The 56524-nt window shown below is 72.7% G+C and carries 48 protein-coding genes and 1 pseudogene (2 of these 49 only partly in view); 23 read left to right on the top strand and 26 right to left on the bottom strand.

Features of this window, described 5'->3' with window-relative positions; all coding sequences use genetic code 11:
- Both ACIF80_RS15625 and ACIF80_RS15620 read right to left on the bottom strand, forming a co-directional pair.
- Positions 1 to 486, bottom strand: the 5' portion of a protein-coding gene (locus ACIF80_RS15625) for a peptidoglycan-binding protein (RefSeq protein WP_399804497.1). It extends 303 nt beyond the left edge of the window; 486 of the gene's 789 nt are visible here — the first part of the coding sequence; its start codon is at positions 484 to 486; its stop codon lies off the left edge, out of view.
- 73 nt (positions 487 to 559) lie between these two features.
- A complete protein-coding gene (locus ACIF80_RS15620) occupies positions 560 to 1399 on the bottom strand; it encodes a hypothetical protein (RefSeq protein WP_399805264.1) in 840 nt (279 codons plus the stop codon).
- 226 nt (positions 1400 to 1625) lie between these two features.
- On the opposite strand from ACIF80_RS15620, the gene ACIF80_RS15615 reads away from it, so the two are divergent.
- Positions 1626 to 2042, top strand: coding sequence for a Zn-ribbon domain-containing OB-fold protein (locus ACIF80_RS15615; protein WP_399804494.1), 417 nt, complete (start codon positions 1626 to 1628; stop codon positions 2040 to 2042).
- A 108-nt stretch (positions 2043 to 2150) separates the two neighbouring features.
- Here the strand turns inward: ACIF80_RS15615 and ACIF80_RS15610 are convergent, their stop codons facing one another.
- On the bottom strand, positions 2151 to 2537 hold the full coding sequence (locus ACIF80_RS15610) for a PPOX class F420-dependent oxidoreductase (protein WP_399804491.1): 387 nt from the start codon (positions 2535 to 2537) through the stop codon (positions 2151 to 2153).
- A gap of 217 nt (positions 2538 to 2754) precedes the next feature.
- Between ACIF80_RS15610 and ACIF80_RS15605 the strand changes: the two genes are divergently transcribed.
- A complete protein-coding gene (locus ACIF80_RS15605) occupies positions 2755 to 4116 on the top strand; it encodes a S1 family peptidase (RefSeq protein WP_399804488.1) in 1362 nt (453 codons plus the stop codon).
- 258 nt (positions 4117 to 4374) lie between these two features.
- Here ACIF80_RS15605 and ACIF80_RS15600 read toward each other — a convergent pair whose 3' ends face one another.
- A complete protein-coding gene (locus tag ACIF80_RS15600) occupies positions 4375 to 4560 on the bottom strand; it encodes a hypothetical protein (RefSeq protein WP_065000297.1) in 186 nt (61 codons plus the stop codon).
- 436 nt (positions 4561 to 4996) lie between these two features.
- Here ACIF80_RS15600 and ACIF80_RS15595 point away from each other — a divergent pair, with 436 nt between their 5' ends.
- Positions 4997 to 6199 (top strand): Gfo/Idh/MocA family protein, encoded by a 1203-nt coding sequence (locus tag ACIF80_RS15595; protein WP_399804486.1) that lies wholly within the window; start codon positions 4997 to 4999, stop codon positions 6197 to 6199.
- 31 nt (positions 6200 to 6230) lie between these two features.
- On the opposite strand, the gene ACIF80_RS15590 is transcribed toward ACIF80_RS15595, so the two are convergent.
- The 3 genes from ACIF80_RS15590 to ACIF80_RS15580 all read right to left on the bottom strand — a co-directional run bounded on the left by ACIF80_RS15590 (position 6231) and on the right by ACIF80_RS15580 (position 9002).
- The gene (locus ACIF80_RS15590; RefSeq protein ID WP_399804484.1) at positions 6231 to 7157 is read right to left on the bottom strand and encodes an SDR family oxidoreductase; all 927 of its coding nucleotides are present in this window, start codon (positions 7155 to 7157) and stop codon (positions 6231 to 6233) included.
- A 130-nt stretch (positions 7158 to 7287) separates the two neighbouring features.
- The gene (locus ACIF80_RS15585; protein WP_055595317.1) at positions 7288 to 7917 is read right to left on the bottom strand and encodes an MBL fold metallo-hydrolase; all 630 of its coding nucleotides are present in this window, start codon (positions 7915 to 7917) and stop codon (positions 7288 to 7290) included.
- Entirely contained in the window at positions 7917 to 9002 is a 1086-nt protein-coding gene (locus ACIF80_RS15580) for an S-(hydroxymethyl)mycothiol dehydrogenase (protein WP_399804481.1), read from the bottom strand. Before ACIF80_RS15580 ends, ACIF80_RS15585 begins: the two co-directional genes overlap by 1 nt.
- Before the next feature lie 197 nt (positions 9003 to 9199).
- Between ACIF80_RS15580 and ACIF80_RS15575 the strand changes: the two genes are divergently transcribed.
- The 11 genes from ACIF80_RS15575 to rfbC all read left to right on the top strand — a co-directional run bounded on the left by ACIF80_RS15575 (position 9200) and on the right by rfbC (position 22543).
- Positions 9200 to 10954: an ABC transporter ATP-binding protein gene (locus ACIF80_RS15575; RefSeq protein WP_399804478.1), complete on the top strand. Its 1755-nt coding sequence runs from the start codon at positions 9200 to 9202 to the stop codon at positions 10952 to 10954.
- A 198-nt stretch (positions 10955 to 11152) separates the two neighbouring features.
- Positions 11153 to 11518, top strand: coding sequence for a nuclear transport factor 2 family protein (locus ACIF80_RS15570; RefSeq protein WP_399804476.1), 366 nt, complete (start codon positions 11153 to 11155; stop codon positions 11516 to 11518).
- 265 nt (positions 11519 to 11783) lie between these two features.
- The gene (locus ACIF80_RS15565; RefSeq protein WP_399804473.1) at positions 11784 to 12257 is read left to right on the top strand and encodes a (2Fe-2S)-binding protein; all 474 of its coding nucleotides are present in this window, start codon (positions 11784 to 11786) and stop codon (positions 12255 to 12257) included.
- A complete protein-coding gene (locus ACIF80_RS15560) occupies positions 12254 to 14650 on the top strand; it encodes a xanthine dehydrogenase family protein molybdopterin-binding subunit (protein ID WP_399804470.1) in 2397 nt (798 codons plus the stop codon). Before ACIF80_RS15565 ends, ACIF80_RS15560 begins: the two co-directional genes overlap by 4 nt.
- On the top strand, positions 14647 to 15501 hold the full coding sequence (locus tag ACIF80_RS15555) for an FAD binding domain-containing protein (protein ID WP_399804467.1): 855 nt from the start codon (positions 14647 to 14649) through the stop codon (positions 15499 to 15501). The genes ACIF80_RS15560 and ACIF80_RS15555 overlap by 4 nt, the downstream gene beginning before the upstream one ends.
- A gap of 56 nt (positions 15502 to 15557) precedes the next feature.
- Positions 15558 to 16472, top strand: a complete 915-nt coding sequence (locus ACIF80_RS15550; protein ID WP_399804464.1) for an AAA family ATPase — start codon at positions 15558 to 15560, stop codon at positions 16470 to 16472.
- A 5-nt stretch (positions 16473 to 16477) separates the two neighbouring features.
- Positions 16478 to 17764, top strand: a complete 1287-nt coding sequence (locus ACIF80_RS15545) for a VWA domain-containing protein (RefSeq protein WP_399804461.1) — start codon at positions 16478 to 16480, stop codon at positions 17762 to 17764.
- Positions 17757 to 18866: an XdhC family protein gene (locus ACIF80_RS15540; RefSeq protein ID WP_399804458.1), complete on the top strand. Its 1110-nt coding sequence runs from the start codon at positions 17757 to 17759 to the stop codon at positions 18864 to 18866. Before ACIF80_RS15545 ends, ACIF80_RS15540 begins: the two co-directional genes overlap by 8 nt.
- 84 nt (positions 18867 to 18950) lie before the next feature.
- Positions 18951 to 19634 carry an SRPBCC family protein gene (locus tag ACIF80_RS15535; protein ID WP_399804455.1) on the top strand — a complete coding sequence of 228 codons (684 nt, stop codon included), beginning with the start codon at positions 18951 to 18953 and terminating at the stop codon, positions 19632 to 19634.
- A 359-nt stretch (positions 19635 to 19993) separates the two neighbouring features.
- Positions 19994 to 21931: a glycosyltransferase family 2 protein gene (locus ACIF80_RS15530; RefSeq protein WP_399804452.1), complete on the top strand. Its 1938-nt coding sequence runs from the start codon at positions 19994 to 19996 to the stop codon at positions 21929 to 21931.
- A 3-nt stretch (positions 21932 to 21934) separates the two neighbouring features.
- Positions 21935 to 22543, top strand: coding sequence for a dTDP-4-dehydrorhamnose 3,5-epimerase (gene rfbC, locus ACIF80_RS15525; protein WP_399804450.1), 609 nt, complete (start codon positions 21935 to 21937; stop codon positions 22541 to 22543).
- Here rfbC and ACIF80_RS15520 read toward each other — a convergent pair.
- The 6 genes from ACIF80_RS15520 to ACIF80_RS15495 form a co-directional block, all read right to left on the bottom strand.
- On the bottom strand, positions 22533 to 23336 hold the full coding sequence (locus ACIF80_RS15520; protein ID WP_399804448.1) for a class I SAM-dependent methyltransferase: 804 nt from the start codon (positions 23334 to 23336) through the stop codon (positions 22533 to 22535). The genes rfbC and ACIF80_RS15520 overlap by 11 nt on opposite strands.
- Positions 23323 to 24210 carry a dTDP-4-dehydrorhamnose reductase gene (gene rfbD / locus ACIF80_RS15515; protein WP_399804446.1) on the bottom strand — a complete coding sequence of 296 codons (888 nt, stop codon included), beginning with the start codon at positions 24208 to 24210 and terminating at the stop codon, positions 23323 to 23325. The genes ACIF80_RS15520 and rfbD overlap by 14 nt, the downstream gene beginning before the upstream one ends.
- Complete coding sequence (rfbB, locus tag ACIF80_RS15510) at positions 24207 to 25196, bottom strand: dTDP-glucose 4,6-dehydratase (protein ID WP_399804443.1); 990 nt, start codon at positions 25194 to 25196, stop codon at positions 24207 to 24209. Before rfbB ends, rfbD begins: the two co-directional genes overlap by 4 nt.
- A complete protein-coding gene (locus ACIF80_RS15505; protein WP_399804440.1) occupies positions 25193 to 26260 on the bottom strand; it encodes a glucose-1-phosphate thymidylyltransferase in 1068 nt (355 codons plus the stop codon). The genes rfbB and ACIF80_RS15505 overlap by 4 nt, the downstream gene beginning before the upstream one ends.
- A gap of 329 nt (positions 26261 to 26589) precedes the next feature.
- Entirely contained in the window at positions 26590 to 29043 is a 2454-nt protein-coding gene (locus tag ACIF80_RS15500) for a SpoIIE family protein phosphatase (RefSeq protein WP_399804437.1), read from the bottom strand.
- Between the two features lie 404 nt (positions 29044 to 29447).
- Positions 29448 to 30842: a S1 family peptidase gene (locus ACIF80_RS15495; RefSeq protein WP_399804434.1), complete on the bottom strand. Its 1395-nt coding sequence runs from the start codon at positions 30840 to 30842 to the stop codon at positions 29448 to 29450.
- A gap of 638 nt (positions 30843 to 31480) precedes the next feature.
- Between ACIF80_RS15495 and ACIF80_RS15490 the strand changes: the two genes are divergently transcribed.
- From ACIF80_RS15490 to ACIF80_RS15475, 4 genes are all read left to right on the top strand, one after another.
- Positions 31481 to 31696, top strand: coding sequence for a type A2 lantipeptide (locus ACIF80_RS15490; protein ID WP_399804432.1), 216 nt, complete (start codon positions 31481 to 31483; stop codon positions 31694 to 31696).
- A gap of 179 nt (positions 31697 to 31875) precedes the next feature.
- Positions 31876 to 32682, top strand: coding sequence for an HlyD family efflux transporter periplasmic adaptor subunit (locus ACIF80_RS15485; protein WP_399804429.1), 807 nt, complete (start codon positions 31876 to 31878; stop codon positions 32680 to 32682).
- Positions 32679 to 34904: an NHLP family bacteriocin export ABC transporter peptidase/permease/ATPase subunit gene (locus ACIF80_RS15480; RefSeq protein WP_399804426.1), complete on the top strand. Its 2226-nt coding sequence runs from the start codon at positions 32679 to 32681 to the stop codon at positions 34902 to 34904. Before ACIF80_RS15485 ends, ACIF80_RS15480 begins: the two co-directional genes overlap by 4 nt.
- A 1-nt stretch (position 34905) precedes the next feature.
- On the top strand, positions 34906 to 37734 hold the full coding sequence (locus ACIF80_RS15475) for an NHLP bacteriocin export ABC transporter permease/ATPase subunit (RefSeq protein WP_399804423.1): 2829 nt from the start codon (positions 34906 to 34908) through the stop codon (positions 37732 to 37734).
- A gap of 178 nt (positions 37735 to 37912) precedes the next feature.
- On the opposite strand, the gene ACIF80_RS15470 is transcribed toward ACIF80_RS15475, so the two are convergent.
- Positions 37913 to 38347 (bottom strand): subtilase-type protease inhibitor, encoded by a 435-nt coding sequence (locus ACIF80_RS15470; RefSeq protein WP_399804420.1) that lies wholly within the window; start codon positions 38345 to 38347, stop codon positions 37913 to 37915.
- A 336-nt stretch (positions 38348 to 38683) separates the two neighbouring features.
- Here ACIF80_RS15470 and ACIF80_RS15465 point away from each other — a divergent pair, with 336 nt between their 5' ends.
- Positions 38684 to 39853, top strand: a complete 1170-nt coding sequence (locus tag ACIF80_RS15465; RefSeq protein WP_399804417.1) for a lactate 2-monooxygenase — start codon at positions 38684 to 38686, stop codon at positions 39851 to 39853.
- A 38-nt stretch (positions 39854 to 39891) separates the two neighbouring features.
- On the opposite strand, the gene ACIF80_RS15460 is transcribed toward ACIF80_RS15465, so the two are convergent.
- The 4 genes from ACIF80_RS15460 to ACIF80_RS15445 form a co-directional block, all read right to left on the bottom strand.
- The gene (locus ACIF80_RS15460) at positions 39892 to 41520 is read right to left on the bottom strand and encodes an RICIN domain-containing protein (RefSeq protein WP_399804414.1); all 1629 of its coding nucleotides are present in this window, start codon (positions 41518 to 41520) and stop codon (positions 39892 to 39894) included.
- A gap of 336 nt (positions 41521 to 41856) precedes the next feature.
- Positions 41857 to 42234: a toxin Doc gene (locus ACIF80_RS15455; protein WP_384013348.1), complete on the bottom strand. Its 378-nt coding sequence runs from the start codon at positions 42232 to 42234 to the stop codon at positions 41857 to 41859.
- Between the two features lie 3 nt (positions 42235 to 42237).
- Complete coding sequence (locus ACIF80_RS15450) at positions 42238 to 42483, bottom strand: hypothetical protein (RefSeq protein ID WP_399804410.1); 246 nt, start codon at positions 42481 to 42483, stop codon at positions 42238 to 42240.
- Positions 42484 to 42627: 144 nt separating this feature from the next.
- Positions 42628 to 44871 carry a glycoside hydrolase family 9 protein gene (locus ACIF80_RS15445; RefSeq protein ID WP_399804408.1) on the bottom strand — a complete coding sequence of 748 codons (2244 nt, stop codon included), beginning with the start codon at positions 44869 to 44871 and terminating at the stop codon, positions 42628 to 42630.
- A 297-nt stretch (positions 44872 to 45168) separates the two neighbouring features.
- Here ACIF80_RS15445 and ACIF80_RS15440 point away from each other — a divergent pair, with 297 nt between their 5' ends.
- A complete protein-coding gene (locus ACIF80_RS15440; protein WP_399804405.1) occupies positions 45169 to 47556 on the top strand; it encodes a SpoIIE family protein phosphatase in 2388 nt (795 codons plus the stop codon).
- Positions 47557 to 47620: 64 nt separating this feature from the next.
- On the opposite strand, the gene ACIF80_RS15435 is transcribed toward ACIF80_RS15440, so the two are convergent.
- From ACIF80_RS15435 to ACIF80_RS15425, 3 genes and pseudogenes are all read right to left on the bottom strand, one after another.
- Positions 47621 to 49546 carry a ricin-type beta-trefoil lectin domain protein gene (locus ACIF80_RS15435; RefSeq protein ID WP_399804403.1) on the bottom strand — a complete coding sequence of 642 codons (1926 nt, stop codon included), beginning with the start codon at positions 49544 to 49546 and terminating at the stop codon, positions 47621 to 47623.
- A 462-nt stretch (positions 49547 to 50008) separates the two neighbouring features.
- Positions 50009 to 50564: pseudogene (locus ACIF80_RS15430) on the bottom strand (flavoprotein); the annotation flags it as partial.
- 23 nt (positions 50565 to 50587) lie between these two features.
- Positions 50588 to 51073, bottom strand: a complete 486-nt coding sequence (locus ACIF80_RS15425; protein ID WP_399804400.1) for a nuclear transport factor 2 family protein — start codon at positions 51071 to 51073, stop codon at positions 50588 to 50590.
- A gap of 215 nt (positions 51074 to 51288) precedes the next feature.
- Between ACIF80_RS15425 and ACIF80_RS15420 the strand changes: the two genes are divergently transcribed.
- Both ACIF80_RS15420 and ACIF80_RS15415 read left to right on the top strand, forming a co-directional pair.
- Positions 51289 to 51726 (top strand): nitroreductase family deazaflavin-dependent oxidoreductase, encoded by a 438-nt coding sequence (locus ACIF80_RS15420; protein WP_399804397.1) that lies wholly within the window; start codon positions 51289 to 51291, stop codon positions 51724 to 51726.
- Between the two features lie 264 nt (positions 51727 to 51990).
- A complete protein-coding gene (locus tag ACIF80_RS15415) occupies positions 51991 to 52290 on the top strand; it encodes a DUF4235 domain-containing protein (RefSeq protein ID WP_399805261.1) in 300 nt (99 codons plus the stop codon).
- 123 nt (positions 52291 to 52413) lie between these two features.
- Here ACIF80_RS15415 and ACIF80_RS15410 read toward each other — a convergent pair whose 3' ends face one another.
- Positions 52414 to 52806 carry a VOC family protein gene (locus tag ACIF80_RS15410; RefSeq protein WP_055594353.1) on the bottom strand — a complete coding sequence of 131 codons (393 nt, stop codon included), beginning with the start codon at positions 52804 to 52806 and terminating at the stop codon, positions 52414 to 52416.
- A gap of 328 nt (positions 52807 to 53134) precedes the next feature.
- On the opposite strand from ACIF80_RS15410, the gene ACIF80_RS15405 reads away from it, so the two are divergent.
- Positions 53135 to 54166 carry a 7-epi-alpha-eudesmol synthase gene (locus ACIF80_RS15405; protein ID WP_399804394.1) on the top strand — a complete coding sequence of 344 codons (1032 nt, stop codon included), beginning with the start codon at positions 53135 to 53137 and terminating at the stop codon, positions 54164 to 54166.
- Positions 54167 to 54281: 115 nt separating this feature from the next.
- Here the strand turns inward: ACIF80_RS15405 and ACIF80_RS15400 are convergent, their stop codons facing one another.
- The 4 genes in view from ACIF80_RS15400 to ACIF80_RS15385 are tightly spaced (each overlapping or abutting the next) and all read right to left on the bottom strand, a layout consistent with a single transcriptional unit that may run on beyond the window.
- Positions 54282 to 55532 carry a cytochrome P450 gene (locus ACIF80_RS15400; RefSeq protein WP_399804392.1) on the bottom strand — a complete coding sequence of 417 codons (1251 nt, stop codon included), beginning with the start codon at positions 55530 to 55532 and terminating at the stop codon, positions 54282 to 54284.
- A complete protein-coding gene (locus tag ACIF80_RS15395) occupies positions 55529 to 56134 on the bottom strand; it encodes an ATP/GTP-binding protein (protein ID WP_055594350.1) in 606 nt (201 codons plus the stop codon). Before ACIF80_RS15395 ends, ACIF80_RS15400 begins: the two co-directional genes overlap by 4 nt.
- Complete coding sequence (locus ACIF80_RS15390) at positions 56115 to 56486, bottom strand: DUF742 domain-containing protein (RefSeq protein WP_399804389.1); 372 nt, start codon at positions 56484 to 56486, stop codon at positions 56115 to 56117. Before ACIF80_RS15390 ends, ACIF80_RS15395 begins: the two co-directional genes overlap by 20 nt.
- Positions 56483 to 56524: the end of a roadblock/LC7 domain-containing protein gene (locus ACIF80_RS15385; protein ID WP_055594348.1), read on the bottom strand. Its footprint extends 369 nt past the window's final position; 42 of the gene's 411 nt are visible here — the last part of the coding sequence; its start codon lies off the right edge, out of view; the stop codon is at positions 56483 to 56485. Before ACIF80_RS15385 ends, ACIF80_RS15390 begins: the two co-directional genes overlap by 4 nt.

The raw sequence follows: 56524 nt of genomic DNA, 5'->3' as shown, positions 1-56524 counted from the left end.
CCGGTCACCGGCGGGCTGCCTCAGGAGCAGGACCGCGCCACCGAAACCCAGTACCGCCGCCGCGGCCAGGGCGATCGCCACGGCGGCCCGCCGCTTCGCGGGACTGTGCGGGGACGGACGCACGGGGGTGTGCGAGGGCCGGCCGGGCACCGTGCTGTCGTACGAGGGGCCTTGGGACGCACGGCGGCCGGGTGGCCTGCGCCCGGCTGCTGGACCGTGCTGCGTGAAGTTCTCGTCCGCGGGGCCGGGCGCGGTCGCCGGCGGCCGGGCGGGCGGTTCGGGGGCGACCGACGGGAACTCCTGGGTCTCGTCCTCCGGGCCGGTCCCCGGCCGGGGCAGGGTGACGGACTCGTAGCCCTCGCGCTCCTCCCGTTCGAACTCCCTGAACAGTTCGGCGAGCGCGTCCGTGCGGCGCGGGCGCAGGACGCGGACGGGCTCGAGGGGCGGGCCGCCGTGCGGCTGCCCGGGGTCGGACGGCGTCGGCACGCTGCTCTCCTTCCGCTGCGCACGAGGGCGGAGCCGCCCACGGGAAGAGATACGCGCCCAGGGGGGCGGGAGTTCAGCAGGCGGCGCGCAGAAAACGGTGCAGGGAAGCCGTCATGGCGGACACGAAGGACTCCTGGGACACCGTGTCCAGGGCGTCGAGGGACAAGTACGGGTTCAGGTCCTCCAACTCGACCAGCAGCAGTTCGCCGTCCGGGGCGCGGCAGGCGTCGACCCGCTGGATGCCGTGGTCGAGGGTGTTCCAGTCGACGAAGCTCCGGGCGAACTCCAGGTCGCGCGCGGTGACTTCGTACGGTTCCAGGTGCCAGCGCCGGTCGGGGTCCGGGGCGTACAGGGCGTACTGGAGGTCGTGGTCGACGAAGTAGAAGGAGACCTCGTACGCGAAGTCGATGTGCGGTTGCACCAGGACGTCGCCGTCGATGAACTCCCGCACGGCGTCCCCGGAGACGACACGCAGCCCCACCGAGTCGGCACCGAGCCTGGGTTTGACCACGTACCGGTCCGCCGCGGGCAGCAGTCGCAGGTCCTCGGCGCGGTCGACGGTGGGGATCACCGGCCGCCCGGCGGCGCTCAGTTCGAGCAGGTACTGCTTGCCCGCCATGTCGCCCCGGCCGGTGAGCGGGTTGTAGACCGGCTTCCCGGCCTCCGTGGCCCGCCGGCGGAAGGCTTCGTAGGCCTCCGGGTAGGTCAGCACCGGACCGCTGTTGCGGACGACCACGGCGTCGAAGCCGTCCAGCAGCGCGGCGGCGTCCCGCGGATGACAGAGCGCCAGGTCGAAGTCGGCGCGCAGCCTGGAGGTGAGCCGGACGTCCTCGTCGCCGTAGCGGCGCCCGCGGGCCGGATACGTCAGGTCGGTGACGTACAGGAGGCGGGGACGGGTACGGGCGGGCGCCATGCGGGACTCCTCGGGGAACGAGAGAAGCCTGATCATATGAATGATCCGCCGGCATCGAAACAGCCCGGGAACGCGGTGGATGCAAAGGAGGGATACTGAGTGCCTTTACGGGTGGCACTGAGTGCCATACGCTGTCGCTGTGCACGGTGGCACACGACACACCGGGTACGTGCGTGCCGGGCATCGTGCACGCGGGATGGCGGCCGAGTGCAGGGAGTTGACCAGCGTGTACCACCACTCAGGAAGCGTGGCTCAGCAGGCAGCCGGCGCCACGACGGGCCTGCTCGAACCCCAGGGCGCGAACGGCGCGGAGGCCATGGCCTTCCAGCGGTGCACATGGTGCGGCACCGCGATGTACCACCGGCTGCTGTGCCCCGTCTGTCAGGGCAGCGACCTGCGCACGGAGCACAGCGCGGGCGTCGGCACGGTCCGTCACTCCACGACGCTGCACCGCAATACGCCGGCCGCCCGGAACGTGTCCCTGATCGAGATGGCCGAGGGCTTCGTCGTCCGCGGCCGGGTCATGGGACCGCCCATCGGCATCCACAGCGGGGACCGGGTACGGCTGTCCACGGCCAAGGACCCGGTGCGCGGCGAGCCGGTCTTCCAGCTCGTCGACGAGCCCTACCGCGCCTGGACCTGACCGGCCGCCCGGAACCGGTCCGGGCGGCCGGAGTCCGCTCGCCCGAGTTCAGCCGGCCGGAGTTCGGTCGGCCCGAGTTCAGCCGACCCGAGTTCAGTCGACCCGAGTTCAGTCGGCCAGTGTGACGCGGATACCGACGGTACCCTCGCGGCCCCGGCGCAACCGGCTGCCGAGCAGCGTCAGCCGGCCCGACAGACCGTACTTGCGGGCGATCAGCTCGCGGTAGCGGGCGGTGGCGGCCGCATCGCAGATCTCCGCGGTGGCCGGGACCTGACCGCCGGTCGGACGGCCGCGCACGTCGCAGGGGCCGACCAGGACGTCGGCGCGGGCCCGGATCCGCTTGACCTTCCAGGAGTCGGCGGCGGTCCAGACCCCGAGCGCGTTCCCGTCCCGCACCACCCACACCGGGGTGGCCACCGGCGTACCGTTCCTCCGGTAGCTGGTGACCAGCAGGTACTTTCCCGCTCCGAGCCGTTCGAGCAACGCGTCGTCCATACCCGGCAGTCTAATGTCCGGTCACCCCCTCCTGCCCGTCGTGGACGCCGCCCCCTGCGCACGCCGGGCCGCTCGGCACGCAGGCCGGCACCTCTTGCACATCGGATCGCTCCGGCGGTGAACACCGCGGGGCCCGCGTCCGTATGGACTGGGGGCACTCGACTCAGGGGAGGCCCCGTGGTGTTCGCACCGCGCTGCTCTGGTTCGGGAGTCATGCATGAGGCACGCACGACGACGGGTCGTCCGGCGAGTGACACGGCTGGCGGCCGTCGGCGGACTCCTCCTCGGAGCGACGATGGTGACCCGCGCCGTCGCGAGTGAGCCCCCGGCGCCGGCCCCGGTTCCGTACGCCGCGTCCGAGGAGGACACCGGCCCCGGCTCCGCCCTCGTGGCGCGGCTCGGCGCCTCCCGCACCGCGGGCAGCTGGCTCGGCGAGGACGGGCGAACGGTCGTCGCGGTCACCGACGAGAGGGCGGCGGCCGAGGTGCGGGAGGCCGGCGCCGACCCGAAGACGGTGCGCCACAGCATGCGCGACCTGAAGTCGGCCACGAAGACGCTGGGTTCGGCACCGCGCGTGCCGGGGACGGCCTGGGCCATGGACTACCGGTCCAACGAGGTGGTGGTCCGCGGCGACAGCACGGTGTCCGCGGACGACTGGTCCGACCTGACCCGGGCGGCGAAGGGCGCCGGTGACTTCGTCCGCATGGAGCGCACCGAGGGCACCTTCACCACGCGGATCAACGGGGCGGAGCCCATCCTGTCGACCGCCGGGCGCTGTTCCGCGGGATTCAACGTGACCGACGGCACGAGTGAGTTCATCCTCACGGCCGGGCACTGCGGGCCGGACGGATCGGTCTGGTTCGCCGACGACGGGGGCAGGAAGAAGGTCGGCACCACGGTCGGCGGCAGCTTCCCCGGCGACGACTACTCCCTGATCGAGTACGACGGCGGCCGGGCCGGCGAAGGCGCCGGTGTCGTGTCGGTCGGCAACGGCCAGGGCGTCCGGATCACCGGCGTGGGCGACCCCACCGTCGGCCAGCGGGTCTTCCGCAGCGGCAGCACGAGCGGGCTGCGCGACGGGGAGGTGACGGCGCTCAACGCGACGGTGAACTATCCGGAGGGCACGGTCAGCGGCCTCATCGAGACCAATGTGTGCGCCGAACCCGGCGACAGCGGCGGCCCGATGTTCTCCGAGGGCATCGCGCTCGGGGTGACGTCGGGCGGCAGCGGCGACTGCCGGCAGGCGGGCGGCACGACGTTCTTCCAGCCGGTCACGAAGGCACTGGCGCAGCTGAAGGTGGACCTCCTGGTGGCCCCGGAGGCCGGGGGCGACGCGGACACGGCCGCTCCCGCCCCGTCGGCGGGAGCGGCGGCGGCCCCGGACGCCGCGTCGCCGGGTTCGCCGGCGGCGGGGATCAACGCGTCGACGCTGCTGTCCCGCCTGGCCGATCCCCGGAACGTGGGACCCGGGATGCTGGTCATCGGCGGCAGCCTGATGGCCCTCGTGGCGACCCGCTGGATCCGCGCGGAGCAGGACCGCAAGGCGTACCAGCGGTACTACTCGGCGACATGGAGCTGAGCCGGGCGCTGGTACCGGCTCCGGCTCCGGTACCAGCGCGCGGGTGCCGGAGCCCGGGTGCCGGAGCCCAGGTGCCGGTGAGGAGGCTCACACGTGACACGGGTGGCCCGGGCCACGAGGACGGCATACGCGCCCCGGGCCGGAGAGCCGGGCCGGCGATGCGGCCGGGACCAGCGCCCGGACCAAGGCCGGGGCGTGCGACGGGACGAGCGGAAGGAGGGAGGCGAGGATGACGGGCGGTGGGGCCTGTGCGGCGCCTCAGGCCGCCTCGGCCCGCTCCGGAAGGGCCTCGGCCCACTCCTGGACGAGACGCTGGTACTCCGCGCGCTGCTCGCCGCTCAGTGTCCCGCCCGACCGGAGCCACAGGGCCCGGATCTCCTCGTTGACCTCGGCAGCCGATCGCTCGGATGAAGGTTCAAGAGTGGTGGACATGTTGTGAAGCATAGGGCCACCGGCGTGAAAGCCGCGTGAGTAATCACGAGTCAATCGGACATACCGGACAGTGTCACTGATCACGTCCATCTGCCATGGAACGTGGGCGAGTTCACATTCCCGGGCTTCCCAGGACGCCCCTCCCGGCCTCCCGGACCCCTCCCCGGCCGGCGCGGCCCGCGGATGACGGCGGGCGCGAGAACCTCGCGCGGTCCGCGAGCCGGCGGAGCCTCCCGACGGCATGGGCGAACCGTCCGGTGTCGGACAAGTTCCCCCGTACGGAGGGCTGTTGCGGCATCGTGTTACCCGGCCCTCCGAAGGGCACCGAGGACGCGGTCGCCGACCGGAAGGACTTCCCGGCGTTCAGCTTCCCGATCACCCCCTGCGCGGCCGACGCGGGTGCGTCGCGGACCGGCCTCGTTCCCCCCAGTGAAAGGGCACGCGTTCCATGACGTTCTCGCTCGGCATCGTCGGCGCCGGCCAGTTCTCCGGCCAGCTCGCCACCCTCTTCCAGGCGCATCCCGGCGTCGGCGACATCCATGTCACCGACCTGCTGCCCGAACGGGCCCGGCGGCTCGCCGCCGCGCAGGGACTCGCCGGCACCTTCCCGTCGTACGAGGCCATGCTGGAGTCGCCGGAGATCGACGCGGTCGCGATCTTCACCCAGCGCTGGACCCACGGCCCCCTGGTGCTCCAGGGTCTCGACGCGGGCAAGCACGTGTACTCGGCGGTCCCCATGGCGATCCGTACGGAGGAGATCGCGGCGATCATCGACGCGGTCGAGGCGACCGGTCTGACGTACATGATGGGCGAGACCAGCCAGTACCACCCGGCGACGGTCCACGCCCGCGACCGGATCGCCGAAGGCGCCTTCGGGCGGCTGTTCTACGCCGAGGGCGACTACGTCCACGACATGGACCTCGGCTTCTACGAGGCGTACCGGTACAGCGGCGGCGACGACTGGAAGGCCACCGCCAGCTATCCCCCGATGCTGTACCCGACGCACGCGGTGGGCGGGGTGCTGGGTGCCTGGCAAACGCACGCGGTCGGCGTCTCCGCGATCGGCGTCAGGGACGAACGCGGGGACGGCGTCTTCGACAAGGAGATCAGCCGGTTCGACAACGACTTCTCCAACGCCACGGCCCTGTTCGAGGTGGCGGGCGGCGGCGCGTTCCGCACGAACGAGTTCCGGCGGGTCGGCTATCCCTCGCACATCAGGGAATCGCGGTTCCGGTTCTTCGGTACGGAGGCGAGCATGGAGCAGCTCGCCACGGTCGCGCTGTGGCAGGACAAGAGCGGCGTGCAGGACATCAGCGAGCTGCTGCAGCCCAAGGAGACCCTCTCCCCCGACGACCCGTCCCTCCAGCACGTGGCGCCGGAGCTGCGCTCCGCCTTCACCTCGGGATCGGCGGCGGTGCACGACCGGACGCGGCTCCCCCGCGCGTTCGACCTGCTGCCCAACGGCCACGAAGGCAGCCACCACTACCTCGTGGACGACTTCGTGACCGCCGTGAACACCCGCACCCTGCCCTCGGTGAACGCGTGGGTCGCCGCCCGCTACACCCTGCCCGGCATCGTCGCCCACCAGTCGGCGCTGCGGGGCGGCACCAGGCTGGAGATCCCGGACTTCGGGGACGCGCCACAGAGGTGACCACCGGTCACCACGGCAGGCGGGCGGGCCGTCAGCGGTACCCCGTGACGTCCGCCGGCTTGCCCGGGTCCTGGACCTCGACGAGGTAGCGCCAGGCGTCCGGGCGGCTGCCGTCGAGGTCGGTGAAACCGTACTCCCGGGCGAGACCCCCGCTGGAGAGGGAGGTGCCGTTGAAGCGGGACACCCGCGGGTCGGCGGCGAGCGCGGCGACGGCCCGTCCCACGTAGCGCGGGGTCTCCGAGATGGCGAAGTGGGGGACGCGGGTCAGGGCGTCCTGCCAGTTGTCCTCCCTCACCCCGAACTCGTCGAGCATGATCTCCGAGCGGAGCCAGCCCGGGGTCAGCGCGACCGCCGTGGCACCGCGCGGGCCGAGTTCGTGGCCGAGGGCGAAGGCCATGCGCAGGACGGCCGTCTTGGCCAGGTCGTAGAAGAAGGAGACGCGGTAGGTGTCACGGTTGTAGTCCGCGGTGCCGTCGGTGACCTCCACGACCAGGCCGCCGGGGCGGCGCAGCAGCAGCGGCAGGGCGTGGTGGCTGGTGACGGCGTGCGTGTCCACCGCGAGCCGCAGCAGGCGCAGCCCCTTGTCGAGGTCGTGCTCCCAGACGGGGGCGTTCCAGTCGAAGAGCTTCTCGCCGCCCCAGATGTCGTTGACGAGGACGTCGAGGCGGCCCTGTTCGGCGGCGATGCGGTCGACGAGGGCCCTGACCTGGGCGGGGTCCAGGTGGTCGGTGGGGACGGCGATGCCCCGTCCGCCTGCCTCGGTGACCAGGTCGGCGGTGTCCTCGATGGTCTCGGGGCGGTCGTACTCGGAGCGCCCGGTGCGGGTGCTGCGTCCGGTGACGTAGACGGTGGCGCCCGCCGCGCCCAGTTCGACGGCGATGCCCCGTCCGGCTCCCCGGGTCGCTCCCGCGACCAGTGCGACCTTGTTCTGCGACGACCCTGTGGTCGACTCCGGCATGTCCGGCCTCCCGTCACGCGTGACAGCGATCTGCTGTCGCTACGAGAGTGACGGGTAAGCCGGACATCCTCTGTCACCTTTTCCCGGTGATCGCCCGGCCGGACGTGACCGGGCGATCACCGGAGCGGCCTCAGTGACCGCGGGCGATCCACTCCTCGAGGTGCGGGGCCTCCGCGCCGATGGTGGTCGAGTCGCCGTGGCCGGTGCGGACCTTGGTCTCCGGCGGGAGCGTGAGCAGCCGCTCCCGGATCGAGTCGACGATCGTCGGGAAGTGGGAGAACGAGCGGCCGGTGGCGCCGGGACCGCCCTGGAACAGGGTGTCCCCGGTGAACACGGTGGCGAGCCCGGGATCGTACAGGCAGACCGCGCCGGGCGCGTGCCCCGGCGTGTGCAGCACCGTGAGGTCGGCGCCGGCCGCCTCGATCACCTGGCCGTCGACCAGCCAGGCGTCGGGGTCGCGGTCCGGGTGGGTCTGCTTCCACAGCGGCAGGTCGTCGTGGTGCAGCCAGATGGTGGCCCCGGTGCGGTCGGCGAGGGCCGGCGCGGCGTCGATGTGGTCGTTGTGGGCGTGCGTGCACACGATCGCCTTCAGGCGGCGGTCGCCCACGGCCTCGGCGATGGCGTCGGCGTCGTGGGCGGCGTCGATGACGATCACCTCGTGGTCGTCGCCGACGATCCACACGTTGTTGTCGACGTCCCAGGTACCGCCGTCGAGGCTGAACTGCCCCGAGGTGACCAGGTGTTCGATGCGGGCGGTCATCAGAGCACCACCACCGAGCGCAGCACGTCGCCGTGGTGCATCCGCTCGAAGGCCTTCTCGACCTCGTCGAGCCGGATCGTCTCGGTCACGAACGCCCCGAGGTCCAGGCGTCCTTGCTGGTGCAGGTCGATCAGCATGGGGAAGTCGCGCGAGGGCAGGCAGTCGCCGTACCAGGACGACTTCAGGGAGCCGCCGCGGCCGAACACGTCGGCGAGCGGCAGTTCGAGCTTCATCTCCGGGGTGGGCACGCCGACGAGGACGACGGTGCCGGCCAGGTCACGGGCGTAGAAGGCCTGTTCGTACGTCTCGGGGCGGCCCACGGCCTCGATGACGACGTCGGCGCCGAAGCCGCCGGTGAGTTCGCGGATCGCCTCGACCGGGTCGCTCGTACGGGAGTTGACGGTGTGGGTGGCCCCCATGGAGCGGGCGGTCTCCAGCTTGCGGTCGTCGATGTCGACGGCGATGATCCGCGCCGCTCCGGCGAGCCGGGAACCGGCGATGGCCGCGTCCCCGACGCCGCCGCAGCCGATGACGGCGACGGAGTCGCCCCGGCCGACGTTGCCGGTGTTGATCGCGGCGCCGATGCCCGCCATGACGCCGCAGCCGAGCAGTCCGGCGACCTGCGGGGAGACGGCGGGGTCGACCTTGGTGCACTGTCCGGCGGCGACGAGCGTCTTCTCGGCGAAGGCTCCGATGCCGAGCGCCGGGGAGAGTTCGGTGCCGTCGGTGAGGGTCATCCGCTGCTTCGCGTTGTGCGTGTCGAAGCAGTACCAGGGGCGTCCGCGCAGACAGGCGCGGCACGTGCCGCACACCGCGCGCCAGTTGAGGACGACGAAGTCACCGGGGGCGACCTCGGTGACATCATCGCCCACCGACTCCACGACGCCCGCGGCCTCGTGGCCGAGGAGGAAGGGGAAGTCGTCGTTGATGCCACCCTGCTTGTAGTGCAGGTCGGTGTGGCACACCCCGCAGGCCTGGATGCGGACGACCGCCTCACCCGGCCCCGGGTCGGGTACGACGATCGTCTCGATGCGTACCGGCTCGTCCTTGCCCGGTGCGATCACGCCGCGTACTTCCTGCGCCATGGTGCTGGCTCCTTCGTCTCCCGGTGGTACGTCCTCCCGACCCTACGCGACCTGCGCGGGACCCGGCCGGTGGGCTCCACGGCAGGTCGGAGCGTGCTGACCGGGCGGCGGGCCGGCCCGTGAGAGCGGGCCCGGCGGGCCGGGGGCGGGCCGCGGCGACGTAGCCTGAGCTCTCCGCCCGACGCCGAGGGAGCGACGTGAGCATCGCAGCGCAGAAGTCCGGCCCGCCCGCCTGGCGGGCGCTCCTCGGTTACGTACGGCCGCACCGGTGGGCCCTGCTGGGCGGCGCCTCGCTGTCCCTGCTGACGGGGGCGACCGGCCTGATGCTGCCGCTGGTCGCCCGCGATCTCATCGACGACCTGTCCGACGACCGGGCCATCACCGGTGCGCTGGTGCTGATGTCGGTCCTCGTCATAGCCAACGCCGCGCTGGGCGCGCTGGGTTCGTACGTGCTGCGGCGCACCGCCGAGTCGGTGGTGCTGGGGGCGCGGCGCTCGTTGTCGTCGTATCTGCTGCGGCTGCGGATCACGGCCGTGGACCGCAGTGAGCCGGGTGACCTGATGGCCCGCATCACCTCCGACACCACGCTGCTGCGGGAGGTCACCACGAACTCGCTGGTGGGCCTCGGCACGGGCGGCCTGACGCTGATCGCGACCATCGCCCTGATGGGTTTCGTCGATCCGGTGCTGCTGGGGGTCACCCTGGCCGTGATCGTGGGCGCCGGAACGGTCCTCACGCTGATCGTGCCGCACATCAGCCGGGCCAGCCGGCAGGCGCAGGACGCGGTCGGCGTGATGGGGGCCTCGCTGGAGCGGGTGCTGGGCGCGCTGCGCACGGTGAAGGCGTCCGGTGCCGAGCCGCGGGAGGAGCGCGCGCTGCACGAGGCGGCCGAGGAGTCCTGGCGGCAGAGCGTGCGGGCCGCCAAGTGGTCGGCGGCGGCGGGCAACACGGCGGGGCTCGCGATGCAGGTCGCGTTCATCACGGTGCTCGCGGTGGGCGGGGCCCGGGTGGCGACGGGCGCCATCGACATCGGCACGCTGGTGGCGTTCCTGCTGTTCGTCTTCTACCTCATGATGCCGATCCAGAGTGTCGTGGGCGCGATCACGCAGTACCAGACGGGCAGCGCCGCTCTGGCCCGGATCCAGGAGGCGCTGCGGCTGCCCGCCGAGCCTGCCGCCGGGCCCGCGGCCCTGCCCGCGCCGGGTGCCGCGCCCGCCGCGCTCGCCTTCGAGGACGTGCGTTTCCGTTACGCGGACGATCTGCCGTACGTGCACCACGGGGTGACGTTCACCGTGCCCGCGCAGGGCATGACCGCGTTCGTCGGCCCGTCCGGCGCGGGCAAGACCACCGTCTTCTCCCTCATCGAGCGCTTCTACGACCCGGATTCCGGGACGATCACCCTGGACGGGCGGGATCTGGCCGACTGGGATCTGTCGCGGCTGCGGTCCTCGATCGGCTACGTGGAGCAGGACGCGCCCGTCCTGTCGGGTTCCCTGCGCGACAACCTGCTGCTCGGGAACCGGGAGGCGGACGACGACGAGGTGGCGCGGGTGGTGAAGACGACCCGGCTCGACGGTCTGGTGGCCAGGCTCCCCGAGGGGCTCGGCACACTGGTCGGGCACCGTGGCACCAAGCTGTCCGGCGGGGAGCGCCAGCGGGTCGCGATCGCCCGCGCGCTGCTGCGCCGTCCCCGGCTGCTGCTGCTCGACGAGGCCACCTCGCAGCTCGACGCGGTGAACGAGGCGGCGCTGCGCGACACCGTCGCCGACGTGGCCCGGACGACGACGGTGCTGGTGGTCGCCCACCGGCTGTCGACGGTGACGACGGCAGACCGGATCGTGGTGATGGACGCGGGCCGGGTCCGCGCGGTCGGCACGCACCGGGAACTGGTGACCGCCGATCCGCTGTACGCGGAGCTGGCGGCGACGCAGTTCCTGACCACCGGCGGATGACTCCTCCCGGGCGGCCGGTGCGCGCCGCCCGGGGCGGTGCGGGAGGGCGCGGCCGGCAGGTCCGGACGGCGGAGGCTGTCCGGTTCGAACGGAGCGCGCGGGCCGGGCTTGCCGTACCCGGCGGGCGGGGGGAGGCTCGTAGGTGAGGCCCGGCGTGGCCCGCTCCGGACCGGGCCGAGGCCCTCGAAGGAGGTCATCATGGCAACCTCGGCAGCACCCCGCTTCGGCACCGACGCACTGCGCCGGGGGCTCGAGGCCCCGACGGCCGCCCCCCTGACGGCGCTCTACGCGGACGACGCCGAGCTGCGCATCGTGGACCGCAACACCCAGCCCAGCCGCCCTATGGTCCTGCACGGCCGGGACGAGATCTCCGCCATGCTCGACGACGTCTACAGCCGTGACATGACGCACCAATTGGAGCGGTGCGTCGTCCAGGACGACCAGGCCGCCTTCAGCGAGAGCTGTGTGTACCCGGACGGGGTGCGGGTGTACTCGGAGTCGATGGTCTCGCTGCGGGACGGAAGGATCACCGAACAGACGATGATCCAGGCCTGGGACGAGTGAGCGATCCGGTTCGGCCGGGCGCCGGGGAACACAGGACACGGCCGGACACCCGGGCTCCGGCCGTGAGCTCGGGTGCCGACGCCGATGCCTGCGTCGGTACCCGCGGAACCATGTCCTGCACACACCGGACGGTCGTGACCGATCAGCACTCAACGGATCCGTGCCGCACCACTCGCCGTCCTCCAGGACCGGTCATAGAGTGACCTTCGTCACCCCCAAGGTCCGCCGACACTCCGTATCCGCCCGCACGGTCTCTGGAGAGCACATGACTCGTATCTCGGTGAAAGTGGACGGCACGGCGTACGAGGACGAGGTGGAACCCCGTCTGCTGCTGGTTCATTATCTGCGCGACCGGCTCGGTCTGACCGGTACCCCGGTCGGCTGCGACACCTCGAGCTGCGGCGCCTGCACGGTCGAACTGGACGGCGCGAGCGTGAAGAGCTGCTCGGTACTGGCCGTCCAGGCCGACGGGAGCGAGGTGACCACCGTCCAGGGTCTGGCCCGGGACGGCGAGTGGACGCCGCTGCAGCGGGCCTTCCACGAGCAGCACGCGCTGCAGTGCGGCTACTGCACCCCCGGGATGATCATGGCAGCGCGTGATCTGCTGCGCGAGAACCCGGACCCCGATGCGGACGAGGTGCGCGAGGCCCTCGAGGGCAACATGTGCCGCTGCACCGGTTATCAGAACATCGTCCGCGCGGTGCTCGCCGCCGCCGCGTCGGAGGAGGTCACGGCATGACGGATCAGAGCACAGACCCGGACACCGGGCAGCGCGCCGAGCGGGAGGTGGGCCGGGGCCGGCTCCGCAAGGAGGACGCCCGGCTGGTCACCGGGCAGACCACCTGGACCGACAACATCTCCGTCACCGGGCTGCTGCACATCGCGTTCCTGCGCAGCCCCATGGCGCACGCCCGCATCGAGCGGGTCGACGTCTCCCCCGCCCTCGAACGCCCCGGCGTGGTCGCCGCGTTCAGTGGCCGTGACCTGGCCGAGGGGCTCGGTTCGCTGCCCTGCGCCTGGCCGGTCACCGAGGACATCGTGCTGCCGGACCATCCGCCGGTCGCGGTCGACGAGGTGCGGCACGCGGGTGACCCGGTGGCGGTCGTGGTGGCCCGCGACCGGTACGCGGCGGCCGACGCGCTGGAGGCGGTCGAGGTCGACTACGAGCCGCTGCCCCCGGTGCTCGACCTGGAGGCGGCGCTCGCCGAGGGCGCCCCGCTGGTCCACTCGGACAAGGGCACCAACCGCAGCTACGTGTGGCCGCTGAAGACGGGCGAGGACTACGGGACGGTCAAGCGGCGTGCCGACGTGGTCGTCGCCCGCCGCTTCCACCAGCAGCGCCTGATCGCGAACGCGATGGAGCCGCGCGCGGTCGTCGTCACCCCGCTCGCCGCCTCCGGCGAGTACACGGTCTACTCGGCGACCCAGGTCCCGCACATCCTTCGGGTGATGCTGGCGATGGTCACGGGGATCCCCGAACAGAAGCTGCGGGTGGTCGCCCCGGACGTGGGCGGCGGGTTCGGCTCCAAGCTCCAGGTGTACGGCGAGGAGGCCGTCGCGCTGGAGGTGGCCCGGCGGCTGGGCCGGCCGGTGAAGTGGACCGAGTCCCGCTCCGAGGGCTACCTGGCCACGCACCAGGGCCGCGGCATGATCCAGGACATCGAGGTCGCCGCCACCGCCGAGGGCCGGCTGCTCGGCCTGAAGGTCGACCTGCTCGCCGACATGGGCGCCTATCTGATGCTGGTCACACCCGGCATCCCGATCCTCGGCGCCTTCATGTATCCGGCGATCTACAAGATGGACGCCTACGACTTCACCTGTACGGGTGTGTTCACGACGAAGACGCCGACGGACGCGTACCGCGGCGCCGGGCGCCCGGAGGCCACGTTCGCCATCGAACGGATCATGGACGAGCTGGCGGCCGAGCTCGGCATCGACCCCGTCGAGGTGCGGCGCCGGAACTGGATCCGGCACGAGGAGTTCCCGTACGACTCGATCGCGGGCCTGACGTACGACAGCGGCAACTACGAGGCGGCCACCGAGAAGGCGCTCGCGCTGTTCGGCTACGACGACCTGCGCGCCGAGCAGCAGAAACGCAACGAGCGCGGCGACACCGTACGGCTCGGCATCGGCGTCTCGACGTACACCGAGATGTGCGGGCTCGCCCCGAGCCGGGTGCTGCGGGACCTGCGGTACGCGGCCGGCGGCTGGGAGGCGGCGAGCATCCGCATGCTGCCCACCGGCAAGGTCGAGGTGATCACCGGCACCAGCCCGCACGGGCAGGGGCATGTGACGAGCTGGAGCCAGATCACCGCCGACGTGCTGGGCGTGCCGTTCGAGGACATCGAGGTGGTGCACGGCGACACCAGGGCCGCCCCGCAGGGCATGGACACGTACGGCTCGCGGTCCCTCGTGGTCGGCGGGTCGGCGGTGCACCACGCGGCCGAGAAGGTGGTGCAGAAGGCCCGCCGGGTCGCCGCGCACCTGCTGGAGGCGAACGAGAACGACCTGGACTTCACCGACGGCGTGTTCACCGTCAAGGGCTCCCCCGAGGCCCGGAAGACGATCCAGGAGATCGCGTTCGAGACGTTCACCTCGCACGACGTGCCCGACGGCATGGAACCCACCATCAACGCCGACCAGGTGCTCGACCCGGAGAACTTCTCGTACCCGCACGGCACGCATCTGTGCGCCGTCGAGGTCGACACGGAGACCGGGCAGACCCGGATCCGCTCCTACGTCTGCGTCGACGACGTGGGCCGGGTGATCAACCCGGTGATCGTGGAGGGCCAGGTGCACGGCGGCCTCGCCCAGGGCATCGCGCAGGCGCTGTACGAGGAGGCCGTGTACGACGACGAGGGCAACCTGGTCACGGGCACGATGGCCGACTACCTGGTCCCGGTGGCCGGTGATCTGCCGGAGTTCGTCACGGAGCGGACCGAGACACCGGCGACCTCCAACCCGCTGGGCGTCAAGGGCGTCGGCGAGGCGGGGACGATCGCCTCGACGCCCGCCGTGGTCGGCGCGATCGTGGACGCGCTGCGGCCGCTCGGGGTGAACGACGTGACGATGCCCTGCACGCCCGAGCGGGTGTGGCGGGCAGTGCACTCGGCGAAGGAGGCCTCCGCATGATCCCCCCGGCATTCGACTACGCCCGGCCCACCAGCCTCGACGAGGCGCTGCGCGTGCTCGCCGACGGCGGTGAGGACGCGAAGGTGCTGGCCGGCGGGCAGAGCCTGCTGCCGCTGCTCAGGCTGCGGCTGGCCTTCCCGGAACTGGTGGTGGACGTCGGCCGCGTCCCCGGGCTGCGCGGGGTGCGCGAGGACGGCGACACGCTCGTCATCGGCGCGATGACCACGCACCACGAGGTCGTCCGCGACCCGCTCGTGCGCCGGCACGCCGGGCTGCTGGCCGCCGCCACCCGCACGGTCGCCGACCCCGCCGTACGGCACCGGGGCACCTTCGGCGGCTCGCTGGCGCACGCGGACCCGGCGGCGGACCTGCCCGCGGCGGTGCTCGCCATGGACGGTGAGCTGGTCGTCGCGGGTCCCGGCGGCCGGCGCACGGTCCCGGCCCGTGAGTTCTTCGTCAACTATCTGGAGACGGTGCTGGAGCCCGACGAGTTGCTGGTCGAGGTGCGGGTGCCGAAGGCGGACGGCTGGGGCTTCCACTACGAGAAGTTCCAGCGGGTGGCACAGTCCTACGCGATCGTCGGTGTGGCGGCCCTGGTGCGCCGCGACAACGGGCGGATCACCGAGGCGCGGATCGGGCTGGTCAACATGGGCGCGACCCCGCTGCGGGCGACGGCGGCCGAGCAGGCCCTGGCCGGCTGCGACGGCACGCCGGCCGTGGCACGGGCCGCGCAGTCGGCGACGGACGGCACCCAGCCGCCCCGGGACACCTCGGGATCGCCCGAGTACCGGGCGCACCTGGCGCAGGTGCTCACCCGGCGGGCGGTGCTGACCGCGGCCGGAATGGGGTGAGGCCGATCAGCGGCGCGACGGGGGGCGACGGGCCGGGGCCCGGCGGACCGGACGAGGTGGCTGCCGGGCCGGGAACGGGCGGGCCGGGCCGGGCGGCTTCCGGGCCGGACGAGGTACGGGCCCGCCTGGAGGCGACGGGGTATCTCGTCGACGACGGGCTGGCCATGGCCTGCTTCCTCGCCCTGAAGCTGCACCGGCCGGTGTTCTGCGAGGGCGACCCGGGCGTCGGCAAGACCGCGCTGGCGGCCGCCCTCGCCGAGGCACTGGACGCTCCGCTGATCCGGCTCCAGTGCCATGAGGGCATCGACGCATCCCAGGCCCTCTACGACTGGGACTTCCCCCGTCAGCTGCTGCATCTGCGGGCCGCCGAGGCGACCGGGATCACGGACGCCGACCGGCTGGAGGGCGAGCTGTACGACCGCCGCTTCCTGATCGCCCGGCCCCTGCTGCGCGCCCTTCAGACGCAGCCGTGCGTGCTGCTCGTCGACGAGATCGACCGGGCCGACGACGAGTTCGAGGCGTTCCTGCTGGAGCTGCTGTCGGAGTTCTCGGTGACGATCCCGGAGCTGGGCACCGTACGGGCCGAGGTGCCCCCGGTGGTCGTGCTGACGTCGAACCGCACCCGGGAGGTGCACGACGCGCTCAAGCGGCGCTGTCTGTATCACTGGTTCGGCCATCCGGACTTCGCCCGCGAGCTGGCCATCGTCCGGCGCCGGCTGCCCGGGGTGTCGGCGCGGCTGGCCGAGCAGGTGACCGCGCTGGTGCAGGCGCTGCGTACGCAGGACCTGCTCAAGCCGCCGGGGGTGGCCGAGACCATCGACTGGGCGCAGGCCCTGGACGCGCTCGGGGCGAGCGAGGTCGACGCGGACCTCGCCGTCGCGACGCTGGGGTCGGCGCTGAAGTACCGGGAGGACACCGAGCGGGCGCGTGGACTCGACCTGACGGCGGTACTCGCCGCACGAGGGACGTGACGGACATGGCGGACGTGACCGGCGGGGCCGCGCGGGGGCGCCGGGCGCCGGGCGAGGAGCGGGACGTGCGGGACGACGGCGTACGGACGGAGGACGTGCGGGCCGGTGACCCGCCCGAAGCGGTCGCGGTGCTTCTCGGGTTCGCCCGCGCCCTGCGCGCTGCGGGCGTCGACGCGAGCGCGGAGCGGGTGCACACGTTCCTGCGCGCGGTGGACGCCCTGCGGCCCGGACCGCGGACGGACGTGTACTGGGCGGGGCGGCTGACCCTGTGCGCCGGACCGGACGACCTGGAGCGCTACGACCGGGTCTTCGCCGCGTACTTCGGCGCCGGCGAGCCCGGCGGACCACCGGCACCGGCCGCTCCCCGCCCGCGGCAGCGGCTCGTGGTGCGCGACGCCGCGGGCCGCCGTGCGGGCGGCACGGAGGAGGAGCGTCCGGGGCCGCCCCTGGCCGCGCGGGCCAGTTCCACCGAGACGCTCCGCCACCGTGACCTCGCGGACCTGGCCGCCGCCGAGCGGGAGCAGGTGAGGCGGCTGCTGGCGGCGCTGGCGCCGCGCGGCGAGGTCCGGCGCACGGCACGGCGCCGGCCCGCCCGGCGCGGCGACGTGGATCCGCGCCGGACCGTGCGGGAGCTGCTGCGGCGGGGCGGCGAACCGGCCCGGCTGCGGCGCCGGGCCCGGGCCGAACGGCCACGCCGTCTGGTGCTGCTCGTCGACGTCAGCGGGTCGATGGCGCCGTACGCGGACGCGCTGCTGCGCTTCGCGCACGCCGCCGTACGGGGCCGGACGGCGGAGGTGTTCACGATCGGCACCCGGCTGACCCGGGTGACCCGGGAGCTGTCCCACCGGGACCCCGACCCGGCCCTGAGCGCGGCCTGGGCCGCGGTGCCCGACTGGCGTGGCGGGACCAGGCTCGGTGTGCTGCTGCGGGAGTTCCTCGACCGCTGGGGGCAGCGGGGCATGGCCCGCGGCGCCGTGGTGGTGCTGCTGTCGGACGGCTGGGAACGGGGCGACCCCGAGCTCCTCGCGGCCCAGATGCGCCGCCTGCACCGGCTGGCCCACCGGGTGATCTGGGCCAACCCGCTCAAGGCACGCCCCGGTTACGCCCCGCTGGCAGCGGGGATGGCGGCGGCGCTGCCGAGCGTGGACGCGTTCGTCGAGGGCCACAGTCTGGCCGCCCTGGAGAACCTGGCGGCGGTGGTACGGGGTGCCCAGCCCGACCGGGCCTCCCCCGGCCGGGCTGCCGCATCCGCCCCGGCCGCCGTCCCCCGGGAAGGAGCCCGCCGTGCGTGACATCCTCCCGGCGCTCACCGGCTGGTACGCCGCGGGCCGGCCGTTCGGCCTCGCCACCGTGGTCGGCGTGAGCCGCAGCACACCGCGTGATCCGGGCGCGGCGATGGCCGTGGGGCCGGACGACGAGGTGGTGGGCAGTGTGTCCGGGGGGTGCGTCGAGGGCGCGGTGTTCGAGCTGGCCCGGGAGGTCGTCGGAGACGGCGACGCCCGGCTGGAGACTTTCGGCTACAGCGACGACGACGCCTTCGCGGTCGGCCTGACCTGCGGTGGCGAGATCACCCTGCTCGTGCGCCCGGTGACGCCGGAGCGGGACCCGGCGTTCGGTGCCGTCGCGGAGTCGGTCGCCGCGGGCGAGCCGGTGACCGTGGCGACGGTGACCGACGGTCCCGCGCCGCGCGGGGCCACGCTGGCCGTGTGGCGGGACCGGCTGGCGGGCACCCTGGGGACGGCCGGCCTGGACGCGGCGGTCACCGCCGACGCGCGCGGCGAACTCGCCCTCGGCGCCACGGGGCTGCGCCACTACGGGCCCCGGGGGCAGCGCCGGGAGGACGCGGTGAGCGTGTTCCTGCAGTCCTTCGCACCGCCGCCGCGCATGCTGGTCTTCGGGGCGATCGACTACGCGGCGGCCGTGGCCCGGATCGGCGCCTTCCTCGGCTACCGGGTCACCGTCTGCGACGCCCGCCCCGTGTTCGCCACGCCCCGCCGCTTCCCGGAGGGCGTCGAGGTGGTCGTGGACTGGCCGCACCGGTATCTGCAGGGCACGGAGACCGACGAACGCACGGTGATCTGCGTCCTCACCCACGACCCGAAGTTCGATGTGCCGCTGCTCCTGGAGGCACTGCGCCGGCCGGCCGCCTACATCGGCGCGATGGGCAGCCGCCGCACCCACACGGACCGGAGGGACCGGCTGGTCGAGGCCGGGCTCACCGGGGACGAGCTGTCCCGGCTGCGCTCACCGGTCGGGCTCGACCTCGGGGCCCGTACGCCCGAGGAGGTGGCGGTGTCGGTGGCCGCGGAGATCGTCGCGCTGCGCTGGGGCGGCACTGGCGCACCGCTGTCCGCGACCGAGGGAGCGGTCCATCCGCCCGTGCCCACGTCCTGAACGCCCTGGAGCCGGGCCTTGTCGAGCCCCCGGTCCCTGCCCCTTTCCCTGGTCGCCCGAGAACCGAACCGCGAGGTGGAAGACATGGAACTGCATCACGAGTTCACCGTTCCCGTCCCGGTCGACGACGCCTGGCCGGCGCTCCTCGACATCGAACGGGTCGCGCCGTGTCTGCCGGGGGCGGCCGTCGAGGAGTACGACGGCAAGACGGTGACCGGCTCGGTCAAGGTCAAGGTGGGTCCGGTCACCGTGACCTACCGGGGCACGGCCGTCTTCGAGGAACGGGACGAGACGGCCCACCGGATGGTGCTGGTCGCCAGCGGCCGGGAGACCAGGGGCCAGGGCACCGCGCGGGCGACCGTCACGGCGACGCTCGGCGAGCAGGACGGCGGCACGGCGGTGTCGGTGCGCACCGACCTGACGGTGACCGGGCGGCCGGCGCAGTTCGGTCGCGGGGTGCTGGCGGAGGTCGGCGAGCGGGTCATCGGCCGGTTCGCCGCCTGCCTGTCCGAACAGCTGACGCAGCCGCCCGGGGTGGCCGGAGAGACCGGTGCGGCCGGAGAGACCGGTGCGGCCGATACGCCGGGGGCGGCTGTCGCGACCGGTGCGCCGCAGGCCGTCCGGCGTGCCGAGGCCCCGCCGGACGAGCCCCTCGACCTGCTGCGCACCGCCGGTCTGCCGGTCGCCAAGCGGGCCGCCGCGGCGCTTGCGGGTGCCGTCGTACTGGGCCTGCTGGTCGCGCGGATCTGCAGGCGGCGCCACACCTGACACCAGGGCCGACAAATAGATGCAAAAGGTATGTGTGGACCGTGCCGGTGCGGGTAATCGGGCTCGTAGCACCTCCGATCGCGGAAGGAGGTCCGTGAAAAGCGCATCTACTCGCAGCGTCCGGACCGCTTCCACCGACACGAAGCGGTCCGGCCCTCCCGGCGCCGGTCCTTCCATCGCTGACCGCTCCTCACATACCCCTTTCCGTACGCTGATCGACCCCGCGTGCGAAGGACGATCACGGCACGGTCTCGACGGCGTTTGAAAGGCGGGACCGGGGTGGCCACGGGGTTACGATCGGGCAACGCGCACCAAGCCGCCCGTCCGACGGCAAGCGACCCGAAGGGCCACATATCCAGATGCCGGTCAAGGTCAGCGTCATCGTCCCCGTGTACAACCCGGGGATCTACATCGAGGACTGCATCTCCTCGTTGCGACGGCAGTCCCTGCCTCCCGAGGAGTACGAGGCGATCTTCGTCGACGACGGCTCCACCGACGGGACTTCCGCACGGCTCGACCGGCTGGCCGCCGAGGACCCCCGGATGCGGGTGATCCACCAGGAGAACTCCGGCTGGTCCGGCAAGCCGCGCAACGTCGGGATCGCCGCCGCCCGGGGCGAGTTCGTGATGTTCGTCGACAACGACGACTACCTGGGCGACGAAGCCCTGGAGCGGATGTACGCGTACGGGGTGGCCAACGGCGCGGACGTCGTCGTGGGCAAGATGGCAGGCAAGAACCGCAGTGTGCCGGTGGAACTGTTCCGCCGCAGCCATCCGCGGGCCACGGTGGAGAACGCTCCGCTGATCGACAGCCTCACCCCGCACAAGATGTTCCGCCGGGCGTTCCTCGACGAGACCGGGCTGCGGTTCCCCGAGGGGCGGCGGCGTCTGGAGGACCACGTCTTCGTCACCGAGGCGTATCTGCGCGCGGCCAACGTCTCCGTCCTCAGTGACTACGTCTGCTACTACCACATCCGGCGCGACGACGCCTCCAACGCCGGTTTCCAGCGCTTCGACCCGGTGGGCTACTTCACCAACCTCCGCGAGGCGCTCGACGTGGTCGAGCGCTACACCGAGCCCGGCCCGGTGCGTGACCGGCTGTTCCGCCGCTGGCTGCGGGTGGAGATGGTGGAACGGCTGCGCGCCAAGCGGCTGCTGGGCCTGCCCGACGACTACCGCAGGGAGTTGTTCGGGGAGATCCACAAGGTGGTGGTCGAGCGGTTCGGACCCGGCGTCGCGGCCGGGCTGCAGCCGACGCAGCAGGTCGTCGCCTCGCTGACGGCGGCGGACCGGTACGACGACGTGGTGGCGCTCGCCGAATGGGAGGCGGGGGTCGTGCCGGCCACGGCGCCCACGAGCATGGAGTGGGCGGACGGTTCGCTGCGCCTCGGCTTCACCGCCGAATACGCCTCCGGGGGCGAGCCGATGACGTTCCCCGCCGATGCCGACCGTGCCCCGCTGACCGACACGCCGAAGAACGTGGAGGAGGCGGTGGCGTGGATCGGCACGGAGACCGTGGCCCGCTTCGACCAGGCCACCGCCGATCTGCTGCTGCGTGAACGCGCCAGCTCCGCCCAGTACTTCCAGCCCGTGGAGTTCACCCGGGAGACGGTTCCGGTCGACGACGGGGAGCGGGTGCGGCTGGTGCTGCGGGCCACGGCCACGGTCGACCCGGCCGTGTTGCCGGGTGACGGGGCCTGGGACGCCGTCGTGCGGCTCAAGCTCGGCGGCTGGACCAAGGAGTGCCGCCTGGGCCCGGCCCCGCGCGCCACCCGCCCGGAGCCGTACGCGGGGGTGAGGGAGGGCCGGGCGGTCCTGCCGTACTGGACGGAGCCGCACGGCAACCTCTCCCTGGACGTCGGGGTGAAGGGCAGACGGCTCGGCCTCGGTCAGGTGCGGCGGCCGGACGTCTCGGTGTCCGGGGCGCGCCTGCGCGCCCGGATTCCGCTGCACGCGGCGGACGGCACTCCGGTGCGGCTCCGGTTCACCTCCGCGGGCCGGACCCTGTACGTGCCGGGCGCGCTGACAGCCGAGCCGGAACGGCCGGGGTCGTGGCTGGAGGCGACGCTGCCCCCGGGTCTCCCCCGCGGTGTCTGGCGGGTGGCGCTCTGTCTGGACCCGGAGGCCGCCGAACCGCGGTTCGGCGGCCTGCCGTTCGCGCTCCACGCCGGCCGGGGCGGGGTGCTGGTGGTGCAGGTTCCGCGCCCCGGTACCGGAAAGAAACTGCTGCGCAGGGCGCGGCGGGTGCTCGGCGCCGTCCGTGCGAGGGTGGCGCCGCTGATCAAGGGGAGGCGGTGACCGGTGCGCGCACTGGACCTGGAAGGTGCCTGGGTACTGGAGCCCAAGGTGTTCCCGGACGACCGGGGCAGTTTCCACGAGTGGTTCCGCGGTGAGGAATTCCGCGAGGCGACGGGGTACGACCTGTCGCTGGCGCAGGCCAACTGCTCGGTGTCGCGCCGCGGCGTGCTGCGCGGGGTGCATTTCGCGGACGTGCCGCCCGGTCAGGCCAAGTACGTGACCTGTGTGCGCGGCGCGGTGCTCGACGTGGTGGTGGACCTGCGGGTGGGGTCACCGGCGTACGGGAGCTGGGAGGCCGTGCGGCTGGACGACGACAGCCGGCACGCGGTGTTCCTCGCCGAGGGGCTGGGGCACGCCTTCATGGCGCTCACCGACGACGCGACGGTGGTGTACCTGTGCTCGACGGGCTACGCGCCGGGCCGTGAGCACGGGGTGCACCCGCTGGACCCGGCCCTGGGCATCGAGTGGCCGCAGGGCATCGACCCGGTGCTGTCGCCGAAGGACGGGCAGGCTCCGACGCTGGCCGAGGCGGAGCGCCTCGGCCTGCTGCCGTCGTACGAGGCCTGCCGCGCACGCTACGAGGAGCTGCGCGGCAGGGGGCTCAGCGGCTGACGCCGACCTGGTCGAGCGCGCGGCGCAGGGGCTCCCAGCCCAGGCGCCGCGACAGACCGCGGTTGCGGGCCTGGGTGAGCGGGCGCCAAAAGCCGGCCTCGATCAGCGCCTCGGGGGGCACCGCGCCGGCCCGCTCCAGGATCGCCTCGGGCACCTTCTGCGGGTCGGGCACCTTGTACTCGGCCATGATCTCGTCGTACTTGTCGTGCAGCACGGTGTTGTCCGGGTCGGCACCGAAGATCACGAGCTGGCCGGTGGGCTGGGTGTCGACGAGGACCGTCACCAGATCGGGGCGGTAGCGCGCCAGCACCTCGGTGATCTTGTAGACGTCCCCGGTCCAGGCCGTGGTGTGGCGGTCCCGGGCAGCCTCGTCGACGCTGCGCGGCAGCATGTCGTCGAGGACGATCACGCTGGACCAGTCGGAGTGCTTCTCGACGTTCATGAAGTCGCGCAGGGCGTATTCGAACAGGTGCATGCCGTCGATGAAGGACAGGTCGAGCGTGGTGCGCCGCCAGTGTCCGATGGGGCTGCGGCCGCGGCGGAGGTTGCGCAGCGGGTGCCGGCCGCCTTTGAGGTGGGCCAGCGGGTTGTCGCGGGCGAAGAAGTCGTCACTGGTGGCCTTGACCAGGTGGACGTCGCACTTCAGTTCCGAGACGACCTTGAAGGCGGGGTCGACCGCGATGCTGGGGACGCGTGACAGGCGCAGGCTGCGGCCGTCGTTGACGCCGATCTCCAGGTAGTTGCGGTTGGCGCTGGCCTTGTGCAGTGCGCGCAGGAACTCATGGCGTTTCACGAAGGGGACTCTCCTTGCGGATGCGGGGCAGTGCTTCGTGCAGGGCGACGCGCCAGTCACGCGGTGCCGGCAGGCCGATGTCCTGCCAGCGGTCGTGCGCGAGGACGCTGTACGCGGGACGTGGTGCGGGCCGGGGGAAGGCCGCTCCGGTGGTGGGCCGCACCCGGTCGGGGTCGGCGCCGATCAGCCGGAACACCTCCCGGGCCAGGTCGTACCAGGTGGCCTCGCCGGAGCTGGTGGCGTGCAGGACGCCGTGCACGTCGTCGCCGACGCGGGGGCCGAGGTCGGCCATGCGGGCGGCGACGTCCGCGCTCCAGGTGGGCTGCCCGCGCTGGTCGTCGACGACGTCGACGGTGGGGCGGCGGGCCTCGAGACCGATCATCGTCCGCACGAAGCTGGTGCCGTGGACCCCGTACAGCCAGGCGGTGCGCACGACGGCGCTCGCGCCGGGCAGCTCCTCCAGCACGGCGCGCTCGCCGGCCAGCTTGGAGCGGCCGTAGGCGGTGCGCGGGGCGGTCGGGTGGTCCTCGGGATAGGGGGTGGCGCGGGCGTCGCCGGAGAAGACGTAGTCGGTGGAGACGTGGATCAGCCGGGCGCCGTGCGCGGCGCAGGCGCGGGCCAGCAGGCGCGGTCCGTCGCCGTTGACCAGGGTGGCGCGTTCCTCGTCGGTCTCGGCGTCGTCGACGGCGGTGTACGCGGCGCAGTTGACCACGATGCCGGGGCGGTGCTCGGACAGCGCGCGCTCGACGGCCTCGGCCCGGGTGATGTCGAGGGCGGTCCGGTCGAGGCCGGTCACCTGTTCGCCGCGCCGGGTCAGTTCGTCGACGGTGTCCCGGCCGAGCATCCCGCCCGCTCCGGTGACCAGCCATTTCATGGCTTTCCTCCGCTGACGCGCTGCTTGAGCGGCTCCCACCAGGCACGGTTGTCGCGGTACCAGGCGACGGTCTCGGCGAGGCCGGCGGTGAAGTCGTGGCGGGGGTGGTAGCCGAGTTCGTCGCGGGCCTTGGTCCAGTCGACGGAGTAGCGCAGGTCGTGGCCCTTGCGGTCCTCGACGTGCTCGACCCGGTCCCAGCCGGCGCCGCAGGCTTCGAGGAGGAGGCCGGTGAGGTCCTTGTTGGTGAGTTCGGTGCCGCCGCCGATGTTGTAGACCTCGCCGGCCCTGCCCCGGGTCCGCACGAGGTCGATGCCGGCGCAGTGGTCGTCGACGTACAGCCAGTCGCGGACGTTGAGGCCGTCGCCGTAGAGCGGGACCTTCGCGCCGTCGAGGAGGTTGGTGACGAAGAGCGGGATCACCTTCTCGGGGAACTGGTGCGGGCCGTAGTTGTTGGAGCAGCGGGTGACGCGGACGTCCAGGCCGTGGGTGCGGTGGTAGGCGAGGGCGAGGAGGTCGGAGGAGGCCTTGGAGGCGGAGTACGGGGAGCTGGGTTCGAGCGGGTACGCCTCGGTCGCCGAGCCCGACGCGATCGACCCGTAGACCTCGTCGGTGGAGACGTGCACGAAGGTGTCCACGCCGTGACGCAGGGCGGCGTCGAGGAGGACCTGGGTGCCGAGCACGTTGGTGAGGACGAAGTCGGAGGCGGTGAGGATGGAGCGGTCGACGTGCGACTCGGCGGCGAAGTGGACCACCTGGTCCGCCTCGGCGGTCAGCTTGCCGACGAGGTCGGCGTCGCGGATGTCGCCGTGGACGAACTCCAGCCGCGGGTGGTCGAGTTCGAGGTTGTCGAGGGTGCCGGCGTAGGTGAGCGCGTCCAGCACCGTGATCCTCGGCGCGTCGGCGGCGTCGGGCGCGTCGGCGGCGAGCAGCGTACGGACGTAGCGGGAGCCGATGAAGCCGGCGGCTCCGGTGACGAGGAGGTTCATGTGTGGATCTGCACCTTGCTGTGGTCTCCGAGGACGAATCGGTGGGCGCTGGGGACGCTGGGGGCCGGGGTCACCTCGACGTGGCGGCCGATCAGTGAGGACTCGATGCGGCGGACGCCGTCGATCGAGGAGTCCCGCAGCACGATGGAGAATTCGAGTTCGCTGTCGGTGATCCGGCAGTTCTCCGCGACGGAGGTGAAGGGTCCGACGTAGGAGTCGCCGACGACCGTGCCGGCGCCGATGACGGCGGGGCCGACGATGCGCGAGTTGCTGATGCGGGCTCCTTCCTCGACCACCACCCGGCCGATGGTCTCGGAGGCTTCGTCCACCTCGCCGTCGATCCGGCGCTCGATCCCTTCGAGGACCGACCGGTTGACCTCCAGCATGTCGACGACGTTGCCGGTGTCCTTCCAGTAGCCGTGGATGACCGTGCAGCGCACGTCGGCGCGGGAGTCGATCAGGTGCTGGATGGCGTGGGTGATCTCGAGTTCGCCGCGCCAGGAGGGCTTGACGGCGCGCACCGCGCCGTGGATGGCGGGGGTGAACAGGTAGACGCCGACCAGGGCGAGGTCGCTCTTGGGACGCTCGGGTTTCTCCTCGAGGCCGATCACCTGTCCGCTCGCGTCGAGCTCGGCGACGCCGAAGGAGCGGGGGTCGGCGACGTGGGTGAGCAGGATCTGGGCGTCGGGCCGGTGCCGGCGGAACTCGTCGACGAGTCCGGTGATGCCGCCGACGATGAAGTTGTCGCCGAGGTACATCACGAAGTCGTCGTCCCCGAGCCAGTCGCGGGCGATCAGCACGGCGTGGGCGAGCCCCAGGGGCCGTTCCTGGGGGATGTAGGTGATGCGCAGGCCGAACTTCGATCCGTCACCCACCGCGTTCTCGATCTCCTCGGCCGTGTCGCCGACGATCATTCCGACGTCGGTGATGCCGGCGTCCGCGATCGATTCCAGCCCGTAGAAGAGCACGGGCTTGTTGGCCACGGGGACCAACTGCTTCGCCGAGGTGTGGGTGATCGGCCTCAGCCGGGTGCCGGCGCCGCCGGACAGCACGAGAGCCTTCATCTGCCTCACCATAGTGGTGCGCGGCACAGGGAACATCACTTGTTTTAACGGTTCATTACGAAATCCCCGATGAGACCCGTCCAGCCACGGCGTTTTCGGCCGATGACCGCTGATTCGCGCCGCGCGGACGCGCCGGCCCGTCCCGGGCCCGTGCGTCAACGCCCGTGTGCGGACGGCGGGTTCCACGGTGCGGTCCGGGCGGGCGGGGTACGGAGGCGGACCGGGCCGGTGACGGCGGGCTCGGGACCGGGACGCGCGCTCGGCGGCGTGTCACCCGAAGGGATGACAGCGGTGCCGGGAGTGTTGTCGGCGGCCGGAGCTGCGGCTGCTCACCGGTGCGTGCCGAGTTCCGCCCACACCTGTTTGCCGCCGCTGACCGGCAGCGTCCCCCAGGCAGCCGACAGGGCCTCGACGAGCAGGATGCCGCGGCCGCCGGTGGCCTCCCAGCCGATGCTGTTCGGCTTGGCGGGACTGCGGGGCGATGCGTCGGCGACCGCGAGGCGGAGCCGGTCGCCGACGAGGGTGAGATCGAGGCGGACCTGCCCCTCGGTGTGCACGAGCGCGTTGGTGACCAGTTCGGAGACGACGAGCAGGGCGGCGTCGTGGTCCTCGCCCACGCCCCAGGAACGCAGGGTGCGCCGGGTGAAGCGGCGGGCGTGACCGACGGCCTGCGGCACCCGCCACACCGTCCAGGTCTCCCGCAGCGGGCGCAGGGTCATGCCCTCGTAGCGCATCAGCAGCAGGGCCACGTCGTCACTGCGCGGGGCCCTGCCGAGCAGGCCGTCGGCGACCAGCCCCAGGTCGGCCGGGTCGGCGGCGGCCAGCCGACGGGCGAGGTGGTCCATGCCCTCGTCGATGTCGGCCTCGGCGGACTCGACCAGGCCGTCCGTGGTGAGGGCGACCACCGTGCCGGGCCGCAGCCTCAGGGGGCTCATCGGGAAGTCGGCCTGGGCCATGACGCCGAGCGGTGGCCCGCCCTCCGACTCCGTGATCTCGGTACTGCCGTCCGGGTGGCGCAGCACCGGCGGCAGATGCCCGGCGCGCACGCACCAGCCGGAGCCCTGTTCCAGGTCGACCTCGACATAGCAGCAGGTGGCGAAGAGGTCGCTCTCCATGTCCACGAGCAGCCGGTTGGCGTGCGACACCACCACGTCGGGCGTGTGCCCCTCGACGGCGTAGGCGCGCAGCGCGGTGCGCATCTGCCCCATGAGGGTGGCGGCACCTGCGCTGTGGCCCTGGACGTCGCCGATGACCAGGGCGACGTGGTTGTCGGGCAGCGGAATCACGTCGTACCAGTCGCCGCCGAGTTCGAGGCCCGCGGTGCTGGGCAGGTAGCGGGCGACGGCGACCGCGCCGGGCAGCCGGGGCAGCCGGCGCGGCAGCAGCTGGCGCTGGAGCATGCCGACCAGTTCGTGCTCGGCGTCGAAGGCGCGGGCCCGCATGAGGGCCTGCCCGGCGAGACCGGCGGCGGCGGTGAGCAGGGCACGCTCGTCGGCGCCGAAGTCGTGCGGGGCGTCCCAGCCGATGAGGCAGGCGCCGGCCGTCCGGTTGCCCGCGGACAGCGGCAGCATGGCGAGACCGCCCGGCCCGACCTCGGCGAGGGAGGTCTCCAGGGCGCTGTCCGCGGACCAGATCCGGGCCCGGCCCTCGCGCAGGACGGCGGCGAGGGTGGGCATGGTGCGCACGGGCGCGTCGGGCCACTCGGCGCGCCACTCGGCACGCCACAGGTCCGGCCAGGCGTCCGGTTCCGGCGGGTCGAGAACGACGACGACGAGCCGGTCGCTCTCCAGTTCGGCGACCGCGATCCGGTCGGCCCTGAGCGGTCCGCGCAGGGCCGCCACCACGGCCTTGCCGACGTCGCGGACGGTGACCGCCGTGGCGAGTGCGGTGGCCAGGCGCTGCACCCGGGCCACGTCGGTGACGTCGGTGCGCAGTGTGGAGGCGTCGGCGACGGAGCCCACCAGGCGGGCCGGACGGCCCTCCCCTCCCGGCAGCAGCCGGCCGCGCAGCCTGAGCCACTTCGGTGGACCGGCGGGCTGCGCGACCCGGAAATCCAGCTCGCGCTCACCGATGGTCATGTGGTCGGACTCGACGACCGACATCACGGAGGGCAGGTCCTCCGGCACCGTCAGGCTTATGAGCGTCTCGACGCGGCCGTCGAAGTCGTCCGGGCCGAGGCCGAAGAGGTCCAGGATGCCGTCGCCCACCCGGACCCGTCCGGTGTCCATGGCGAGGACGAAGGCGTCCGGCGCCGGCTCGCCGTCACTGTCGGCCGTGGGCTGCCGCCCGGGGAGGGCGACCGCGCCGGCGACGAGCCCGAGGCAGACGCGGTCGTCGGGGTCGAAGCCGCCGGGGCGCTCGCTGACGGCGAGCAGGCAGCCGCCGGCCTCGTGGTGCACGGGCAGGGCGGCGAGGGAGAAGTCGCGGGCCGGGACGCGCCGTGCCTGGGCCTGGGCGGCGAGTTCCTCGGGGCCGAGCCACACCGGCCGGCCGCCGCGTACGGCCTCGGCGGCCGGGGAGTGCCCGGCGACGGAATAGCTGTCCCGCACCCCGCACAGGGTCCGCGGTACACCGGCCGACTCCACCAGGCGCAGCTGCTCGCCGTCCTCGCTGGGCGTGTACACGGCGACGAAGGCGGCGCCGGCGAAGACCAGGGCCTGTTCCAGGACCCGGCGTGCCCGGTCCGGCGACTCCGGCTCGGTGGTGATCGTCGCGAGGGCACCTTCCGCGCGCAGCGTTCTCGTGCTGCGTCCCGCAGCGCCCTCACCGACCACGTTGGCCATTACAGCGCTTGTACGACACTTGCGCAGCCCCCTGCGGCATTACGTCGCCCTCCACCGGTGCGGGCCGCCGGCACCGCCACGGCGCAGCTGCTGGACACCTCGGCCACCGCGGGCACCCGGGTCCGTCGGCCCTGGAGCGCGGTTCGACGGACACCGATGTCCGTGCCGGTCCCCGGCAGCCAGGTGCTGCGTACCTCGGCCGTCGGCGTGCGGGACGCCCGCGCGTACCGGCGTGCCGCCGCCCCCGGTCCACCACGGTGTTCCGTGGTGGACCGGGGGCGGCGATGGGCCCGGCCCGGCCTGCTCGACCCGGCCCGGCCCGGTCCGGCCCGGTCCGTCTTCGGCTGTGCCGGGGGGCGACCAGGGCCGGTGCAGAAGCGCCGGGGGCGGTCAGCGGGATTCGGTCAGTGGGTCTCGGTCAGGCCGTCGTCGCCCGTGCCGTCCTCGGCGCCCTGGCCGGCACCGTAACCGGTTCCGTCGTCCTGGCCCGCTTCCTCGCCGCCGGCTTCGCCGGCCTGGTCGCCCGTACCGGCGCCCTCTTCTCCGGCCTCGCCCGTACCGGCGCCCTCTTCTCCGGCCTCGCCCGTACCGGCGCCCTCTTCTCCGGCCTCGCCGGCGCCGGCGTCCTCACCGCCGGCCTCTTCGCCACCCGCCTGGTCGCCGGCTCCGGCGCCCGCGCCGGCCTCGCCCAGGGTCGCGCCGACCGCCGCCAGGGCGGTGGTGACCGGCTGGAAGAAGGTCTCGCCGCCGACGGTGCAGTCGCCGCTGCCGCCCGAGGTCAGACCGATCGCGAGGCCGTCCTGGGTGAACATCGAGCCGCCGCTGTCACCGGGCTCGGCACAGACGTCGGTCTGGATGAGACCGGTGACCGTGCCCTCCGGGTAGTTCACCGTGGCGTCGAGTCCGAGGACCTGGCCGTCGGCGAGCCCGGTGGTGCTTCCCATCCGGAACACCTCCTGGCCGACGGTGGCCTCCGCGGCCTCGGTGATCTGGACCGTCTGGCCGCCCACGTCGACGTCGCTCGGCGCCTCGGTGGCCGGGTCGTCGTACCGGACGAGTGCGAAGTCGCCCTCGCCGGGGAAGACCGCCTGGTCGACGGTGGCGATCGGCCGGCCGTTCTGCGCGTCGGACCACTCGTCGGCCGCGACCGCGCAGTGACCGGCGGTCAGGAAGGCGGGCGCGCCGTCGTCCGCGGTGACGTTGAAGCCGAGAGAGCAGCGTGCGCCGCCGGAGAAGATCGCGTCCCCGCCCGAGGCGAAGGTCCTGAACGTGCCCTCGGACTTCTTGATGGTCGCCATGCCGGAGCCGAGGCCCTGCACGGTGGACTCCAGTCTGTCCCACTTCTCGCCGGTCACCGTGGAGTCGGCGGTGACCAGGATCTTGTTGGTGCGCGGGTCGACGGCCCACGAGGTGCCGGGGATGGTGGCCTCGGTCTTCAGCGTCCGCTCGCCCTCGGCCAGTTCGGTCATGCTGTTGTCGACCTCGCGGACGGTCGCGCCCGCCTTCTTCGCCTGCACGATCACGTTGTTGTTGTCGCCGGGTACTACGTTGACGACGAGCTGCTGCTTGTCGCCGTCGTAGTAGGAGCCGGCGAACGCGTCGCCGAGGAGCCCGGCGAGCTGTGAGGCGAGGTCCGAGGCATCCGTCGCCCTGAGGGTCTTCGGCGCGGCCGCCGCGTCGCCCGACGCGCCGTCCTGTGACGCGCTGGCGTGGGGGAGCAGGAGCGCGGCGGCGCCGAGCGCCACCACACCACCCACCGCTATCGCGGCCTTGCGCTTCGGAATTCGCTTGTGACTCAAACTTCTCGACCTCCTGGGGGGACCGGAGTCGTGCCGCCGTCCGGCGGCTGTCGGGGGCGCCTGGATGGCTGTTGGTACGCACAGGTCCCTCGGCGCGTTCAAATCCGTTTGCGGTCAGTCGGTTTGCGCCACGGAATCGGCCGGCCGGGGTCCCCGGCCCGGCGTACGGCAGCCCTCCCGGAGGCGACACGTACCGCGACCGGACACGCACGCTCCGTCTCCCCCGGGGTGCGGAATCACGGCTTCGGCGAATCTGCACATCGAATACCCAGCCCGGTCACCGCAGCCGGGAGCCCTCCACAGGCCGGCCGTCCCTCTCGTGCCCATGGGTCCGTTGTGCCGGATTCCCTCCCGAGGGGCGCAACCCGTAGGAGGGGGCGATGCGGTGACCCCTGTGAAGAAGTCGCCACCGGGCCGTCGCCCTGTCTGCACTCTTGGGCGCGACACGGCCGCAAGTTGCCTGGTGAGAGGTTTGGCCGAGTGGAGGGCCGGACCCGGGGCGTGCTTTGATCCATCGCACCGCAGGGCCGTTCGGGACACCCGGTGACGGGGGTCCGGTGCCCGCGGCCGCGGCCTTCACTCTGTCCCCGGAAGGCCGCTCCCCCTTGTGACATATCCATATGAAGGGAAGTTCCATCATGAACTCCACCTCCCAGGTCGAGACCGTCGAGATCTCCGACGCCGAGCTCGACGGCGTCTCCGGCGGCCTGTCCGTGAACGCCGTGAACACCCTCACGGGCGCGGTGGACGGCATCGCCCCGGTCGCCGGCCTGGTCGACACGGCCGTCGGCACCGTGGAGGGCGTGACCGGCCTGAACACCGCTCCGGTCACGAACCTGGTCGCCGGTCTCTGATCGCGCCCTTGTGCCGCCGAGCCCCGGAGCCGCCCCCCGGCTCCGGGGCTCGGCGTTGCCTCCGTGGCGCCCGCCGTCCTTGACGGCCCTTCACAGTCCGTCCCGGTCACCGCAGTCCGTCCCGGTCCCCGCAGTCCGTCTCCGTCCTTCGCAGAGTTCACACAGGTGAGGGAAGAACCGTGCAGTTCCGCCAACAGGCCCTCGCCAAGCTCCAGTCGCCCGAGGAGCTCGACCTCCCGGTGCGCTTCGCCCGGCCGCAGGGCTGGCTCGTGCTCACCGTGACCGTGGTCGCCATGGCCGCCGCCTCGGTGTGGGCGGTGACCGGATCGGTGACCTCCACGGTGACCGCACCCGCCGTCCTGACGCACGGGCAGGGCAGTTACGTACTGCAGAGCCCGGTCACCGGCCAGGTCACCGCGGTCCTCGTGAAGCAGGGCGAGCGGCTGCCCGCCGACTCCCCCGTCCTCGAGGTCCGTACCGAGCGGGGCGCCACGGTCGTCCGGACCCTGGACCCGGGCCGGGTCACCACGCTCGCCGCCGACGTCGGGCAGATCATCCGGACCGGCGCGGACGTCGCCGCCGTGGAGAAGGTCTCCGGGTCCGAGGACCCGTTGTACGCGACGGTGTACGTCCCCGCCGAGAGCGCGGCCGGTATCCCCGCGCGCGCGGCCGTCGATCTCACCGTGCAGTCGGTGCCGAGCCAGGAGTACGGGGTGCTGCGCGGCAGGGTGAAGTCGGTGGACCGCGCCGGGCAGTCGGCCCGGCAGATCGCCGCCTTCCTCGGGGACGGCCAGCTGGGCGAGCAGTTCACGAAGAAGGGCAGGCCGGTGGCCGTCACGGTCGAACTGGAGAAGTCGTCCGCCACCAAGAGCGGTTACACGTGGTCCTCGGCGGACGGTCCACCGTTCCCCCTGACCTCGATGACCCTGGCCTCGGGCTCCGTCCGGCTGTCCGACGAACGCCCCGTCGACTGGCTGCTGCCATGACGACGGCCCCTCGGGAGACCCGCGGCCGCAGGCGGGCCGCCCCCACCCGGCGCAAGGTGCCCAAGGCGCGCGGAAGAACCGTCCGGACACCCACCGTGCTCCAGATGGAGGCCGTGGAGTGCGGCGCCGCCTCGCTGGCGATGGTGCTCGGCCACTACGGCCGTCATGTCCCGCTGGAGGAGCTGCGCATCGCCTGCGGTGTCTCCCGGGACGGCTCACGGGCCAGTAACGTGCTGAAGGCGGCCCGTGGTTACGGGCTGACCGCCAAGGGCATGCAGATGGATCTGGCCGCCCTCGCCGAGGTCACGGCGCCGGCCATCCTGTTCTGGGAGTTCAACCACTACGTCGTCTACGACGGCATGGGCCGCCGGTTCGGGCGGCGCGGGGTGTTCGTCAACGACCCGGGCAAGGGCCGCCGCTTCGTGCCGCTGGAGGAGTTCGACGGCAGTTTCACCGGTGTCGTCCTGGTCCTGGAACCCGGGCCGGAATTCACCCGGGGCGGCCGCAGACCGGGTGTCCTCGGCGCGATGCCGGCCCGGCTGCGCGGCACGGCGGGGACGATGCCCGCGGTGGTGCTGTCGAGCCTGCTGCTGGTGGCGGTCGGCGCGGCGGTGCCCGGGCTCAGCCGCACCTTCATCGACGAGTTCCTGATCGGCCAGCAGACGTCGATGCTGGGTGTGCTGTTCACGTCGATGGGCGCCTGTGTCCTGCTCACCCTGGTGCTGACCTGGCTCCAGCAGGCCAATCTGCTGCGCGGCCGGATCATCTCCTCCACCCTGTCCAGCGCCCGCTTCCTGCGGCATCTGCTGCGCCTGCCGGTGACGTTCTTCGGCCAGCGCAGTCCGGCGGACCTGGTGCAGCGGCTGCAGTCCAACGACGCCGTGGCCGAAACCCTGTCCCGCGACCTCTCGGCGGCCGGCGTGGACGTGGTGGTGGTCGTGCTGTACGCGGTGCTGCTGTACACGTACGATCCGCAGCTGACCTTCGTCGGGGTCGGGGTGGCGCTGCTGAACATTCTGGCGATGCGGATCGTCATCCGGCTGCGCGCGACCCGTACGGCGAAACTGCGCGCGGACGCCGCGCGGCTCACCAACACGGCGTACACCGGTCTGCAGCTGATCGAGACGATGAAGGCGACCGGCGGCGAGGACGGCTACTTCCGCAAGTGGGCGGGACAGCACGCCACCACGCTGGAGGAGCAGCAGCGGCTCGGGGTGCCGACCGCGTGGCTCGGTGTGGTCGCGCCGACGCTCGCCACCCTGAACAGCGCGCTGATCCTGTGGATCGGCGGCCTGCGGGCGGTCGAGGGGCACATCACGGTCGGCCTGCTGGTCGCCTTCCAGGCGCTGGTCGCCCGGTTCACGGCGCCGCTGACCCGGCTGAACGGAGTCGCGGGCCGCATCCAGGACTTCGCCGCCGACGTGGCCCGGCTGAAGGACGTGGAGAACTTCCGGGCCGACCCGCTCCACGACCGTGCCGCAGCCGGCGACTCGACGCGCCGGCTTCACGGGCATGTGGAGCTGCAGGACATCACCTTCGGCTACAACCCGCTGGACAAGCCACTGCTGACCGGTTTCGACCTGACGGTCGGCCCGGGCCGGCAGGTGGCGCTGGTCGGCGGTTCCGGCAGCGGCAAGTCGACGGTGTCGCGCCTGATCTCGGGGCTGTACGCGCCCTGGGAAGGGGTGATCCGGATCGACGACCGGCGCATCGAGGACATCCCGCGCGGGACGCTGGCCGCGTCCGTGTCCTTCGTCGACCAGGACGTGTTCCTCTTCGAGGGCACCGTCCGCGACAACGTGGCGCTGTGGGACCCGTCGATCCCGGACGAGGCGGTGGTGGAGGCGCTTCGGGACGCGGCCCTGTACGACGTGATCGCCCGCCGCCCTGGCGGCATCCACAGCCGGGTCGAGCAGGACGGCCGGAACTTCTCCGGCGGGCAGCGCCAGCGGCTGGAGATCGCGCGGGCGCTGGTGCGGCGGCCGAGCATCCTGGTCCTGGACGAGGTGACCAGCGCGCTGGACGCCGAGACCGAGCTGGTCGTGATGGACAACCTGCGTCGCCGCGGCTGTGCCTGTGTGGTGATCGCGCACCGGCTGAGCACGGTCCGGGACAGCGACGAGATCGTCGTCCTCGACCACGGCACGGTCGTGGAGCGCGGGCGGCACGAGGAGTTGGTGGCACGCGGTGGCGCGTACGCCGCGCTGGTCAGGGAGCGCTGAGATGACGACGACCGTGCAGGAGGGGCACGGGGGCGACCTCGTGCTGGGCGCGCTCGGGGCGCTGGGCACCCGGGTGGACTGTGCCGGGTTCGGCCGGCTGGACCTGGCGGGGCCGCAGACGCTGTGGCTGATCGTGTCAGGCGCGGTGGACCTGTTCGCGGTCGACGCCGAGGAACAGGGCCACTGGCACCATCTGGGCCGGCTGGAGGCGGGCTCGCTGCTGCTCGGTCCGGGGGCGGGGCCGCGGCACACGCTCGTGGCCCGCCCGCTGCGGGACTGCGTGGTGCACCGGATCGGCCTGCGCGAGCTGTACCAGGGCGCGGGCACCCAGACCTGGTCGTACGACGAGTACGGAACCCCGCAGTACGTCCCGCCGACGACCAGCCCGCTGGAGTACGCCCTCGCCCTCGGTGTCGGCCGCAGTCTGTCGGTGCTGTTCCAGGCGCCGATGGCCACCGAGCGGGCCGCCGCGCCCGGCGACGACGACGTGTTCTGGATGCAGGTGCCGCCGGGCAGCGTGCAGTACGGCTCGCGGTACGGGGCCGAGGCGGCGGCCGACCTGCTGATGGACTCCGCGTTGTGGCAGAGCCTGGTCGAGCAGCAGTACCGGCTGATGACCACACTGGACCGCTGGATCGAGCAGCTCGAGCACACCCACGAGACGCGGACCGCGGAGGGCATCAGGGCCGGTGAGGCGGTCCGCGCCCAGGCCGACCGGACACTGCTCGCCTCGATCGGCAAGCGGTCGTCGAAGGGGACGACCGCGGCCGACGCGGACGCCACGTACGCGGCCTGCAAGCTGGTCGCCCGGACGGCCGGGATCCCGCTCGCCGAGCCGGCCCGGTCGGGCACCGGCGGCGACCGTCTCGATCCGGTCGAGCGGATCGCCCTCGCGTCCCGGCTGCGCACGCGTGCCGTACGGCTGGACGGCCACTGGTGGCGGGACGACGTCGGGCCGCTGGTGGGGCACCGGGCGCTGTCCGGGGCGCCGGTGGCGCTGCTGTGGCGGCGCGGCGGCTATGTCGCGGTGCATCCCGCGACGGGGCGCGAGACACCGGTGGAGAAGGCCAACGCCGCGGAGTTCGAGCCGCACGCGGTGATGTTCTACCGGCCGCTGCCCGAGCAGCGGCTCGGCCCGCTGCGGCTGATGCGGTTCTGCATGGCGGGCACCCGGGGCGATCTGACCGGGCTGCTGCTCAGCGGGCTGGTGACCGTGGCGCTCGGGGCGCTGGTGCCGGTCGCGACCGGGAAGGTGCTCGGCGAGTTCGTGCCGAAGGCGCAGACCGGGCTGATCGCGCAGGTGTGTCTCGCGGTGATCCTCAGCAGTGTGGTGGCCGCCGCCTTCATGCTGCTGCAGAACCTCACCCTGCTGCGGCTGGAGGGCCGGGTGGAGGCCACGCTCCAGCCCGCCGTGTGGGACAGGCTGCTGCGACTGCCGACGTCGTTCTTCACCGAGCGTTCGACGGGCGAGCTGGCGAGCGCGGCCATGGGCATCAGCGCGATCCGCCGGCTGCTGGCCGGTGTCGGGCCGACGGTCGCCCAGTCCGTCACCGTCGGTGCGGTGAACCTGGGGCTGCTGCTGTGGTTCAGCGTGCCGATGGCGCTGGCCGCGATCGGGATGCTGCTCGCCGTCGCCGCGGTGTTCACGGGGCTCGGGCTGTGGCAGGTGCGGTGGCAGCGGCGCCTGGTGGTGCTCACCAACAAGCTGAACAACCAGGCCTTCCAGACGCTGCGCGGCCTGCCCAAGCTGCGGGTGGCGGCGGCGGAGAACTACGCGTACGGGGCGTGGGCGTCCGAGTTCGCCCGCAGCCGGGAGCTCCAGCAGAAGGCCGGCCGGATCAAGAATCTGACGGCGGTGCTGGGCGCGGTCTATCTGCCGCTGTGCACGCTGGCGATGTTCATGCTGCTGGCGGGTCCGGCGCGCGGTTCGATGACGGCGGCCGAGTTCCTCACCTTCAACACGTCGGTGACGATGGTGCTGACCTCGGTCACCCAGCTGACCGGCGCGTTCGTCTCCGGGGTGGCCGCGTTGCCGCTGTTCGAGCAGATCCGGCCGGTGCTGGACGCGACGCCCGAGGTACGGGCGGGCAGCACCCGGCCGGGCCCGCTGAGCGGGGCGATCGAGGCGCGGCGGGTGTCCTTCCGGTACTCGGACGACGGTCCGCTGGTCCTCGACGACGTCTCCTTCGAGGCCCGGCCGGGCGAGTTCGTGGCGGTCGTCGGCCCCAGCGGCTGCGGCAAGTCCACACTGCTCCGGCTGCTCATCGGCTTCGACCGGCCGCTGTCGGGGAGTGTGCTGTACGACGGTCAGGACCTGGCCGCGCTCGACCGGTCGGCGGTACGCCGCCAGTGCGGTGTGGTGCTCCAGCACGCCCAGCCGTTCACCGGCTCCCTCCTGGACGTCATCTGCGGCACCGAGCCGTACACGCCCGAGGAGGCGATGGCGGCGGCCGAGATGGCGGGGCTCGCCGAGGACATCAAGCGGATGCCGATGGGACTGCACACCATCGTCTCGGGCAGCGGCGCGGTCTCCGGCGGCCAGCGGCAGCGGCTGATGATCGCCCAGGCGCTGATCCGCCGGCCGCGCATCCTCTTCTTCGACGAGGCGACCAGCGCCCTGGACAACGAGACGCAGCGCACGGTGATCGAGAGCACCAAGGCGCTCCGGGCGACCCGGGTCGTCATCGCCCACCGGCTGTCCACGGTGATGGACGCGGACCGGGTGGTGGTGATGGAGGACGGCAAGGTGGTCCAGCAGGGACCGCCGGCCCGGCTGCTCGCCGACCCGGGCGGCCGGCTGCACGAGCTGGTGCGGCGTCAGCTGGCGTGACACGGGCGGGTGTCCGCGGCCACGAGCCCCGGACACCCGCCCCCGGACACGCCGGAGGCCGGCGGGCGGCCCCACTCCGCCCGCCGGCCTCCCTTACGGGGCCGCACGTTCCGCGAGGAGGTCGGCACTCCCCAGTACCCGACCGCCACGCGGTCACGGGAACCGTGCGGTCCCGGTCTCAGAACGCGAGGACGCCCGAACCGTGGGCGTTCATCACGCACTCGTTGGCGAAGGTGCGCTCGTACGAGAGCCGCTGCCCCTGCCACACCCCGTCGACGGTGACGACGACCGGGTCGTACTGCTGGGTGCAGAACACGCCGTCTCTCACCGTGAGGGCCTGCAGATCGCCGTCCACCTCGGCCAGTTCCCCGCACGCCGTGGCCGCGGCCGGGTGGGTGCCGGAGGGGCCGGGAGCACAGGTCAGGGTGACCGCGCGCTCCGGTGTGACGGTCATGGCGCTCTCCCCGTGGCCCATGGTGAGCACCAGGGCCGACGGGGCGTAGAGCGCGGAGGGTGCGCCGCCCTGCGCGGCCGAAGCGGCCCCGGACAGAGGTGCGCAGACGGCTGCGGCGGTCAGGCCGATGGTGGTGGCCCAGCGCGCGGTGTTCCGCATGGTGTGCATCCTTCCGCTCGTTTCGACGAGTCGCCGGCCCGTGCTCGGTGGTGCCGAACCGGCGAGCGGGAGTCTGCCGAGTCCGCCGCGGAAACACACGTCGACCGGGCCGCTTTCGGTAACATTGCGTATTGAATCAGTGGCGCGAAGTCACGGAATGCACGGACGTGAACCCGGTAACCGCACGGGCGGCGCTTGTGCGAAGTGGCCAGATGGCCAAATTCCCGCTGCTACGCAATAGGCCTGAAACATTCCGTTTCTGTTCCCGACAGACCGTTCCGCGATGCCTTCTGTTCATGATTCAGTCGGCTGGACGAGGAGAGGCGGGGACTGCGTATGGCCGGGAACTGGGCGGACTTCCAGTACGAGATCTACCTGAACGGGATGACGGGTGCCGTGCCCCGGCTGCCCACGGACCTGACCCGGCTGGAGGAGCTGACCGAGCGGCGGCTCGGGCCGGGTCCGGTCGGCTATGTGGCGGGCAGCGCGGGCGACGGCAGTACCGCGCGCGCCAACCGGGCGGCTCTCGCCCGCCACCGGATCGTGCCGCGCATGCTGCGGGACGTGCACGAGCGTGATCTGTCGGTGGAGGTCCTCGGCCGCGCGCTGCCGGCGCCGCTCGCGCTGGCACCGGTCGGGGTGCTGTCGCTGATGCACCCGGACGCCGAGCCGGCCGCGGCGCGGGCCGCCGCCGCGCAGGGGGTGCCGTTCGTGCTGTCCTCCGCGTCCAGCACGCCGATGGAGCAGGTCGCGGAGGCGATGGGTGACGCGGAGCGCTGGTTCCAGCTGTACTGGCCGAAGGACCCGGAGGTCGCCCGGAGTTTCCTCGGCCGGGCGAAGGCCGCCGGGTTCACTGCTTTGGTGGTCACCCTGGACACTCCCCTGCTGTCCTGGCGGCCGCGCGACCTGGACCAGGCCTTTCTGCCGTTCCTGCACGGGGTGGGGACCGCCAACTACTTCTCGGACCCCGCGTTCCGGGCCGGTCTGGCCAAGCCCGTGCACGAGGATCCGAACGCGGCGGTGATGCATTTCGTCGGCATGTTCTCCGACCCCGCCAAGACCTGGCCCGATCTCGCGTTCCTGCGGGAGAACTGGGACGGTCCGATCGTCCTCAAGGGCGTGCTGCACCCGGACGACGCCCGGCTCGCGGCCGATGCCGGGATGGACGGAGTGGTGGTGTCCAACCACGGCGGCCGTCAGGTGGCCGGGTCCGTCGCGGCGGCGGACGCGCTGCCCGGGGTGGTGGCCGCCGTCGGTGACCGGCTGGCCGTGCTGTTCGACAGCGGCGTCCGCACCGGCGACGACGTCTTCAAAGCGCTCGCCCTCGGCGCGCGGGCGGTACTCCTGGGACGGCCGTACGTCTACGGGCTCGGCCTCGACGGGCAGGCGGGGGTCGAGCACGTGATCCGCTGCCTGCTCGCCGAGCTGGACCTCACCCTCGCCCTGTCCGGGCATGCCACCCCGGCCACGATCGGGCCCGGCGACCTCGTGGAGGGCACCGGCTGACCCGGCGCGCGGCGCGTGTCACCGCCCCGGCGCGCCGTTCACGCAATCGGCCCGGCCGGCTCCGTGTGCCGTGCCGCCGGGGTACGGGTGGGGCTGATCGACAGGGCCTGCTCGGCCGAGGCCACCGGCTCGGCCACCCAGCGCTGGTCCTCGGTCCGGTCCCGCACCCTGATGACGATGTCGGCGTTCGCATCGGGGGCGGCCGGGGTCAGCGCCAGCTGTTCGTCCCAGCGGGGCAGCAGCTCGCCCTGCCCGGTGAGGTCGTAGCGCACGTCGTCGGCCCGGTTCTCGCCGGCGTCGGCGCAGGTGGCGAGGACGACGACCCCGGCGTCCTTGTGCGCGTCCAGGCACAGGCCCGGGTCGGCCACGCTGCGCAGCAGCCCGTCCTCCTCGTAGGTCCACTGCTGGCTCAGCCGCGAGGAGCAGCCCGTGAGCCGGGCGCCGGCGCCGTCCTGGGGCTCGCCCCGGGTGTCGAGGCACAGGCCGGAGGCGACGTTGCGCAGGAGGGCCGGCTGCGGCCCCGTGGGCAGTCCGGCCACGCCCGGCGGGGACTCGGTCGGTACGACCCCCCGGCCGCCCGCCGCGCTGGTGGCGCCGGTCGGGTCGGTGCCGCCGCCGTCGGGCGAGGAGCCCCCGGCGATGAGCACGCTCACCAGCACGCCGGCCGAGACGGCACCGAGGCCGGTGAGCAGGGTCCTGGTGGAGCGCACGGCATCCGGGAGTCCGAGGCCGGTGAGGCGGGCGGGGGCGGGGATCCGGGACAGCAGGCGGTGCCGGCTGCCGCCCGACCGGTGTCCGCGGCGGGTGGTGCGGCCGCCGCGCGGGCCCGGTGCCGCCCGGCCGGGACGCGAGTCGAGGTAGCGGCGGGCGCCCCAGCCGAGAACGGCCTCGGCGATGAGCGTGCCGAGTTCGCCCTCGAAATGACTCAGCTGCTCGGCCGCGTTCCGGCAGTAGCGGCATTCCGCCAGGTGCTGCTGGACATCGGGGAGCAGCGTTCCGCCGCGGCGGATGGGGACGTCGAGGAGCCGGTTGTAGAACCGGCAGTCCTTCGTCGGCGCGAGTTCCTGATGGGCGTGGACACAGCCCTGGCGGAAGGTGTCACGCGCCTGTTGGAGCGTGCCCGAGGCGACGTCGGGATCGATGCCGAGGAGGCCGGCCGGGACGGATATGGGTTCGGCCTCGACCTCGACGTGCCAGAGCACGCAGCGGGCGAGGGCGGGCAGGGACCGGAACGAGCGCTGGGCGAGCGTGCGGTTCTCCGGCGTCATCGTCCTGGCCGCGCGCATGCCGCGCCCGCCGGCCGGTTTCAGCAGCTCCGGCAGGGCACCGGTGGTCCGGTCGTCCGAGGCCCATTCCCGGACCGTGTCCCGTACGGCCACCAGCAGCACGGGGCGCAGGGCGACGGCCGGTTCGCCGAGGGCGACCCGGTTCAGTACGCGGTGCTGTGCCGCCGCGGTGACCATGGCGGCGGTCGGCCCCGACGAGGCGAGGCAGACGGTCGCGTAGTCGTGCATGGCCGGCCAGTGACGCGCCGTCAGCATCGCGACGGAGTGGGTTGCCTCGCCCTCCGGACGGCCTCGCAACCGTGCGGCGAGGGACTCGTCGGACTCCCCCGGATCCCCTCCGGGAGGGGGATGAGGAGGCCGAGAGGAATGAGGGGTGGGCACTGAGATGGTTCCTTCCCACACGCAGGTGACACAGAAGTTCTGACGCCGAAAAGGGAAGTCCCATGTGGTCCGTACCTCTTTGGCGGCGGTGCGCGGGAGGGCGCGAATTCACCGATGGTGAAAGCGGACCCGGTTCATCAACGCGCGTGCGACCCCGGATTTTACCCCCTCACGGGGGGCTCACTCTCGCACAACCGGCACACGGCCAACAAGGCACCGGGGAAACCTCCACTCGTTGACAGAAAGTCAAAAGGAAAAACATGCCCGGAGTCGCCCGCATCGCCTTTCCACCTGCGTTTTCCCGTGGTTCCCGGTTCCCGCATTCCGGCGGTGGTGTCAGATCTGCCAGGAGCGGAGCCGGTCCGCGGCTCCGTAGACATCCGTCGTACCGGACATCAGATCGCGGGCGAGGTCGACGATCGCGCCGTAGGGCGGGTCGATGCCGACGCCGCTGACGAACATGTACGCCACCGCCGTGGCGCAGGCGAAGCGGGCGTTGGCCGACGGCAGGGGGCGGAGCAGGGCGAGGGTGTGCAGCAGGGCGGCGGCCCGCCAGGCCGCGTCCGAGTCCACGCCGAGGCGGGGCGGGTCGACGCGGTGCCGGGCGACGGCGGCGACCAGCGCCGAGAAGTCGTTGATGGTGGGCTGGTCCGGGAGGACCTCCTCGTGCCGCTGGAGCAGCCAGGGCACGTCGATGTGCAGAACGGATGCCATCGGTCAGGCGGCCCGTCCCGTACCCCTGGCCCGCGGTTCGTCGTCCGGAAAGGCGGCGGCGAATTCGTCGGCGTGCGAGGCGAAGAACCGGCGGAAGGCCTCCGCGCCCTCCTGGAGTGCCCGGTGGCGGGCGATGTCGGCCGCGGCCGCCTCCCGCACCAGCGCCTTCATCGATGTACCGCGCTCCTTGGCGATCTGCCGCAGGTCCTCGAGTTCACGGTCACTGAACTCCACATTCAGAGCAGGCATGCCATCACGGTACCGCTCGGGTACTCGATCGTAAATATCACCAGTTCAGAGTGGGTGCGCGGCGGTACCGAAAGGGGTGTGCCGAAGGTGTCGGCCCGCGAAACGGGACGACACCTCCGGCACCGGCGCGGGTACTCCGGTCCGCTACCTCTGGTCGGCCACGAAGGAGGCCATGCGGGTCAGGGCCGCGTTCCAGTTGATGGTGTGCTCGTTGGTGGACCAGGACTGGATGTCGTCGATGAAGCAGAACTGGCCGACGCAGCCCTGGAGCATCGACTGGGCGTAGGGGTCCTGGATGCTCGAGTTGGGTCCGCCGGAGAGGGTCCCGGCGGGCGGGTTCGGCAGCGCCGGGTCGAGCTGGCGAGCGTACCAGCGGCTGTGCTGGTTCTGCGCGCTGACCTCGCCGTACCCGGTGACGTAGGAGATGTTCAGGGCGTTGCGGCCGAGGATGTAGTCCATGCTCTGCAGCGCGCCGTCCCGGTATTTCGCGGCACCGGTGAGGTCGTAGGCGGTGGCGAGGACGACCGCGTTGTTGAGGACCTGGTGGCTGGAGCCCCAGTCGTAGACGTCGCCGGCCGGCGCGTACGGCATGCCGTACGGGTGCGCCTTCAGCGTGGCCAGGTAGCGGTCGGCGCCCTTGACCACGGAGTGGCGGACCTTGTCCCGGCCCGGGAGCCCGTTCGGCACCGTCGCGAGGTCGAGCCGGCCGGCCGCCGCGGTGCGCGACCAGTCGAATCCGAGAGGGCCGAAGATGTCGGCGGTGTGCGCCGGGGACTTCAGGACGTACTCCTTGAACTGCCGCTCCCCCGTGGTGAGATACAACTCGGCCGCCGCCCAGTAGAACTCGTCGCTCACCTCGTCGTCCGGGTAGGCGCCGCCGCCGATGCCGTCGTCCGGGCTCGCGTACTCCTCGGGGTGGGCAAGCGCGGCCGTCCAGGCGGTGCGCGCGGCGGCCAGGGTCTCGGCCGCGAACTCCCTGTCGTAGGGCCGGTACAGGCGGGCCGCCTGGGCGGCCGTGGCCGCGAGGTTCAGGGTGGCGGCGGTGCTCGGCGGGTGCAGTTCGCGCTTCTGCGGGTCGTCGCTCGGCAGCAGCGGCAGTCCGGTCCACTGCTCGTCGTGGATCTTGTGGTGGGCCATGCCGGCCAGCGGCTCTCCCTCGGGCACCTGCATCTTCAGCAGGAACTCCAGTTCCCAGCGGGCCTCGTCGAGGATGTCGGGCACCCCGTTGCCGCTCTCGGGGATGTTCAGCGTGCCGTCGCCCAGTGTGTCCGCCTGTCCGGTGCGTGCCTGCCGGGCGCGTTCGTAGGTGCTGAGCACCTCCCAGGTGCTGATGCCGCCGTTGACGACGTACTTGCCGTGGTCGCCGGCGTCGTACCAGCCGCCGGTGACGTCGAGGGTGTAGTCGCAGACGCCCGGTTGGCAGGGCACCCTGCCGTCGCCCTGGTTGGGTGCCGCGTCCACGTGTCCGGCCGGGCGGGCGTAGCCGGGGCGCAGGTCGTCGCGGATCTCGATGCCGCTGCGCTGGGTGTAGTAGTACTTCGCCGAGTCCAGCCGCAGCCGCTCGTAGGCGCCGGCGTCGATGTCGAAGGGCCGGCTGGTCTCGCCGTCCACGGCCAGGGTGTAGCCGGTGCCCCGCGCGCGGTGGGCGCCGAAGTCGATGGAGTGGACGTTCTGCCCGGAGGAGCCGTCCACGCCGCGCGGCACGGTCCTGCCCTGCCGGACGACCCTGCCGTCGGCGTCCTTCAGTTGCCAGGTCAGCCGCTCGGTCGCCCCGGTGACCAGGGTGGCGTTCTTCGGGCCCGAGGGGAGGTAGGCGACCTGGTTGACGCGGACCCGGGGCCCGGTGTCGGGCTCGTACGGCTCGGGCTCCACGCCGCCCAGCAGGGACACGTCGTCCACGCAGAAGCGCCAGGGGTCGGGGCTGCCGCCGAGCTGGAGAGCGACCTGGCCCCGTTCGGTGTCCACAGGCGCCGTGAAGGTGTAGGAGTACGTGTCGCCGGAGACGCCGAGCTGCGGGGACACCTCGTGGTAGGTGTCGTACGGGGCCACCGACAGACCGACGACCGCCCGGACCACGTGGCCCGCGGGCGTGCCGGTCGCGGCGAAGGAGAAGCGGTACGACTCCCCCTTCACGAGGGTGATGTCGTTCTGGCCGACGGCGGCGTCCCACCGGTTGGCGGTGCCGCCGGGGACGTCGGCGCACAGGCGGCCGTCGGACAGGCTCGTGGTGACACCGGCGGAGGCCCACCAGGGTTCGGTGGTGGTGTCGAAGGTGCCGTTGCGGACCTGCTCGACCTCGTCGGCCCCGGCCGGGGCGGCGGGCAGCGCGGTGAGCGCGGTCGCCAGCAGGCCGGTCAGGGACAGCAGCGCGGTTCTGCGTCTGTTCACGTCTGGGCTCCTCTGGTGGGAGGACACGGCGGCGACGACGACTGGGAGCGCTCCCATTCGTACGGGGACATCGTTGTGGCAGATGTGACACTCCGTCAACAGGTGGGACGGGACCCGGGGCCGAAGGCCGGGACGGACCTCCCCGGTGACCGTCTCGGGCGTCACTCCCGTCCCTCGTGTCCCGCCCGCGGCCTCCCGCCCGGACGGGGTTCCGGTCCACACCCGCCTCGGACGCACTAGGGTGGAACTCTGGCGATCGACCGGTTCACGGTGAGTGTGCGCGATGGAGTGGCGACGATGAGGGCGGACGACCCGTTCGACGATCCGGTGACGGCTCGGGCCGTCATCGCCGCCGACGGCACCGTCACCCGGTGGAACGAGGCCGCTCAGCGGCTGCTGGGCCACCGGGCCGAGGACGTGGTCGGCCGCCCTGCGGCCCGCCTGCTCGCCGACGGGGCGCAGCCGCCCCGGCCGCCGGCCGACACGCGTTGGAGCGGCACGCTCGCGCTCCGGCACCGGGACGGCGGCACCGTCACCGTGTGGCTGCTCGCCCACCGCGGCCGGCCGGAGGACGGTGAGACCGACGACTGGCTGGCCGTCACCCCGCTGCGGTCCGGCGACACCGACCCGGCCGACGATCCGCTGCTCTGGGCGGCCATGGTCCAGTCCCCTTGTGCCACCGTCGTCTTCGGCAAGGATCTGCGCCTGCACGGTGCCAACGACGCGATGGCGGAGCTCCTCGGGCTGCCGGCCACCCATCTGCGCGGTCTGCAGCCCGGCGACATCGGCGGCCGGCCCCGGGCCAGGGAGCTGGAGCAGCACATGCGCCAGGTGCTGCGGACGGGCCGGGGCCACGACGTGCAGACGCGTCTGCGGGTCCACGGAGAGAGCCACGAAGACGCCTGGCTGGCCCGGATCGCACCGGTCACCGACGACTCCGGCCGGATCGTCGGCGTCTGCGTGACGGCCCACGACTTCACCGAGCAGAACAGGGCACGGGCACGGCTGCAGCTGGTCAACGAGGCCAGCATACGTATCGGCACCACCCTCGACGTCACCCGGACGGCGCAGGAGCTGACGGAGGTCTGCGTCCCCGCGCTCGCCGACTTCGTCAGCGTCGACCTGCTCGAGCACGACCAGGGCGCCGACCCCGCCGGTCCGCTCACTCTGCCGGTCTCGCTGCGCCGGATCACCCACCGGTCCCGCACGGCGGGCGCCCCCGAGTCGGTCACCGACCCGGGCGAGGTGGTCGTCTACCCGGCCGCCGCGCCCCAGGCCGACTCCCTGATCGCCGGCCACAGCGTCGTCGCCTCGGTCCCCTCCGGTGATCTCGATCCGTGGCTCGCGGTCGACGAGGCCCACGCCCGGCAGGTCCGGGAGTTCGGTGTCCACTCGATCCTGTCCGTCCCCCTCCGGGCCCGCGGTGTCACTTTCGGTGTCGCGGCCTTCACCCGCTTCCGGCATCCCGAGCCCTTCACCCACGACGACGTACTGCTGGCCGAGGAGATCACCGCGCGTGCGGCCGTCTGCGTCGACAACGCCCGCCGCTACTCCCGCGAACGCGAGACGACCCTCACCCTCCAGCGCAGCCTGCTCCCCCGCGGCCTGCCCCGGACCGCGGCGGTGGACGCCGCCTCCCGGTACCTGCCGGCCGCGCGCACCGGTGTGGGCGGCGACTGGTTCGACGTGATCCCGCTGTCCGGGATGCGGGTGGCCATGGTGGTGGGGGACGTCGTCGGCCACGGCATCCAGGCGTCGGCGACGATGGGCCGGCTGCGTACGGCCGTCCGCACCCTCGCCGACATCGACCTGGCCCCGGAGGAGCTGCTCACCCACCTCGACGACCTGGTCCTGCATCTCTCGCACGAGTCGGGCGGCGACGCCGGCCCCGGCGAGGTCGGTGCGACCTGCCTCTACGCGGTGTACGACCCGGTGTCACGGCGCTGCACCCTGTCGAGGGCGGGGCATCCGCCACCGGTCCTGGTCCCGCCGGACGGCTCGGTCCGCATACTGGACATGCCGTCCGGGCCGCCGCTGGGCCTGGGCGGGCTGCCCTTCGAGTCCGTGGAGCTGGAACTGCCCGAGGGCAGTGTGCTGGGCTTCTACACGGACGGTCTCGTCGACGGCCGGGGAGGCGGCACGGACACGGACGCGGGCCCCCGCATGCTCTGCGACGCCCTGTCCCACGCGGCCTCCGGGGCTCTCGACGAGGCCTGCGACCGTGTTCTGCACGCCATGCTCCCTCCGGGTCCCGCCACGGCCGACGTGGCGCTGCTGCTGACCCGTACCCATGGGCTGCCGTCTTCCCGGGTGGCCACCTGGGACATCCCGGCCGACCCGGCACTCGTCGCGCCGGTCCGCAAGCGGGTCCTCGACCAGCTGGGCGTGTGGGAGCTGACCGACATGTCGTTCACCGTCGAGCTGGTGGTGAGCGAACTGGTCACCAACGCGATCCGCTACGGCGCTCCGCCGATCCGGCTCCGGCTGATCTGCGACGCGTCGACGCTGATCTGCGAGGTGTTCGACGCCAGCCACACCGCCCCGCACCTGCGCCGCGCCAAGACCTGGGACGAGGGCGGCCGGGGGTTGCTCCTGGTCGCCCAGCTCACCCGGCGGTGGGGCAGCAGACACACCGCCGAGGGCAAGACCATCTGGGCCGAGCTGGGGCCGGCGGAGGAACTGTGAACGGCCGGCCGGCGCGGTCCGCCCGGTCGTTCTTCCCGTCCTCGTCCCGGTCCCCTTCCTCGTCCTAGTTCCCTTCCTCGTTCCCGACGAGGTCCCAGGTGACGACCTTCACCTGGAGGTCGGGCTCCGAGGTGTCGATCGCCCAGCGCTGGGCGTCCGTGTCGTCGCGGGCCTTGAGGACGAGAGCGCCCGAGCCGTCGGTCGCGGCGGGCGCCAGACCCAGGTCCTGGCCGGAGCGGGGCACCAGGGTGCCCTGGACGGTGAAGTCGTAGCGCGCGCTGCCGGCGTCCTCCTGGGCCTCGCCGGTGCACCGGGCCAGGCGCACCGAGTAGCCGAGGCGGGAGTCCAGGCACAGGTCCGGTTCCGCGGCGCTGCGCAGCAGCCCGTCGGTCTCGTACGTCCACTGCTGGACCTTGCCCGCCGAGCAGGCGGTGAGCTCGGTCTCGGCGCCCGCGACCGCCCGGCCGCCGACGACACCGACGCACAGGCCGGAGGCGGTGTTGTGCAGCCGGCCGCGCAGGGCTCCCTTCGCCGCTTCTCCGGAACGGAACCACGACGGGTCGCCCGGCGGGCTGCCCACGGCGGCGCCGGAGGATTCGGAGGGGCGGTCGTCGCCCCGTGCGGCGGCGTCGTCGGAACCCCCCGCGGTCCACAGCACCAGCGGAAGGACGACCAGCCCGCTGACGGTGAGAATGCCGGCGGCGAGGTTGCGCCGACGCGCGGCCCGGCGGGCGGCCTTCCGGGCGACACGGGAACCGGCGCGCAGCACGGCACCGCGAGGACCGGTACGGGAGGGCGCGCGCCGTCGGGAGCGGGCACCGGACCGGGAGGCCGTGCGCGCGGAGGTGGCCGGGGCGGAGATGGCCGGGGCCGCCGCGGCCGGAGCGGTGCCCGGTATCGGGGGCACCGTGGGGGCCGCGGGGACGGGGGGCGCGGTGCGAGGCGTCTCGGTGGGGAGGGGCGGGACCGGGGTCCCCTCGTCCGCGAACGACTCGCCCGCCACCGCCGGGGGTTCGCCCGCGGGCCCGGCGAACGGATCGCCCACCGTGTCCGGGCGTCCGTCGGCGGGGCCGGAGAACGCCGCACCGATGACGCCCTCGGGCGACGGCCGCTCCTCGGCGGCCGGCTCGTCGGTGACGACGGCCGCCCGTGCCCTGCTCTCCGTGTACTCCCGTGCGCTCCAGCCCAGGACCGCCTCCGCCAGGGCCGTACCGAGCCCACCGGCGAAGCAGGCGAGCTGGTCCGCCGCGTGCCGGCAGTGGGTGCAGTTCTCCAGGTGGGTGCGCAGGTCCGGGTCGGTTTCGGTGCCCGCGCGCCGGTAGGCCACCTCCAGCAGGCGCAGATAGCTTCGGCACTCCTGGTCGGGGGCGAGTTCCCCGTGGAGCTGGAGGACTTCGTCGCGCAACCGCTCCTGGGCGCGGCGCAGTTCGATGCGGGCGCCCTCCTCGTCCAGGGCGAGCAGCCCGGCGGGGACGTGGAGCGGTTCGGACTCGACCTCGGTGTGCCACAGCAGACAGCGCGCGGACTGCGGCAGTCGCCGGAACGCCCCTGACAGCAGGCGTCGTTCGGGCGGCGGCAGCAGCCGTGCGACCGGCCGTCGGCCGTCGTCGGAGGCGGTGGTGGAGGCGGTGGTGGCGAGACCGGGGTGGAGCATGTCGCGCCGGTGGTCGCCGTCCCACTCCGCTGCGATCCGGCGCACCGTGACGAGGAGTCGGGGACGCCATGCGGAACTCGGGCCGTTGCGCCGCAGGGTCTCTCCGAAGAGCCGGGTGAACGCGGCGGTGGTGAGCATCCCGGCGGAACGGGGACCGTCGGTGCACAGCCGGGCATAGCCGAAGACCGACTCCCAGTGCCGGTCGAGGAGTTCGCCGACGGGGTGCAGTGCGGGGGTGGCTCCCGTCCACTTCCGCAACTCGTCACCCAGTTGTTCGTCCGTCACGTCGAACGCGGCGGCCGGGGCCGGGAAATTCGACAGGCCGGTGTCCTTCACGGATGCAATCCTCTCGGGAACGCGCGGGATAAAGTCCGAACCAGCGGACCCGGGACCTCGCCGACGATACAGCGGAAGCCCGCCCGTAGAGGATCCGGTATCTCGAACATCCACCCGGAGCAGCCCTTTTGGAGCCCGGTGGCATGTCGGAGCGGCCTCGTGCACGCCAGGACAAAAGGCATTGCCCGCGTGCCCGCACGACCCACTTTTGCACAGGCCAACGACCTGGAACAAGAGAGTCCACGGTTTCCCGCATTCCCCGGTCGACTGCCGCCTTTTGACATCGTGTCAATGAGATTCGAGCCGCTTAATTCACGCGCCCAATCATCCGATTCGACGGCCGGTGTCCGAAAAGGCAATGCGGACGCGCGCCGCGCGGCCCCTCCGTTCCCGGGTGCGCGTGTACGCGTGTGCGGGTCTGCGTGTCCGGGTGCGCACGGGATCACCCGGTGCCGGTCGCGCTCATCCCGGCCGTACGAGGTCCAGGGCCCGCTCCCAGGGGAACTCGGGCCGGCCGCCGTCCGGCGCCGCCTCCCCGGCGTACGGGGCGCCGAAGCGGACGCCCATCGCGGTGAGCCGCTCCAGGCTGTCCCGGTAGGCGGGGTGGGCGGCCAGGGCGGTGCCGACACACGGCAGGACGGCGATCGGCACGTCGAGCCCCGCGGCCTCGCACAGGGTGCCCAGCGCGAGGGTGTCGGCGATTCCGGCCGCCCATTTGTTGACGGTGTTGAAGGCGGCGGGCGCGACCACCACCGCGTCGGGCCCGGGGAAGGGGCGCGGTTCGCCGGGGGTGCGCCAGGCGATTGGGGTCTCCCCTGGTCGAACGGAGTTGAGAGCTTGGGGAATGATCGGCCTGCCGGTCTGCGCGCGGACCGCGACGGCGTCGAAGAACCCGTTCATGGCGACGGGTGTCGCGATGACGCCGACCTCCCAGCCCTGCTCCCGCGGCGGTGATCAGCTTGCTGACGTCCGCGGCGACACCGGCGGCGCAGACGACGACGTGGAGGAAGGGCTTGGGGCCTGTTCGGTCACCCGGAAAGCCTACGACCCGGCCGGCGGCCGCGGTACGAAGGCGCGGTGCACGGAGAGGCTGTCCTCGTGGACGTGGTGGCGGACGACCAGGCCGTCCCGCACGGTGAGCAGCAGGGCGAAGCGGGCGCGGTAGGGGCGTCCGGTGGGCCGGGGGGTCTGCCGGATCTCGCCGAACACCACCGCGTCGTCGCCGTCGACCAGGATGCGCTCGATCTCGGTGGCGGCCGCGTCGGGCACGTGGTGGGCGGCCAGTTCCCGGTAGTGGGCGGCGGCGTCGGCGCGGGTGACCCGGTGGCGGATCCAGGGAGTCGCGGTGCTGCCGTGCTCGTCCTGTGGCCAGTCGAGTTGCCAGTCGCAGGGATCGGCGTACAGCTCGGCGATGCGGTCCGGGTCGCCGTGGCCGATCCGGCGCAGCAGTTCCTCCACGGTGGCGCGGGTGCCGGTGGGCGGGGCGGTACGGGCCGGGGCGGCCGGGGTCGGCGTGGGCTCGGTCATGACGGGGGTCTCCTGGATCCGGGGTGGGCCGAGTTCAAGGGATTCGGTCCGGGGAACGGTCATGACTGTGCCGTGGACACGCCGAGGACGCCATGACGTCGGAGGTCATGTGCGGTCCGGTCGACACTGGTACGGAACGAGCTGATCCACATGGCCCCACGGCCGTCCCGGAGTCCGGGCCGGCCACGGGCCGCGACAACGACGGGACGGATGGCATGCCTCTTCAGGGCGAGTACGAGCCCAGCCCCACGCAGTGGGTGCGCGAGCAGGTGGAACTGTACGAGAGCTCCGGCGGCACCGAGGGGACCACCCTGCAGGGCAGGCCGGTGGTGCTGCTGACCACGCGGGGAGCCAGGAGCGGCAAGCTGCGGAAGACCCCGGTGATGCGTGTCGAGCACAAGGGACGCTACGCGGTGGTGGCCTCGCTGGGCGGAGCACCCCGGCATCCGGTCTGGTACCACAACCTCAAGGCCGATCCCCAGGTGGAACTGCGGGACGAGCAGGTCCTGCGGGACATGACGGCCCGTGAGGTGACCGGGGAGGAGAAGGCGGAGTGGTGGGAGCGGGCCGTCGCGGCGTTCCCCCCGTACGCCGAGTACCAGGAGAAGACGGACCGGGCGATCCCGGTCTTCGTGCTGGAGCCGCGCGACTAGGGCCTCTCGCCCGGCTCAGGCCGGGGAGAGACCCGGGGGCCCGGCCGAATTTTCTTCGGTTCGGTGCGCATGACACCCCGGTCGGCGGGCACCCGCCGTTCAGGCCCCGCCGCGTTCCCCCGTCGCGGCGGGGCTCACCCCTGCCGCCACACCATGGGGGATTGCCCCGGTCGGGCCCGGTCGGGCCGTGCGGAGGGCGGAAAACGGGGAACGTGGGGCACAGGAACTTTCCTATCGCCTGTACCGACCTGGGAGATCCACGTGGTGAAGAAGAAGAGCAAGAGGAAGCTGCCCCTGGCGTACAAGCCCGTGGGGTTCGCGTTGGGCTGGACGAGTGGCACCGTGGCGGGGCTCGCGTTCCAGAAGACGTGGAAGCTGATCCGGCACGAGGACGACGCCCCCGACGCGCTGGACCGGGACCGCCGATGGGGCGAGATCCTGCTGGCCGCGGCGATCCAGGGCGCCATCTTCGCGGTGGTGCGCAGTGCCGTGAACCGCGCGGGCGCCAAGGCCATCGAACGCTCGACGGGCTCCTGGCCCGCCCAGGAGAAGGGGAGCGCCTGACCGGGCCCCTCCTCCACCGCATGAAGCCCCCGGCGCCTCTGCGCGCCGGGGCGCGGCCCTCGAAGAGTCCCGGCCGGCCCCGAGGGGCCGGTGGCCCCGGTGGGTCCGGCCGTTCGGCGGGTGTCAGCCCAGCTTCGGTGCCACCGGGACATCGCAGCGCACGGTGAAGGAGTGCCCGGCCGGGTCGGCGTAGCCGCGTTCCTCCAGGGGGCCCGTGGCGTCCTTCGTCTCCACCGGGCGGCCGCCGAGACCCACGATCAGACGTTCCACGGCGTCCAGGTCGTCGACCACGAACTCCAGGTGCGCCTGGAGCGAGTTCTCGGGACGCGGCCAGCTCGGCGCGGTGGCGTTGGTGTCACGGCGCAGCGCCAGCCGGAAGCCGTCGGCGGCCCGGATCTCCACCCGGTTGGCCTGGGCGTCCACCACCTCCGCCGCCAGCAACTCGCGGTAGAACTCGGCGAGCTTCTCGGGTTCGGCACAGTCGAGCACCACCACTCCCGCAGGCACGGTCGGCATGTCTCCTCCACAGGGTCCGGGGTCCGTCCACGGGCCGGGGCGGCTCCCCTGCCCGTACTGGGCACCTGTCCCGTTTCTGCGGATTCAATCAGCTACAAGTACGGTAACTCCTGGGGCATTTGGGAGAACATGCACCTCAAGTGCCGTGTTCAGTAACGGATATCACGACGGGCATCCTGTGTAGATCATCTAGGATCTGGGCAGCCTCGTTCCGCTTGCCTGTTCAACTTTCGTGCGGTGAAGTCGAGTTCGAGTGCGCGGGCCGTTTCCGCGACGGCCCGCTCGCAGGGCGGGGGGACTCTGCGTTCCGTCTCCCGAAAGGAAGCACATGTCTCAGGACGTCCGGTTCGACCTTCCCTTCAACACCCCGGTCAGTGAGCATCTGGAGTACGCGCGGGCGCGTCATCTGCGCTGGGTGTGGGACATGGGACTGGTGCGCAGCCGGGCCGGGTTCGACGAGTACCGCTCCTGGGACCTGCCGCAGGCCGCTGCCCGCACCTATCCGTACGCCTCGGCCGAGGACATGGTCGTCCTGATGAACTGGTTCTCACTGGCGTTCCTGTTCGACGACCAGTTCGACGCCGGGCGGCCGGACCGGGCGGATGTGGTGGCCGACGTGGCGCGGGAGCTCATCGTCACCCCGCTGCGGCCTGCGGGGAGCACGCCCCGGGTGGTCTGCCCGATCACAGTGGCCTGGGCGCAGGTCTGGGAACGCCTCTCGGATGGCATGTCCCTGACCTGGCAGACCCGGTTCGCCGCGTCCTGGGGCCGGTTCCTGGTGGCCCACTGCGAGGAGGTCGACCTGGCGGCCCGCGGGCTGACCGGGACGCTCGGCCTCGACGAGTACGCCGTGTTCCGGCGCCGTACCGTCGGCATCCACCACAGTATCGACGCCGGTGAACGCAGCCGCGGCTTCGAGGTGCCGGCGCGGGCGATGGCCCATCCCCTGATGGAGCGGATGCGTGATCTGGCCGCGGACACCATCGGGTTCATGAACGACATCCACTCCTTCGAGCGGGAGCGGCGCCGCGGCGACGGCCACAACCTGATAGCCGTACTGCACCGGGAGCGCGGCTGCTCGTGGGAGGAGGCCGCGGCCGAGGCGTACCGCATGACGACCGCCTGCCTGGACGAGTACCTGGAGCTCGAGGCACGGGTGCCCCGCATGTGCGACGAACTCGGGCTCGACGCGGACGAGCGCGGGCGGGTGGACAAGGGCGTGCAGGCCATCCAGCACTGGATCGAGGGCAACTACGAGTGGGCCCTGACCAGCGGCCGGTACGCGGCGTCGAAGGAGGGCGAGGTGGCCACGGCCGAGCAGGCGGGCCGCGGCTCGGTCGACGATCTGCTGACCGTGTGACCGGGCGTGCTGCCCGGCCCCGTGGCCGGGTTGGGCAGCACGCCCGGGCAGCACGGCCGGGCACGGTGGCCGGCGCGGCGGCCGGTCACGCCGGCCGTTGCGGCGCCGCCCGGTGTCAGGTGCTGAACTCGACCGGCAGGCGGTCCAGTCTGGTCTCCCAGGTGGAGGCGGTCGAGGACAGCTCGTCCGGCGGCACCGCCAGGCGCAGGTCCCGCAGCCGGTGCAGCAGGACGTCCACGGCGATCTCGATGACGGCCTGGCCGATGTTCTGGCCGGGGCATTCGTGCGGTCCCCCGCTGAACGCCAGATGCGACTGGTTGCCCTGTACGGACACCCCGGAGTCCGGGCGGATCTCCGGGTCCCTGTTGCCCGCCGCGAGGCCCAGGACCAGCAGATCGCCCTCCTGGACCCGGTGACCGCCGATCTCCAGGTCGCTGGTGGCGAACCGGCCGGGCAGCACCGCGAGCGGCGGGCTGTTCCACATGACCTCCTCGACGACCGCGGAGATGTTCAGCCGGCCGCTGATCAGCCCGGACAGCCGGGCGGTGTCGGTGAGGACCAGCTGGAGCACCCGGGCGAGCAGGTTGCTGGTGGTGGTGTGGCCGGCGATCAGCACCAGGCGCAGATGGCTGACCACCTCCTCCTCGTCGAGCCGGGCGGGGTGCGCCAGCAGGGCGGTGGTGAGGTCGCTGCCGGGTTCGGACCGCTTGCGGACGACGAGCGCGCCGAGGATCTCCTGGATGCGGCTGTCGTGCGTGACCGCGTCCTCGCCGCCCTTGAGGACCTGGGCGCACGACTCGACCAGGTCGCGTCCCTCGGCCTCGGGCAGCCCCAGGACGCGGGTGATCACCAGCATCGGCAGGTACTCGGCGTAGTCGCTCACCAGATCGGCGCGGCCGGTGTCCGCGAAGGCGTCGATCTCCTTGTTCGCGAAGTGCGTGGCGTGCCGGCGGATGCCTCGGCCGGCCGCGGCCTGGAGTCCGTCGGTGACGGCTCCGCGCAGCCTCCGGTGCGGCTCGCCGTCCTGGGAGACGCAGTCGGGGCGCCAGCCGAGCATCGGGACCAGCGGTGAGGTGTCCGCGACCCGCCCGTCGCGCTGGTCGCGCCAGATCCGGGCGTCCCGGGTGAACTGGCGGGGGTTGTCGAGCACCCGCCGGATGTCCCGGTAGCCCAGCACCAGCCAGGCCGGTACGTCGCCCTCCAGGAGCACCGGCGCCACCGACCCGTGTTCCTTGCGCAGCCGTTCCTGGACGCCGGCCGGGCCGGTGGCCAGGTCCGGCCCGTACAGCCGGGCGGGGTCCGCGCCGTGGTGGGCGACGGGGCAGCCGCGGGCGGCGCCGGGAGTGTTCGCGGCCGGGTCGTTCATCGGGACTCCACGGCCGCGGCCGAGCGGTCCCGCAGGTGGTGGATGAGGGTGACGAGCACGTCGCGGCTGGCGGACCGGTCGCGGGCGTCGAAGGCGACGACCGGGATGTGTCCGGGGATGTCCAGAGCGTCCCGGATCTCGTCCACCGGATAGTCCTTGGAGTCGGGGAAGACGTTGAGGGCGATGACGAAGGGCACGTTCTGCCGTTCCATCTCCTCGATCGCCCGGAAACTGGAGGCCAGCCGCCGGGTGTCGACCAGGACGACCGCGCCGAGCGCCCCCTTGAACAGCCCGTTCCACAGGAACCAGAACCGCTCCTGGCCGGGCGTGCCGAACAGGTACAGCACCAGGCTGTCGTTGATGCCGATCTTGCCGAAGTCCAGGCTGACCGTGGTCTCCGTCTTGTCGGCGACACCGATGAGCCGGTCGACGTCGGCGCTGGCCTGGGTGAGGGTCTCCTCGGTGGTGAGCGGCTTGATGTCGCTGACCGACCGGACCATCGTGGTCTTTCCGGTACCGAAGCCGCCGGCGATCATCACCTTCACCGAGCGGGTGTCCCCGGCCGTATGCCGGCCGGCTTGGTCAAAGCCTTTCAAGTCCACTGAGTACCTCCTCAAGGAGCGCGAGGTCGGGCCCGCGGCCGGCGTCGTGAGCCGGAATGGGGTCACGGGTTTCGACGCGGCCTCCGTCCAGCAGGTCCGACAGCAGTACGGCGAGAATGTTGAACGGCAGCCCGAGATGGGCGCCGAGTTCGGCCGCGGAGAGCGGTTCACGGCAGCGCCGGATGATCTCCTCGTGCTCGTGCTGCATCCCCGGGACGGGGTCCGAGCGGGAGACGACGAGGGTCGCCACGTCGAGACTCGACGCCGAACCGCCCGGTCCGCTGCGCCCTCCGGTGAGGACGTAGTAGCGCTCGAGACCGGACGGGTCCGACGGCCGGCGGGGACCACTCATCCAGAGTGCTCCTCCTGGCGCACAGTGGTGCCGAGCAG

This window comes from Streptomyces sp. NPDC085927 (assembly GCF_044540975.1).
Taxonomy (GTDB): domain Bacteria; phylum Actinomycetota; class Actinomycetes; order Streptomycetales; family Streptomycetaceae; genus Streptomyces; species Streptomyces hirsutus.
This window is presented reverse-complemented; position numbering and strand designations above follow the sequence as displayed.

What these genes read in the sequence shown, in the direction of transcription:
- rfbD (WP_399804446.1), bottom strand. Translation starts at nt 24,210, where the DNA reads ATGAAATGGCTGGTCACCGGAGCGGGCGGGATGCTCGGCCGGGACACC.
- ACIF80_RS15490 (WP_399804432.1), top strand. Translation starts at nt 31,481, where the DNA reads ATGAACTCCACCTCCCAGGTCGAGACCGTCGAGATCTCCGACGCCGAG.
- ACIF80_RS15580 (WP_399804481.1), bottom strand. Translation starts at nt 9,002, where the DNA reads ATGGCGCAGGAAGTACGCGGCGTGATCGCACCGGGCAAGGACGAGCCG.
- ACIF80_RS15620 (WP_399805264.1), bottom strand. Translation starts at nt 1,399, where the DNA reads ATGGCGCCCGCCCGTACCCGTCCCCGCCTCCTGTACGTCACCGACCTG.
- ACIF80_RS15560 (WP_399804470.1), top strand. Translation starts at nt 12,254, where the DNA reads ATGACGGATCAGAGCACAGACCCGGACACCGGGCAGCGCGCCGAGCGG.
- ACIF80_RS15600 (WP_065000297.1), bottom strand. Translation starts at nt 4,560, where the DNA reads ATGCTTCACAACATGTCCACCACTCTTGAACCTTCATCCGAGCGATCG.
- ACIF80_RS15585 (WP_055595317.1), bottom strand. Translation starts at nt 7,917, where the DNA reads ATGACCGCCCGCATCGAACACCTGGTCACCTCGGGGCAGTTCAGCCTC.
- ACIF80_RS15570 (WP_399804476.1), top strand. Translation starts at nt 11,153, where the DNA reads ATGGCAACCTCGGCAGCACCCCGCTTCGGCACCGACGCACTGCGCCGG.
- ACIF80_RS15595 (WP_399804486.1), top strand. Translation starts at nt 4,997, where the DNA reads ATGACGTTCTCGCTCGGCATCGTCGGCGCCGGCCAGTTCTCCGGCCAG.
- ACIF80_RS15555 (WP_399804467.1), top strand. Translation starts at nt 14,647, where the DNA reads ATGATCCCCCCGGCATTCGACTACGCCCGGCCCACCAGCCTCGACGAG.
- ACIF80_RS15425 (WP_399804400.1), bottom strand. Translation starts at nt 51,073, where the DNA reads ATGACCGAGCCCACGCCGACCCCGGCCGCCCCGGCCCGTACCGCCCCG.
- ACIF80_RS15505 (WP_399804440.1), bottom strand. Translation starts at nt 26,260, where the DNA reads ATGAAGGCTCTCGTGCTGTCCGGCGGCGCCGGCACCCGGCTGAGGCCG.
- ACIF80_RS15590 (WP_399804484.1), bottom strand. Translation starts at nt 7,157, where the DNA reads ATGCCGGAGTCGACCACAGGGTCGTCGCAGAACAAGGTCGCACTGGTC.
- ACIF80_RS15470 (WP_399804420.1), bottom strand. Translation starts at nt 38,347, where the DNA reads ATGCGGAACACCGCGCGCTGGGCCACCACCATCGGCCTGACCGCCGCA.
- ACIF80_RS15450 (WP_399804410.1), bottom strand. Translation starts at nt 42,483, where the DNA reads ATGCCTGCTCTGAATGTGGAGTTCAGTGACCGTGAACTCGAGGACCTG.
- ACIF80_RS15605 (WP_399804488.1), top strand. Translation starts at nt 2,755, where the DNA reads ATGAGGCACGCACGACGACGGGTCGTCCGGCGAGTGACACGGCTGGCG.
- ACIF80_RS15565 (WP_399804473.1), top strand. Translation starts at nt 11,784, where the DNA reads ATGACTCGTATCTCGGTGAAAGTGGACGGCACGGCGTACGAGGACGAG.
- ACIF80_RS15390 (WP_399804389.1), bottom strand. Translation starts at nt 56,486, where the DNA reads ATGAGTGGTCCCCGCCGGCCGTCGGACCCGTCCGGTCTCGAGCGCTAC.
- ACIF80_RS15400 (WP_399804392.1), bottom strand. Translation starts at nt 55,532, where the DNA reads ATGAACGACCCGGCCGCGAACACTCCCGGCGCCGCCCGCGGCTGCCCC.
- ACIF80_RS15530 (WP_399804452.1), top strand. Translation starts at nt 19,994, where the DNA reads ATGCCGGTCAAGGTCAGCGTCATCGTCCCCGTGTACAACCCGGGGATC.
- ACIF80_RS15545 (WP_399804461.1), top strand. Translation starts at nt 16,478, where the DNA reads ATGGCGGACGTGACCGGCGGGGCCGCGCGGGGGCGCCGGGCGCCGGGC.
- rfbB (WP_399804443.1), bottom strand. Translation starts at nt 25,196, where the DNA reads ATGAACCTCCTCGTCACCGGAGCCGCCGGCTTCATCGGCTCCCGCTAC.
- ACIF80_RS15440 (WP_399804405.1), top strand. Translation starts at nt 45,169, where the DNA reads ATGAGGGCGGACGACCCGTTCGACGATCCGGTGACGGCTCGGGCCGTC.
- ACIF80_RS15480 (WP_399804426.1), top strand. Translation starts at nt 32,679, where the DNA reads ATGACGACGGCCCCTCGGGAGACCCGCGGCCGCAGGCGGGCCGCCCCC.
- ACIF80_RS15500 (WP_399804437.1), bottom strand. Translation starts at nt 29,043, where the DNA reads ATGGCCAACGTGGTCGGTGAGGGCGCTGCGGGACGCAGCACGAGAACG.
- ACIF80_RS15610 (WP_399804491.1), bottom strand. Translation starts at nt 2,537, where the DNA reads ATGGACGACGCGTTGCTCGAACGGCTCGGAGCGGGAAAGTACCTGCTG.
- ACIF80_RS15420 (WP_399804397.1), top strand. Translation starts at nt 51,289, where the DNA reads ATGCCTCTTCAGGGCGAGTACGAGCCCAGCCCCACGCAGTGGGTGCGC.
- ACIF80_RS15455 (WP_384013348.1), bottom strand. Translation starts at nt 42,234, where the DNA reads ATGGCATCCGTTCTGCACATCGACGTGCCCTGGCTGCTCCAGCGGCAC.
- ACIF80_RS15465 (WP_399804417.1), top strand. Translation starts at nt 38,684, where the DNA reads ATGGCCGGGAACTGGGCGGACTTCCAGTACGAGATCTACCTGAACGGG.
- ACIF80_RS15475 (WP_399804423.1), top strand. Translation starts at nt 34,906, where the DNA reads ATGACGACGACCGTGCAGGAGGGGCACGGGGGCGACCTCGTGCTGGGC.
- ACIF80_RS15535 (WP_399804455.1), top strand. Translation starts at nt 18,951, where the DNA reads ATGGAACTGCATCACGAGTTCACCGTTCCCGTCCCGGTCGACGACGCC.
- ACIF80_RS15410 (WP_055594353.1), bottom strand. Translation starts at nt 52,806, where the DNA reads ATGCCGACCGTGCCTGCGGGAGTGGTGGTGCTCGACTGTGCCGAACCC.
- ACIF80_RS15405 (WP_399804394.1), top strand. Translation starts at nt 53,135, where the DNA reads ATGTCTCAGGACGTCCGGTTCGACCTTCCCTTCAACACCCCGGTCAGT.